This window comes from Pseudomonas sp. GW821-FHT09C10 (assembly GCF_059418085.1).
This window is the reverse complement of record NZ_JBWKPE010000022.1, coordinates 1-57,671: the sequence shown is the minus strand read 5'-3', so window position 1 is coordinate 57,671 and position 57,671 is coordinate 1. Positions and strand designations below refer to the sequence as shown.

General features: G+C 61.3%; 37 protein-coding genes and 5 pseudogenes. 26 read left to right on the top strand and 16 right to left on the bottom strand.

Going from position 1 to position 57,671, the window contains the following annotated elements; translation table 11 throughout:
* The first annotated feature begins 69 nt into the window (after positions 1-69).
* From AC07OT_RS29725 to AC07OT_RS29675, 11 genes and pseudogenes are all read left to right on the top strand, one after another.
* Entirely contained in the window at positions 70-1,098 is a 1,029-nt protein-coding gene (locus AC07OT_RS29725) for a methyl-accepting chemotaxis protein (RefSeq protein WP_495109767.1), read from the top strand.
* A 13-nt stretch (positions 1,099-1,111) separates the two neighbouring features.
* Positions 1,112-1,480: a response regulator gene (locus AC07OT_RS29720; protein ID WP_027605685.1), complete on the top strand. Its 369-nt coding sequence runs from the start codon at positions 1,112-1,114 to the stop codon at positions 1,478-1,480.
* Between the two features lie 33 nt (positions 1,481-1,513).
* Positions 1,514-1,831: an STAS domain-containing protein gene (locus AC07OT_RS29715; protein WP_027605686.1), complete on the top strand. Its 318-nt coding sequence runs from the start codon at positions 1,514-1,516 to the stop codon at positions 1,829-1,831.
* 4 nt (positions 1,832-1,835) lie between these two features.
* Positions 1,836-3,968 (top strand): chemotaxis protein CheA, encoded by a 2,133-nt coding sequence (locus tag AC07OT_RS29710; RefSeq protein WP_495109758.1) that lies wholly within the window; start codon positions 1,836-1,838, stop codon positions 3,966-3,968.
* Positions 3,969-3,991: 23 nt separating this feature from the next.
* Positions 3,992-5,512: pseudogene (locus AC07OT_RS29705) on the top strand (MCP four helix bundle domain-containing protein); the annotation flags it as partial.
* Between the two features lie 60 nt (positions 5,513-5,572).
* Positions 5,573-6,290 (top strand): annotated as a pseudogene (locus tag AC07OT_RS29700) (methyl-accepting chemotaxis protein); the annotation flags it as partial.
* Between the two features lie 122 nt (positions 6,291-6,412).
* On the top strand, positions 6,413-6,925 hold the full coding sequence (locus AC07OT_RS29695) for a chemotaxis protein CheW (protein WP_371263367.1): 513 nt from the start codon (positions 6,413-6,415) through the stop codon (positions 6,923-6,925).
* Positions 6,926-7,030: 105 nt separating this feature from the next.
* Positions 7,031-7,549: a chemotaxis protein CheW gene (locus AC07OT_RS29690; protein ID WP_495109757.1), complete on the top strand. Its 519-nt coding sequence runs from the start codon at positions 7,031-7,033 to the stop codon at positions 7,547-7,549.
* Positions 7,550-7,570: 21 nt separating this feature from the next.
* Positions 7,571-8,374 (top strand): CheR family methyltransferase, encoded by an 804-nt coding sequence (locus tag AC07OT_RS29685; RefSeq protein ID WP_027605691.1) that lies wholly within the window; start codon positions 7,571-7,573, stop codon positions 8,372-8,374.
* Positions 8,367-8,852, top strand: coding sequence for a chemotaxis protein CheD (locus tag AC07OT_RS29680; RefSeq protein ID WP_495109756.1), 486 nt, complete (start codon positions 8,367-8,369; stop codon positions 8,850-8,852). Before AC07OT_RS29685 ends, AC07OT_RS29680 begins: the two co-directional genes overlap by 8 nt.
* Before the next feature lie 32 nt (positions 8,853-8,884).
* On the top strand, positions 8,885-9,955 hold the full coding sequence (locus tag AC07OT_RS29675; protein WP_495109755.1) for a protein-glutamate methylesterase/protein-glutamine glutaminase: 1,071 nt from the start codon (positions 8,885-8,887) through the stop codon (positions 9,953-9,955).
* Between the two features lie 86 nt (positions 9,956-10,041).
* On the opposite strand, the gene AC07OT_RS29670 is transcribed toward AC07OT_RS29675, so the two are convergent.
* The 9 genes and pseudogenes from AC07OT_RS29670 to oxdA all read right to left on the bottom strand — a co-directional run bounded on the left by AC07OT_RS29670 (position 10,042) and on the right by oxdA (position 19,167).
* The gene (locus tag AC07OT_RS29670) at positions 10,042-10,608 is read right to left on the bottom strand and encodes a TetR/AcrR family transcriptional regulator (protein ID WP_027605694.1); all 567 of its coding nucleotides are present in this window, start codon (positions 10,606-10,608) and stop codon (positions 10,042-10,044) included.
* A 55-nt stretch (positions 10,609-10,663) separates the two neighbouring features.
* The gene (locus AC07OT_RS29665; protein ID WP_065941362.1) at positions 10,664-12,304 is read right to left on the bottom strand and encodes an AMP-binding protein; all 1,641 of its coding nucleotides are present in this window, start codon (positions 12,302-12,304) and stop codon (positions 10,664-10,666) included.
* A 96-nt stretch (positions 12,305-12,400) separates the two neighbouring features.
* A pseudogene (locus tag AC07OT_RS29660) lies at positions 12,401-12,640 on the bottom strand (methyl-accepting chemotaxis protein); the annotation flags it as partial.
* 30 nt (positions 12,641-12,670) lie between these two features.
* Positions 12,671-13,333, bottom strand: a pseudogene (locus AC07OT_RS29655) (PAS domain-containing protein); the annotation flags it as partial.
* A 355-nt stretch (positions 13,334-13,688) separates the two neighbouring features.
* Positions 13,689-14,948 (bottom strand): GTP-binding protein, encoded by a 1,260-nt coding sequence (locus AC07OT_RS29650; RefSeq protein ID WP_495109754.1) that lies wholly within the window; start codon positions 14,946-14,948, stop codon positions 13,689-13,691.
* Positions 14,945-15,607 carry a nitrile hydratase subunit beta gene (gene nthB, locus AC07OT_RS29645; protein WP_108574453.1) on the bottom strand — a complete coding sequence of 221 codons (663 nt, stop codon included), beginning with the start codon at positions 15,605-15,607 and terminating at the stop codon, positions 14,945-14,947. Before nthB ends, AC07OT_RS29650 begins: the two co-directional genes overlap by 4 nt.
* 40 nt (positions 15,608-15,647) lie before the next feature.
* The gene (nthA, locus tag AC07OT_RS29640) at positions 15,648-16,232 is read right to left on the bottom strand and encodes a nitrile hydratase subunit alpha (RefSeq protein ID WP_065941365.1); all 585 of its coding nucleotides are present in this window, start codon (positions 16,230-16,232) and stop codon (positions 15,648-15,650) included.
* Between the two features lie 84 nt (positions 16,233-16,316).
* Complete coding sequence (locus AC07OT_RS29635) at positions 16,317-17,831, bottom strand: amidase (RefSeq protein WP_495109753.1); 1,515 nt, start codon at positions 17,829-17,831, stop codon at positions 16,317-16,319.
* Positions 17,832-18,108: 277 nt separating this feature from the next.
* Positions 18,109-19,167, bottom strand: a complete 1,059-nt coding sequence (gene oxdA, locus AC07OT_RS29630; RefSeq protein WP_495109752.1) for an aliphatic aldoxime dehydratase — start codon at positions 19,165-19,167, stop codon at positions 18,109-18,111.
* A gap of 241 nt (positions 19,168-19,408) precedes the next feature.
* On the opposite strand from oxdA, the gene AC07OT_RS29625 reads away from it, so the two are divergent.
* A complete protein-coding gene (locus AC07OT_RS29625) occupies positions 19,409-20,344 on the top strand; it encodes an AraC-like ligand-binding domain-containing protein (protein WP_027605702.1) in 936 nt (311 codons plus the stop codon).
* Positions 20,345-20,431: 87 nt separating this feature from the next.
* Here the strand turns inward: AC07OT_RS29625 and AC07OT_RS29620 are convergent, their stop codons facing one another.
* Positions 20,432-21,319, bottom strand: coding sequence for an arginase family protein (locus AC07OT_RS29620; protein ID WP_495109751.1), 888 nt, complete (start codon positions 21,317-21,319; stop codon positions 20,432-20,434).
* A gap of 158 nt (positions 21,320-21,477) precedes the next feature.
* On the opposite strand from AC07OT_RS29620, the gene AC07OT_RS29615 reads away from it, so the two are divergent.
* Together AC07OT_RS29615 and AC07OT_RS29610 are read left to right on the top strand one after the other, a co-directional pair.
* The gene (locus AC07OT_RS29615) at positions 21,478-22,374 is read left to right on the top strand and encodes a LysR family transcriptional regulator (protein ID WP_495109750.1); all 897 of its coding nucleotides are present in this window, start codon (positions 21,478-21,480) and stop codon (positions 22,372-22,374) included.
* A gap of 22 nt (positions 22,375-22,396) precedes the next feature.
* Entirely contained in the window at positions 22,397-24,205 is a 1,809-nt protein-coding gene (locus AC07OT_RS29610) for an ABC transporter ATP-binding protein (RefSeq protein WP_495109749.1), read from the top strand.
* 410 nt (positions 24,206-24,615) lie between these two features.
* On the opposite strand, the gene glcF is transcribed toward AC07OT_RS29610, so the two are convergent.
* The 3 genes from glcF to glcD are packed head-to-tail and all read right to left on the bottom strand — an operon-like array spanning position 24,616 to position 28,454.
* A complete protein-coding gene (gene glcF / locus AC07OT_RS29605) occupies positions 24,616-25,887 on the bottom strand; it encodes a glycolate oxidase subunit GlcF (protein WP_495109748.1) in 1,272 nt (423 codons plus the stop codon).
* Positions 25,888-25,890: 3 nt separating this feature from the next.
* Positions 25,891-26,955 carry a glycolate oxidase subunit GlcE gene (glcE, locus tag AC07OT_RS29600; RefSeq protein WP_495109747.1) on the bottom strand — a complete coding sequence of 355 codons (1,065 nt, stop codon included), beginning with the start codon at positions 26,953-26,955 and terminating at the stop codon, positions 25,891-25,893.
* Entirely contained in the window at positions 26,955-28,454 is a 1,500-nt protein-coding gene (glcD, locus tag AC07OT_RS29595; protein WP_495109746.1) for a glycolate oxidase subunit GlcD, read from the bottom strand. Before glcD ends, glcE begins: the two co-directional genes overlap by 1 nt.
* Before the next feature lie 722 nt (positions 28,455-29,176).
* On the opposite strand from glcD, the gene AC07OT_RS29590 reads away from it, so the two are divergent.
* The 7 genes from AC07OT_RS29590 to AC07OT_RS29560 all read left to right on the top strand — a co-directional run bounded on the left by AC07OT_RS29590 (position 29,177) and on the right by AC07OT_RS29560 (position 46,471).
* Positions 29,177-30,343, top strand: a complete 1,167-nt coding sequence (locus AC07OT_RS29590; RefSeq protein WP_141155030.1) for a hypothetical protein — start codon at positions 29,177-29,179, stop codon at positions 30,341-30,343.
* A 28-nt stretch (positions 30,344-30,371) separates the two neighbouring features.
* The gene (locus AC07OT_RS29585; RefSeq protein ID WP_065941379.1) at positions 30,372-31,328 is read left to right on the top strand and encodes a hypothetical protein; all 957 of its coding nucleotides are present in this window, start codon (positions 30,372-30,374) and stop codon (positions 31,326-31,328) included.
* An 80-nt stretch (positions 31,329-31,408) separates the two neighbouring features.
* A complete protein-coding gene (locus AC07OT_RS29580; protein WP_495102968.1) occupies positions 31,409-32,800 on the top strand; it encodes a hypothetical protein in 1,392 nt (463 codons plus the stop codon).
* Between the two features lie 13 nt (positions 32,801-32,813).
* The gene (locus AC07OT_RS29575) at positions 32,814-37,313 is read left to right on the top strand and encodes a DUF6603 domain-containing protein (RefSeq protein ID WP_495109745.1); all 4,500 of its coding nucleotides are present in this window, start codon (positions 32,814-32,816) and stop codon (positions 37,311-37,313) included.
* A 23-nt stretch (positions 37,314-37,336) separates the two neighbouring features.
* Complete coding sequence (locus tag AC07OT_RS29570) at positions 37,337-39,811, top strand: hypothetical protein (RefSeq protein ID WP_495109744.1); 2,475 nt, start codon at positions 37,337-37,339, stop codon at positions 39,809-39,811.
* Complete coding sequence (locus AC07OT_RS29565) at positions 39,811-44,118, top strand: hypothetical protein (RefSeq protein ID WP_495109743.1); 4,308 nt, start codon at positions 39,811-39,813, stop codon at positions 44,116-44,118. The genes AC07OT_RS29570 and AC07OT_RS29565 overlap by 1 nt, the downstream gene beginning before the upstream one ends.
* 28 nt (positions 44,119-44,146) lie before the next feature.
* Positions 44,147-46,471 (top strand): Kelch repeat-containing protein, encoded by a 2,325-nt coding sequence (locus AC07OT_RS29560; protein ID WP_495109742.1) that lies wholly within the window; start codon positions 44,147-44,149, stop codon positions 46,469-46,471.
* A gap of 232 nt (positions 46,472-46,703) precedes the next feature.
* On the opposite strand, the gene AC07OT_RS29555 is transcribed toward AC07OT_RS29560, so the two are convergent.
* Complete coding sequence (locus tag AC07OT_RS29555) at positions 46,704-47,618, bottom strand: LysR family transcriptional regulator (RefSeq protein ID WP_120448544.1); 915 nt, start codon at positions 47,616-47,618, stop codon at positions 46,704-46,706.
* Between the two features lie 268 nt (positions 47,619-47,886).
* On the opposite strand from AC07OT_RS29555, the gene AC07OT_RS29550 reads away from it, so the two are divergent.
* The 4 genes from AC07OT_RS29550 (at position 47,887) to pgm (ending at position 54,177) form a co-directional block, all read left to right on the top strand.
* A complete protein-coding gene (locus AC07OT_RS29550; RefSeq protein ID WP_027605764.1) occupies positions 47,887-48,909 on the top strand; it encodes a zinc-dependent alcohol dehydrogenase family protein in 1,023 nt (340 codons plus the stop codon).
* 705 nt (positions 48,910-49,614) lie between these two features.
* Positions 49,615-51,033, top strand: coding sequence for a hypothetical protein (locus AC07OT_RS29545; RefSeq protein ID WP_141157707.1), 1,419 nt, complete (start codon positions 49,615-49,617; stop codon positions 51,031-51,033).
* Entirely contained in the window at positions 51,030-52,436 is a 1,407-nt protein-coding gene (locus AC07OT_RS29540) for an aminotransferase-like domain-containing protein (protein ID WP_495109766.1), read from the top strand. The genes AC07OT_RS29545 and AC07OT_RS29540 overlap by 4 nt, the downstream gene beginning before the upstream one ends.
* Positions 52,437-52,533: 97 nt before the next feature.
* Positions 52,534-54,177, top strand: a complete 1,644-nt coding sequence (gene pgm / locus AC07OT_RS29535; protein ID WP_495109741.1) for a phosphoglucomutase (alpha-D-glucose-1,6-bisphosphate-dependent) — start codon at positions 52,534-52,536, stop codon at positions 54,175-54,177.
* A gap of 50 nt (positions 54,178-54,227) precedes the next feature.
* Here pgm and AC07OT_RS29530 read toward each other — a convergent pair whose 3' ends face one another.
* The gene (locus AC07OT_RS29530; RefSeq protein WP_253490146.1) at positions 54,228-54,923 is read right to left on the bottom strand and encodes a pirin family protein; all 696 of its coding nucleotides are present in this window, start codon (positions 54,921-54,923) and stop codon (positions 54,228-54,230) included.
* 218 nt (positions 54,924-55,141) lie between these two features.
* On the opposite strand from AC07OT_RS29530, the gene AC07OT_RS29525 reads away from it, so the two are divergent.
* Complete coding sequence (locus tag AC07OT_RS29525) at positions 55,142-57,589, top strand: UvrD-helicase domain-containing protein (RefSeq protein ID WP_495109740.1); 2,448 nt, start codon at positions 55,142-55,144, stop codon at positions 57,587-57,589.
* A 5-nt stretch (positions 57,590-57,594) separates the two neighbouring features.
* On the opposite strand, the pseudogene AC07OT_RS29520 reads toward AC07OT_RS29525, so the two are convergent.
* Positions 57,595-57,671, bottom strand: a pseudogene (locus AC07OT_RS29520) (hypothetical protein); the annotation flags it as partial.

Here is a 57,671-nt window from a genome sequence, read left to right as displayed (position 1 = left end):
GCCTGGAGCGAGCGCTTCAGCATCGAGGCGCTGGCCGCCGGCGGCGCGGTGTTGGCGTTGTGTATCGGCATGGGCCTGTGGGCAAACGGCAGGAGCCGGGCGCAGTGGAGGGGCCTGCAGCAGCTCGAGCAACAGGCATCCATTGCTCCGGCGCTGGCCGTCGATAACGGCCTGGCACAGGTGTGCGTCAGCGTGCTGCCGATCTGGTCGCGGCAGATAGAAGCGGCGCGTTCGATCAGTGAAACCTCGATTCTCAGCCTCAGCGAGCGTTTTGGCACGCTGTCATCCAACATCAGCCACAGCGTCTCCAGCAATGGCGGCCAGGACGCTTCGCAACAATTGGTCGACTTGCTGGAGGTCGGCCAGGCCGACCTCAACTCCATCGTCATGGCCCTGCGCGCCGCGCTCACCAATAAGGAGAATGAGCTCAAGGAAGTTATGCAGCTCTCGAGCTTCACCGAGCAGCTACAGCAGATGGCCAAGTTTGTCGGCGACATCGCCAGTCAAACCAACCTGCTTGCCCTCAACGCGGCTATCGAAGCTGCGCGAGCCGGGGAGGCGGGGCGAGGGTTTGCGGTGGTCGCCGATGAAGTGCGCAAGTTGTCGAGCATGTCCGGCGAGACCGGGCGCAAGATCAGCGAAACCGTGATCACCGTCAACGCCGCCATCGCCCGCACGGTGCAGATGTCCCGCCACCACGCCGAACAAGACACCCTGACCCTCGCCGATTCGGAGCGCGTGGTCTCGGAGGTTATCGAACATTTTCGCGCAACCGCCCAGACCATTGTGCGCAACAGCCATGACGTACAGCAGCAGAGCGCCAATGTCGCCGATGAGATTGCCCAGGTGCTGGTTGCCCTGCAGTTCCAGGACCGCGTCAGCCAGATGTTGACCTTGATTACCCGCGACCTGGACAAGTTGCAGCAGCAGTTGGACGAACGTCATGAGTCGAGCCTCAGCGGACAGTCCCTGGCGCCGATGAGCAGTGACCGTTGGCTGCAGGAGCTGTCAACGGCCTACACCATGCCGGAGCAGCACGCCATTCATGGCGGTAAAGCGCCTGCCCAGGCCGCTGCCAACGAAATCACGTTTTTCTAGAGGAGTTTTTCCGATGAGCAAGACCATTCTGATCGTCGACGACTCGGCCTCCATCCGTCAGGTGGTGAGCATCACCCTCAAAGGCGCCGGTTACGACGTGATCGAAGGCTGTGATGGCAAGGACGCCTTGAGCAAACTGGACGGCCGCAAAATCCACCTGATTGTCAGCGACGTGAACATGCCCAACATGGACGGCCTCAGTTTCGTCAAGGCGGCCAAGCTGTTGCCGGCCTACAAGTTCACGCCGGTCATCATGCTGACCACCGAAGCCAGCGATGCGATGAAGCAGCAAGGCCAGGCCTCCGGCGCCAAGGCCTGGATGGTCAAGCCCTTTCAGCCTGCGCAAATGCTGACCGCCGTCTCCAAGTTGATCCTGCCATAGCGATGACCAGCGACCGCTGGCCAGGAGGTTTACATGAAAAGCGCCGTCCCGATGCTACGTCGAATCCAGGTCATGGAAGGCCCCCTGACGATCTACACGGCTGCCGAGCAAAAGGACGTGCTGTTGTCGTTGTTTCCCCTGGCCCATGAAGTCGAGTTGGACCTGTCCAGTGTCGATGAACTCGACAGTGCCGGTTTGCAACTGTTGATCCTCATCAAGCGCGAGTCTCTCAAGGAAGGCACCCAGTTGTTGCTGAGCAACCCCAGTTCGACGGTGAGCGAAGCCTTTCGCCTCAGTGGCCTTGACGACTACTTCACCAATGCGAGTTTCACCCAGTCGGTCGGAGCGTAAGCGTATGAACATGGATGACGTGCTGCAGACGTTCATTGCCGAAAGTCGCGAGCTTCTGTTGCAAATGGAAGATGCGCTGCTGCAGATCGAGAAGTCGCCCCAGGACCTGGACACCATCAACGGCCTGTTCCGCGTGGCCCACACCATCAAGGGGTCGGCCGGCCTGTTTGGCTTGATGCCGATCGTTGAGTTCACCCACGTCGCCGAAAGCGTGCTGGACCGGGTGCGCAGCCTGGAAGTGCGCGTCGACGAGGCGTTGAGTGCGTTGTTCCTCGACGCCCGTGACCATATCGGCCAATTGATCGACCTGCTGGCCGAGGACGGCAATCTGGATCGCCTGGATGAACCGGTGCGGGCTCAGGGCCAATCTATCATTGAGCGGCTGTCGCTGTACCTGGACGCGGCGGTCTCGACCCCGGCGCCGGCCCTTCAAGCGCCGGCGCCGGCGGATGAGCCAGGCGGCAGTCCCGGCCATTGGCATTTGTCGCTGCGCTTCGGCCCGGATGTGTTGCGCAATGGCATGGACCCCTTGGCGTTCCTGCGTTACCTGAGCACGCTGGGGCGTTTGCTGCACACCGTTACCTTGTTCGATGGATTGCCGCCCATGACCGCCATGGACCCGGAAACCAACTACCTCGGGTTTGAACTCGCACTGGCCAGCGACGCGTCCCTGGAGGTCATCGACGGCGCCTTTGATTTTGTCCGCGAGGACGCGCTGGTTCGCATCCTTGCACCGAATGCCACGGTGCAGGCGTGTCGGACCCATCTCGACGGGTTGCCGGAAGACAACGCCACGCTGGTCGAGCTGCTGGTGCGTTGCGGCACATTGACCGAGGCCCAGGCCTTGCTCGTGACCCAGGACGCCGAGCAGGCACCGGTCGAAACGCGCAGCGAGCCTGATGTCCAGGAGTCGACAACGCCGCCGGTCAAGGCCGGCAAAAGCGCGGCGAGTAACGAAGGCAACCTGATTCGGGTCGATGCCGCCAAGCTGGACCAACTGATCAACCTGGTCGGCGAGCTGATCATTGCCGGTGCCGGCGCCAACCTGGTGGCGGTACGCAGTGGGATTGGCGAGATGATCGAATCCACCAGCCTGTTATCGCGGCTGGTCGAGGAAGTCCGCGACTCGGCGCTGACCCTGCGCATGGTGCAGATCGGCGCAACCTTCACGCGGTTCCAGCGTGTGGTGCGGGACGTCTCCAAAGAGTTGGGCAAGGACATCGTGCTGCACATCGGCGGCGGTGAGACCGAGCTGGACAAGACCGTCGTCGAACGCATTGGCGACCCGCTGACCCATTTGGTGCGCAATGCCATGGACCACGGCATCGAGCCTGCGTCGACGCGCCTCCAGCGGGGCAAGCCGGCCCAGGGCACGGTACGCCTGAATGCCTATCACGAATCCGGCAGCATTGTGATCGAGGTGTCCGACGACGGCGGTGGCCTGGCCAAGGACAAGATCCTGGCCAAGGCCCGTGAGCGTAGCCTGGTAGGCGAGGCCCAGCAGCCGTCGGACAAAGACATTCTGAATTTGATCTTCGAGCCGGGATTCTCCACGGCCGACCAGGTCAGCAACCTGTCCGGCCGTGGTGTAGGCATGGACGTCGTGAAGCGCAATATCACGGCGTTGCGCGGCAGCGTCAGCCTCGAGAGCGAAGTCGGGCAGGGCACCACGGTGCGCATCCGCCTGCCGCTGACGCTGGCGATCATTGACGGTTTCCTGATCGGCGTGGGCAAGGCTTCTTACGTGATTCCGCTGAACATGGTGGAGGAGTGCATCGAGCTGGCCCCTCAGCGGGGCACCGAAACCGGCTACCTGGACCTGCGGGGCGAGGTGCTGCCGATCCTGCGGCTGCGCGACATGTTTGATGTGCAAGAGCCTGGAGGCAACCGGGAAAACGTGGTCGTCGTGCAATACGCAGGCTTGCGTGCCGGCCTGGTGGTCGATCGCCTGCAGGGGGAGTTCCAAACCGTGATCAAGCCACTGGGCAAAGTGTTCGGTGATGCCCATGGGCTGGGCGGGTTCACCATCCTCGGAAGTGGAGCCGTTGCGCTGATCCTGGATATCCCGAATTTGCTAGGACAGGTTGCCAAGGAAACCCCCCATCGTTCGATCCCAAGCCCTTTATCGACTCATTGAAGCGTCATCAGGAGTGCCTCGCCATGACTGTTATCAGAAATATCATGTTGCTGGTTTTCACAGCCATGCTGGGTGTCTTCGTGTTGGGTGGCACCAGCCTGTACCTGGCCGGTGAAATCAATACGAGCGCCAGCTATGCCAACGTCAATACGGTGCCCAGCCTGTTGGAGATCGACCGCGCCGCCGCGGCCTTCACCGACCTGCACGCCTTGCAATGGCAACGCTTGAACGAGACCGACAAAAACAGCGTGCCGGCTTACGCGGCCAGCGTGGCGCAGGATTTCAGTGCCGTTGGCAAAGCCCTGGATCGCTATCAGGCCGAGTTGACCTCTGACGAGCACGATGCGGCGTTGTTGAAACAACTGCGTGGCCACTTGGCTGAGTTTGCGGCGTTGCAGACCCACTTCGACAAGCTGATGGATGACGGTGACCAGGCCTCGGCCCGTGCGTTGATCGAGACGAGCCAGCCCCTGCAGACCGCCGTGCTCACGGCGATCGGCGAGCTGCGTGAATACAACCTGGAACTGGGGCGCAAGGGCCAGGTGCTCGCCACCACCATCGAGAAGAACGCACGTACCCTCATCCTGCTGGTGAGCGGCCTGACCCTGTTGGCTACCCTGCTGATCGGCGTATTGCTGGGGCGCAATCTGATGCGCCGGCTCGGGGCGGAACCTACCGTGGTGCAAGCCTATGCGGCACGTCTATCGGCCGGCGAATTGAATGCCAAGGCGACGCTCAGGGCCGGAGACACCACCAGCCTGATGGCGAGCATGCAGCAGTTGGGCGCGAACCTGCATGACTTGATCGTGGAGATGGACCGTATGTCCAGTGAGCACGACAAGGGCGAGATCGATGCACAGATCGATGCCGGCCGCTTTCATGGCAGTTACCGCTCCATGGCCCAGGGCATCAACGATATGGTCAACGGCCACATTGCGGTGAAGAAAAAAGCCATGGCCTGCATACGTTCCTTCGGTAACGGTGATCTGTCTGCACCCTTGGAGCAGTTTCCGGGCAAAAAAGCCTTTATCAACGACAACGTCGAGCTGTTGCGCAGCAACATCCTGGCGCTGATCAATGAAATGCAGCACATGTCCAGCGAGCATGAAAAAGGTGACATTGACGTGATGATCGATGTCGAGCGCTTCGCGGGTTCGTACCGGGATATCGGCCAGGGCATCAATGACATGGTCAACGGCCATATCAACGTGAAGAAAAAGGCCATGGCCTGTATTCGCGCGTTCGGCGAAGGGGATTTGTCCGCGCCCCTGGAGCGTTTCCCCGGCAAGAAAGCCTTTATCAATGAAAACGTCGAGCAACTGCGCGCCAATATCCTGGCCCTTGTGGAAGATACCAGCGAGATCAGCGACAGTGCGCTGATCGGCAAGCTGGACACCCGCCCTGACGCCGCCCGGCACCAGGGCGATTTCCGCCGCATTATCCTCGGTATCAATGGTTCTCTGGACGCGATCATCGTACCGATCACCGAGGCCATGGAGGTGCTGTCGGCGATGGCCGCCGGCGACCTGACCCGCAGCATTACCGGCGACTACCAGGGCAAGTTCCTGGAGCTGAAGCACTCGGTCAATGGCACCGTGGAAAAACTCTCGGAAATCATCGGCGAAGTGCGCGGCTCGGCGGACTCGCTGTCGAGTGCTTCGGAAGAGATCTCCGCCACCGCCCAAAGCATGGCCCAGTCGGCTTCCGAGCAGGCGGCATCGGTCGAACAGACCTCGGCGTCGATGGAGCAAATGTCGGCGTCCATTTCCCAGAACACCGAAAATGCCAAGGTCACCGATGGCATGGCGGGCAAAGCCAACAAGGAAGCCTCGGAAGGCGGTCGAGCCGTGAAGGACACCGTGGCGGCGATGAAAACCATTGCCGAAAAAATCGGCATCGTCGATTCCATTGCCTACCAGACCAACTTGCTGGCGCTCAACGCGGCGATCGAAGCGGCACGGGCCGGCGAGCACGGCAAAGGCTTTGCGGTGGTCGCGGCCGAAGTGCGCAAACTGGCGGAGCGCAGCCAGATTGCCGCACAGGAAATCAGTGAGGTGGCCAAGAACAGCGTGGCCCTGGCCGAACGGGCGGGCAACCTGCTGGACGAGATTGTGCCGTCGATTGCCAAGACCTCCGACCTGGTGCAGGAAATTGCGGCGGCCTCGGAAGAACAATCCATCGGTTCCGAACAAATCAACAGCGCGATGTCGCAGATGAGCCAACTGACCCAGCAAAACGCGTCGGCCTCCGAGGAGCTGGCGGCGACGGCCGAGGAAATGAGTGGCCAGGCCGAGCAGTTGCAGGAACTCATGGGGTTTTTCACCGTGCAAAGCAAGCGTGTCGGGCGCAATGTCTCGATGCCCCAGATCAGCCGAGCCATGTCCACGCAGGACTTGGACAGCCGCTCTTCGGACGGTGGTTTCGTCCGCTTCGGGAGTTGACCCATGGGCACCTCAGCGGGCATGCAGGGCGCTGTCGAAGCTGCGTCGCCAGTGGATGAACCCTTGCAGTACCTGACCTTCCTGGCGGCCGAGGAGATGTACGCGGTCAATACCCTGAGCGTTCGTGAAATCATCGAATACAACCAGGTGACCAGCGTACCGATGATGCCGGAATTCCTGCGGGGGGTTATCAACCTGCGCGGCTCGGTGGTGCCGGTCGTGGACCTCAAGGCGCGTTTCGGCAAGGGCACGACGGTACTGGGCAGTCGCACCTGCATCGTCATCCTTGAGGCGGCGAAGGAGGGCGAATCCCAGGTCCTGGGGGTGGTGGTGGACTCGGTCAGCGAAGTGATCGAGATACTCGAGATCGATATCAAGCCCGCTCCGGCGTTCGGCAATCACATTCGCACCGACTTCATCGGGGGGATGACCAAGGTGCGAGGCGAGTTCGTCACGCTCCTGCAGATCGAGCATGTGTTGTGTGTCGATGAGATAGCCGGCCTGATCGCTGTCTAGGTATCTCCCCGGCGGATAGAGCTGTTGTGGTGAGCGGGCTTGCCCCGCGCCGGGGTGCGAAGCGCCCCTGATGAAGACGAAAACGTATGTGAGCCGAGGTGAATCATGGCCCCACCCATTGACAGTCCAGGCAATGCCAGCGTCTCGAGCCAGTACCTCACCTTTGTGCTGGGGGAGGAGATGTTCGCCGTGGGCACGCTCAACGTTCGGGAAATCATCGAATACGGGCCGATCACCAGCGTGCCGTTGCTGCCTCCCAGCATACGTGGGGTGATTAACCTGCGCGGCGCGGCGGTCCCCGTGCTCGACCTGGGGGTGCGCTTTCGCGGCGAACGCACGGTGCAGACTCCAAGGACCTGCGTTGTGATCATCGAGGTGCAGGCCAATGCCCAGCGCAAACCAGTGGGCATCATTGTCGATGCGGTCAGCGAGGTCCTGGAAATCGCCGACCAGGACATCGAGCCGTCGTTGAATTTCGGCACCGATGTCAGGGCCGACTTTTTACTGGGCATCGGCAAACTGGAGAGCGGTTTCGTGCTGTTGCTGGACATCGGTCGCGTGTTGTCCCTGGAACAGGTCGATGCGCTGGCCAACCTTGAGTCTTCGCTACCTTCGATCGCCTGAACAGGCTGGGGGAATGTCCTGATGAACGTGATCCTCTCTGACGCCGAGTTCGTGCAGTTTCGTGACCTCATTTATCAAATCGCCGGCATCAGCCTGTCCGATGCCAAGAAACAGTTGGTGAGCGCTCGCCTGGCCAAGCGGCTGCAAGTGTTCAAGCTCAATACCTACGGCGCTTACTACAAGGTATTGATGAAGGACAGCGTGGAGTTGCAGGTCGCGGTGGACATGCTGACCACCAACGAGACCTACTTTTTCCGTGAGCCCAAGCATTTTGACTTCCTGCGCGATGTCGCGCTGCCCGAGCTGCGGGGCAGCGGGCCGTTGCGCATATGGAGTGGCGCCTGCTCGACCGGCGAAGAACCCTACACCCTGGCGATGGTGCTGGCGGACAACCTCGCCGGCCGGCCCTGGGAGATTGTCGCGTCGGATATCAGCAGCCGGGTGTTGGAAAAAGCCCGCCTTGGGCGTTATCCCCTCGACGGCATACGCGGCATCCCCGAGGCGCTGTTGAACAAGTATTGCCTCAAGGGCGTGGGCGCCAACCACGGTTGTTTCATGGTCGACCCGGCGCTGGCGGCGAAGATCGATTTCCAGTCGATCAATCTGAATAACCCGTTGCCGAAGCTGGGGATGTTCGACGTGATCTTCCTGCGCAATGTGATGATCTATTTTGACAACGACACCAAAGTGCAGGTGGTCAAGCGCCTGGTCAGTCACCTCAAGCCGGGCGGGTACTTTCTGGTCAGCCATTCGGAGAGCCTCAACGGCATCACCGATCAGCTGCGGCTGGTCAAGCCTTCCATCTACCGGAGGCCGCATGCCTGACCGTCGACCGCCCAACGAGGTGTTCCTGAATCCCGGCGAGTGGTTTTTCGGCTCGGGTGCGATTCGCCTGCGTACGGTGCTGGGATCGTGTGTTGCGTTGGTGTTCTGGCATCCCCGGCGCTTACTGGGGGGCATGTGTCACTACCTGCTGCCACAGCGCGCCGTGATCAAACAGGGCGTCCTGGATGGTCGCTACGGCAACGAAGCCTTTGAACTGCTGCTCGCTCGAATACAGTCGATCAAGGCCCTGCCGACGGAGTTCAGGATCAGCGTATTCGGCGGTGGCAACATGTTTCCCGGGCTTGTGCGCTCGGACAATGATTACGTCGGCCAGCGCAATGTCGAACAGGCCATGCGCCTGCTCGATCTGCATCAGTTGCGGTGTCAACACTTCCATGTGGAAGGCGTGGGTTATCGGACCATTGTGTTCGATCTTACCAACGGCGAAATCGAACTCAACTACCTGGCCTTGAAGTGAACCCCCAGGAGCCCTCATGGAGAACGTGCGACATGAGCCTTATCAAAGTGCTGATCATTGATGATTCCGCCGTGGTGCGTCAGGTACTCACGGCGACCCTGGGGCAAGACCCCGCTATCGAGGTTATCGGCGCGGCGGCAGATCCGGTGTTCGCCATGGACAAAATGAACAAGCAATGGCCGGATGTGATTGTGTTGGACGTGGAAATGCCACGGATGGATGGCATCACGTTCCTCAAGAAGTTGATGGCCGAACACCCCACGCCCGTGGTCATCTGCTCCACCCTGACCGAAAAGGGCGCGGCCACCACCATGCAGGCACTGGCGGCCGGCGCGGTCAGCATTGTGACCAAGCCACAACTCAACCTGCGCCAGTTTCTCACCGACAGTGCCGATGAATTGGCGGGGGCCGTCAAGGCCGCTGCGCGGGCCAACATGAAGCGCATGGTGCCTTCCAGCGAACGCGCTCCCGCCAGGCTGACGGCCGACGTCATATTGCCGGCAGGCACCCAGGCAATGGCGCGTACCACCGAAAACATTGTCGCCATTGGGACGTCCACGGGCGGCACCCAAGCCCTGGAGTTGGTGTTGACCGCCTTGCCCAGGGTCTGCCCGGGCATCGTCATCGTGCAGCACATGCCCGAACACTTCACCGCCGCGTTTGCCGAGCGCCTCAATCGACTGTGCGAGATCGAGGTCAGGGAGGCGAAGAACGGTGACCGGGTTATCCCCGGTTGTGCACTGATTGCCCCCGGTGGCCGGCACATGGTGCTCAAGCGCAGCGGCGCCCAATACCAGGTGGAAATTGTCGACGGACCTCCGGTCAGCCGGCATCGACCTTCCGTTGATGTACTGTTTCGTTCGGTGGCCCGCAGTGCCGGCGGTAACGCGCTGGGGATCATCATGACGGGGATGGGCGACGATGGCGCCCGGGGCCTGAAGGAAATGCACGACAACGGCGCCCGCACCCTGGGCCAGGACGAGGATTCCTGCGTGGTGTATGGCATGCCCAAGGAGGCGTTCAAGCTCGGCGCGGTGGAGCGTGAGGTGCCCCTTGAGCAGATCTCGGCGGCGATTCTGCAATCCATGCACCAGCGGCGCTGACGGTTCGCGGTTCTGTGCTGATTGATAAGGCGCTCCGGCAATCCGCCTCGGGCCAGCCTGGGGTTTCAGTATGGGTCATGGTGGGCTCAGGGCAGGGAATCAATGGCCTGTAACACCGCACAGGCAATGGTCTTGGTAATCGTTCGCCGCTGGGCGTTATCGAGCATCGGGCTTAACCAGGTGGGTAGACTGTTCAGCATGGGCAAGATGGCCGTGAGCGCGCCCTCGCGCAACGGCCCGCCCGGTGGATGGCCTGCCTGGCCGATCAGATCCATTATTTCCGACTCATAGGCACGCCTCAGGCGCTGGACGCTTGCCTGCATCGAGTCGCCCAGGCAATTGGCGTCCATGACCGCCAGCTTGAAGTGTCCGGTCATGTGTTCATGCAATTGAAGGTGACAGTCGATCAGTTGGGCCAGGCGTTGGTCGGGTGCCAATCGGCGATTCTTGATGCCGTGCACCTGGGATAACAGGGTTTGATACAGCTCCATCAGCAGTTCGTAAAGCAGCGCCTCTTTGCTTTCCACATGGTGATAAATCGCCCCCGGGCTTATGCCGACGTGCGCGGCGAGTTCACGCATGCTGACCTGGTTGAAACTGCGCTCCTTGAATAACTCCGAGGCTTTGCGCTGGAAGTCTGATCGGTTCAGCACACGCTTTGCCTTGGATTGCGCGCACGCCTGGCGCTCCGGCACACCGGCCACGGGTTCATGCCCCCGGCGCCTGCTGCCGGGCAATTTCCTGATTGCGCAGGATAAAGCGCTGCAACTTGCCACTGGGGGTCTTGGGGAGTTGCTCGACGAACTCCACTTCCCGGGGATAGGCATGGGCGGCCAGGCGCTGCCTTACATGCAGGCGCAGTACTTCGGCCAGCTCGGCGCTGGGCTGGTACTGGCTGTCGAGCACGACAAAGGCTTTGATCAGCTCGGTGCGTTGCGGGTCGGGTTTGCCGATCACCGCCGCTTCGATCACCGCCGGGTGTTCGATCAGCGCGCTCTCGACGTCGAACGGCCCGACGCGGTAGCCGGACGTGGTGATCACATCATCATTGCGGCCGACGAAGCTGATACTGCCGTCGTCATTCAGCTCCACACTGTCGCCGCTGAGGTAATAGCGCCCCACAAAGGCCCGGGTGGGCATACCCAGGTAGCCGTCGAACCAGCACAGGGGCGAGCGTTCGCGATCCACTGCCAGGACGCCCGGCTGACCCGCCGGCAACTCCCTATGCGCGTCGTCCAGCACGACGATGCGATAGCCGGGCACCGCATAACCCGCCGAGCCCTCACGGACCGGGTGACGCAAACCATGGTGATTGCACAACACCATGCCGATTTCCGTCTGGCCGTAATGATCGTGAATGGTCACACCGAGTTGCTCGGCAAACCAGCGGATCACGTGCGGGTTGAGCGGCTCGCCGGCACTGCTGACGGCACGCAGGCGGCCGCGCACGGCGTCGGCGAACGCTGCCCCCTCGGCGATCAGCAGGCGGTACGCCGTCGGGGAACCGGCCAGATTGCTGATGGCGTACTTGGCAATGACTCGGCACGTACTCTCCACCGTAAAAGGGCCGTTGTAGAACAGCGTGGCATGACCACAGGCCAGCGGGCCGGTCACCGCGTAATACAGGCCATAGGCCCAGCCGGGATCGGCCAGGTTCCAGAACCGGTCGTCCTGCTGCAGGCCAATGGAGTCGCGCATATAACCCTTGAAGGCGAGAATGGCGCGCAACGGCACTTCCAGAGGCTTGGCCGGCCCCGTGGTACCCGATGTGCACATCAACAGGAATGGCGCGCTGGCGTCCAGCAGTACCGGTTCGCACTCGACGTCTTGGCCGTCGAGGATGCTCCAGAACGGGTAGTCGCCGGGGTTCTGCGGGCCCTCGCCGGTTACGATCACGCTTGGGCAGTTGCCGATCTCATCCAGCTTGGGGCGGTTCTGCGCATCCGTCACGATCCAGCGCGCGTTGGAGCAGCCCAATCGTTGCTCGATCGCCTTGGGACCGAATGCGGTGAAGAGCGGTTGATAGACCGCGCCCACCCGCCAGGTCCCCAAGATGGCAATCAGCAGTTCAACCGTGCGCGGCATCAGGCCGGCAACCCGGTCGCCCGGTTTTACCCCTTGCTCGCGCAAGAAATGGCCGAAGCGGGCGGCGCTGGCCTGCAATTGGCTGAATGTGTATTGGGCGGCGCTGCCGTCCTGCGCTTCGCAATACAAAGCCACGGCGTCGTCGTGGGCGTGCCGGTCGCAGCATTCGACGCAGGCGTTCAGGGCCGTCAGGTCACCTTGCAAAGCCAGTTCGGCGGTCTGCTGGTAATTGAAGGATGTGGCCACAGCTTGATAATCACGCATAACGATACCTGGTTCTTATTGTTGGGTTTGTACGGCCAATAGTTGCGCTGCTCACGACTCGGCGCGGTGGCGCTAGCTGTCCATCATGTCGGCCGCTTGTTGGGTCGCCTGGCTGGTGCGGGTCGCCAGCTTGCGCACTTCATCGGCGACCACCGCGAACCCGCGTCCGGCGTCGCCAGCGCGGGCGGCTTCAATGGCGGCGTTCAAGGCCAACAGGTTGGTCTGGCTGGCGATGCCCTGGATGGTGGCGACAATGTGCGTCAGCTTGCGCAGGGTCTCCTGCATCACTCGGTGCTGGTGTTCCTGAGCCTCACGCATGCTGTTTTCTTCATGGTGGGCATGGATATCGGTAATGGCGCCCACCACCCTTTGCGGGGAACCGTCCTCTGCGCGGCGCGTTTGCCCACGGCCGCGAAACCAGCGGTAATTGCCACTGCTGTGCTTGAGCCGATAATCGACATCAAAGGGCGTTTTGCCGCTGTGGTCTTCGACGTGGGCGACAAACGCCGCGATTGCCCGCGCGCTGTCGTCTGGATGCAAGCGTGAGGTCCAGCTTTCCAATGTATTGGGAAATTCCTCAACCGTGGTGTACCCCAGCAGTCGCCGCATTTGCGAAGACCACCAGATGGTGTTGTTCGGGTTCGCCGGGTCACCCGCCACTACCTCAATGTCCCAGAGCCCGTCATGGAGCATTTCACGGGAAATCTCGAAGCGTGTGGCCGCCAGTTCGAGTGACTCTTCGTGCAGGCGCTGTTCATGAATGTCACGCAGGCTTCCGCCGATGGCGACCGGTACCCCTTGCGCATCGCGGCGTGACACACCGCTGATCCTGCACCAACGATAGTCACCGTCTGATGCAAGGGCCATGCGTACGTCCAGCGCAAAGGGCGTTCGCCCGCTGCGATCAGCCAGGTGCCGGGCCAGCGCGTCGAGAATGCGTTGCCGGTCCGTCGCGTGCAGGTGCTCGTTCCAGCGGCCAAGTTGATCAATACCTTGGGTCGGGATCGACGCGGACCCTGTCCACTTCATAGCCCACTCCGGTGCGGGTGCAGCAATACCTGCCGGTTGCAGTTCCCAAAACAGTTCACCTGCGCCTTGGGCGATAAGTGCCCAGCGCGCCTCCTGCTCCTGTAAAAGCGTGTCGCGGCGGGCCAGGTGTTCGGTCAATTGGGTGGCTTCCAATGCCAGCGCGTGTGTCTGTGCTTTCAGGGCTCGCCGCTCTTGCAGCAATGTCTCGACGCCCGCCAGGATGCGTCGCAATAACGGGTTGCTCGACGACAGCGGTGTACTCGCCTGGTCAGGCTCATCCAGTCTGTCGGCAAGCGGAGCCAATACCCAGCGGCTGGTTCGGCTGAAAAAGAGCATGGGGCACCTCTATCTCGGATCAAATGGGGGCAATCGCCATGGGCTGTGTGGGGGGGCGGGCAAGGGCCTGTCGGTCAAAGGCGGTCGCCCCCGGCAGTGCCTGCCAGGCCAGTGGGCCGGCGGCGATTTCCTGGGCGCTCAGCAGGCAGTGGTCGAGCTCGCGCTGTAACGCGTCGGTGTCGAGGCCCTGGCCGATAAACACCAACTCCTGCCGGCAGTCGCCGACCACGCTGTCCCATTTGGCCCTGATGCCCTGCAGCCGGTATTCGTCCCGGGGCCATTGCGACGGCTCGATGAAGTTCCACCAGCGCCCGACATAGTCCCACTGGAACCGCTTGCCGCTTTGCACCAGCAGGCCGGTTTCCAGGTGGCGGCTGGCGAGCCAGAAGTAACCTTTGCTGCGCAGCAACCGCCCGTTGCTCCAGGGCTGCTGGAGAAAGTCGAGCAACCGTTGCGGGTGGAAAGGCGCGCGCTCACGGTACACCCAGGACGTCACGCCATAGGTGTCCGACTCGGAGACCGGCGCGTCGGTCGCCTCCATTTTCCGCATCCAGCCCGGCGACGCCGCGAGGCTGGGTAAATCAAACAGATGGGTGCCGAGGAGGCTGGCTGACGGGATATTACCGTGGGCCATCGGCATGATCCGCGCCGTCGGGTTAAGTCCCGTGAGGATCGCCTGCACGGCCTGATACTGCGCTGCATCGATCAGATCCAGCTTGTTGACGAGAATGACGTTGGCGTACTCCACCTGTTCGATCAGCAGATCGGCCAGGTGGCGCTTGGGCGTGTCCGGCGTAGCGTCATCCTGGGCCACGGTGTCCGGCGATTCGAGCAGTTCCTGGAAACGACTGCCATCGACCACCGTCACCAAGGTGTCCAGGCGCGCCAGTTCGCTGAGGCTGAAGCCATCAGCGTCAAGGAAGGCGAACGTCTCCGCGACCGGCATCGGCTCGGAGATCCCCGTGGACTCAATCAGCAGGTAATCGAAACGCTGCTGGCGTGCGAGCATGCTGATCTGCTCGAGCAAATCGGCGCGCAGGGTGCAGCAGATGCACCCGTTGCTCATCTCGATCAACTCATCGCGACCACGGTGCAGCGCGACATCGCGCTGCACTTCTTCGGCATCGATATTGACTTCGCTCATGTCGTTGACGATGACGGCCACGCGCAGGCCTTCGCGATTGCGCAGGATGTGGTTGAGCAGGGTGGTTTTGCCGGCGCCGAGGAAGCCCGAAAGGACCGTCACCGGCAGTCGGCTTGCCTGGGCGCCGTCTGTCATGGGTTCACCGCGCGCGCGCCGGCGGCCTTGTCCAGGTAGCTTTCGAACAGGTCGACCACCACAAAACCCTCATCGGCCGCATCTCCCCACAGGTCTTTCACGGCGAACTCGACGTGGTAGGTGGGTTGATGGGCGGCGCTTACATCGCCATGCCCGATTGCGTCCGGGAACGGCCATTTCTCTGACGTGCGGTGCAGGACCACGCCTTCCTTGCCGCGCACGTAGGCGGGCATGCGGATGTGCCCAGCCACATATTCGTCTCGCACCACCACCCGATCCCCCACCTCGAAGGGCGGCCGCCCCGTGATCGCCGGGCGGCCCTCGGCATGGGCGGGATTCGCCAGCTTGAAGTGGGAGCCCAAGGCCTGATCAAGCTCCGCCTGGGTGATCACGCCGGTTTCGACCAGCAGGGTAGCGGTCGCGATGACGTAGCGTTCGTAGTACTGGGTGCCGACATGCTGGCGCACATCCAGGCGTTCGACGGCGTGACGCACTTCGTCCACGCTGAACTTTTTCAAGTGGTCGGCACCGATGAACATCAAGCTGTAGGCCAGATGCTCCCAGTCCTGCTTGAACACCTGTTTGTAGCTCAGGCTGTTGATGGTGTGAGGGACTTTTCCAAAGCCTTGGAAACCGCCGAGATCGTGAAAGCCATCCATAATCAAAACTCCGGGAGTGAACGATGATGAGGTGTTGTTTTCAGCCCACGCGGGGCAGGGCGACGCCGATCAGCACGTCTTTGGTCACCAGCGCTTGAAGCTGCTCTTCGCTCATGTGTTCTGAGCCTTCCGGCCTGACCGGCAGCACCAGGTAGCGGCTTTCGGCGCTGGTATCCCAGACCTTGACCACCATGTCCCGGGGCAACTCCGTCCCCAGCTCGCGCAGTACCGTGCGCCCCTCCCGGACCAGGCGTGCGCGGAACTCGAAACCCTTGTACCACTCCGGTGGCAGGCCGAGGACCGGCCAGTTGGTGCAGGAGCACAGGCTGCAGACAATCACGTTCTTCAGCGTCGGCGTGTCCTCCAGGGCGACGATGTATTCGCCCTGGGGGCCGGTGTAGCCGAACTGGGCGCAGGCCGCGGTGCCGTCCTTGAGCAACAGTGCCCGGAACTGCGGGTCGACCCACGCCTTGGCCACTACACGGGCGCCGTTCTCGGGGCTCCAGCCGTGCTCCATCAATTGCGTGAGCTGCTCGACATACCCCTCCGGGATGAGTTCCTTGCTCTTGAGGACTTGAAACAATGCCCAGGCTCTTTCGCCGGGCGTTGAAGTAGCTGTACTCATGGGGTCATTCCTATCAGTCAACACGGTGGTAAAGTCATTGGATTTCTTATTGTTCTACGGGCGCCGGCGGCGCCCGTAGACGGCTCAGAGCGTGCGCCAGTCCACGGAGGCTTCAAACGCCGCCGCAGCCTGGTAAAGGGTGCCTTCGGCATAGTGTTTGGCGACCAGCATCAGCCCGACGGGCAGGCCGTCTACCCGCCCGCATGGAATCGACAGGGCGGGATGCCCGGTGATGTCCTGTGGCGCGGTGTTGCCGATCATTTCCAGCGCGCGCGCCACGTACTCAGTGATCGAGCAATCCGCCGGTGGGTGAGGTTGGGCAATGATCGGCGTGGTCGGCATCAGCAGCAGGTCGTAGGTCTGCAGCGCCTTGTCATAGCCCTGCCGGGCAAAGCGCGCGAGGTTTTGCGCCTTGGCGTAATAACGTCCGTTGTAGTGGTTCAGCCCGTATTGGCCGACGAACATGCACAGCTTGAGCGACGCGGACAATTGGTCGGCCTGCTCGCGCCAGCCGACCTGTTTGTCCAGCAGGCCGACATCGTAGAGGCCTTTCCAGTTAAAGCCCGCGCCGTTGGCATGCATCATCTGCATGGTCAAGCCTTCGCAGCCGATGGGGTGCCACAACGAGCCCGCCAGGTTGTGCTCGGGAACGGACACCGCCTCGACCTGCGCGCCCAACGCCTCGAGACGAGCGATGGCGTTACGCACTTTCTCGGCGACGCGAGGGTCCTGGTTGGCCAGTGCGAAGCCCTCTTGCAACACACCGATTTTGAGCCCGCGCACGCCCCTCGTCAGGTAGCTGTGATAGTCGTCGACTTGCGGCGCAGCCTGGCGCGGGTCAAGCCCATCCGCGCCGGCCATGGCTTGCAGCATCAGCGCGTTGTCGCGCACGTTGGCGGTAATGGGGCCGACATGGTCGATCGTGGCTTCAATCGCCATGATCCCGGAGTAGGGCACCAGGCCATGGGTCGGCTTCATGCCGTAGGTGCCGCAGAAGGACGACGGGATTCGGATGGACCCGCCTTGATCACCGCCAACGGCCATGTCCACCTCTCCGGCGGCGACCAACGCCGCACTGCCCGAGGAAGAACCGCCAGCCGCATAACCGTGACGATGGGGGTTGTGCACGGGGGCAGGATCAGAGGTATGACTGCCGCCGGACAAACAGTAATGCTCACAGGTGGCCTTGCCCAGGATCGTTGCCCCGGCATCCAGCAGGCGCGTGACCACGGTGGCGTCGAATGACGGCACGAAACCGGCCAGGGGCGCAGCGCCGTTCATGAGCGGCACGCCTGCCAGGGCGATGTTGTCTTTCAGCGCGACGGTTTTGCCGGCCAGCAGGCCCTCACGGGCTCCATTCACTTCGGCCCGGTAGTACCAGGCGTTCAACGGGTTTTCCTTGTCCGAGGGCCGATAGCCCGAACTGCGTTCGTAGCGTACGGGCGGAACGAAATCAGGCAGCTCATCGACCAGGTCGTACGCGTCGAAACTCGGTTGCATCAGGTCCAGGTACTGCGCAGCCTGCTCCGGCGTCAGCTGCATGTGCAACTGGGTGGCGAGGTCCTGCAGTTGATCAAGCGTGGGTCGAATAATGGCCATGATTTTCCTTGATGTCATCGATGAGCGGCGGAAAGACTTGAGACTGTTCAAACACTTCCAGCACTGTCGGGGTCGGATCATTCCGGGTAGTAATGGAGAACAAATTAGGCCTCTTTTGCCACTGCGGCTTGGTTGAACAGGACACTCGCTTGGCTGAACAGGACAGCTCAGCGCGGTGCCACTTCATGGTCAGATGCCTGTCAAAAAGTGGCCCCGACCCCATGCGCTAGAGATGAGGGCCAAAAAATAATCGGGACGAATGGGGCGGTGCCGGGTGTCAGCTTTGCGCGACACCTGCATCACGCAACATGCCGGTCTGCGGGTGGCAGTTGATGTACTCGAACAGCTGGCTTTTGGCGTCCGAGACCGACACTTCGTGGTACAGCCGCAACTTCACCAGGCCGGCCGCCACACGGAAGAAGGTGACGAAGATGCGCAGGTGGGTGGGATGGGATTCGGCCCAGCGTTCCAGTTTCTCGACCGAACGCCAGTGGCCGATGTTGTAGCTCATGTCGAGGAAGTTGCCGTCGAGGTCGATGTTGCGCACGAAGCGATTGCTGTAGCAGCCCAGGGGCGCACCGTTATCGCGCAGGAAATCCATGCCGTCCTGCAATGTCGGCAAGATTTCGTCGAGGTACAGTGAACGCTCGTCAGCCTCGGCGTCAGCCCAATCCTGGCCGGAGCGAATCAGCGCGATGTTGTCATGGCCCATGACGACGACACGGCCACCTTTGGCCGGGTCGCCCAGTACCACCTTCAGTTCGCCCGTGGGGCTCATCCAGTCGGTCTGGGACGTCGGGAAACGATCGCGCATCGACCCCCAGTAACCGTGCTCTTCGATCTCGCCGCTGGTGGTGTCCATGATCGCGCCCACCCCCGGCAACTGCGTCTGGAACGCATAGAGGGTTTCGAACTGCTCGGCACGCGGCGCGGTGATTTCGCGAAAATAACCCAGCCCATCGTTCAGGCGATCCGGCGATGCCCACCAGTCATTGACGGGCGGTGATCGCAACCAGCGGCAATAGGCTGCGGCGTCCTTCCAGTAGCCGACGATCATCAGGTTGTCGTAGCCACTGTTGTCCGTGTGATGGGTCAAGTCGTGGGTCTGCGGGCCGTCGGGCAGGCTGAAGCTGCCGACGATGTCGCGCATGGCTTTAAGGGCACGCTCACGCTGCGCCTCACCGCGAAACTGCACGCCCAGGTAGGCCATCGCTACCTGCTTCAATTGTTCGCCTGCGCGGCCGACCCACATAGGGAAGGGCGGCTGGTAGTCCTCGGGCACCCGGCGGGACAACGTCCGTGGGCATCTAAGGTGTTTGTCGATCGCAGATTCCATGGGCGGCTCCTTGTTTTTTTCAGGTTCAGGCGTAACGGGCTGGACAGGCTGTGAGGTCATAGTCAGGCAGGTACGAACCGCCTCGCTTTGTTCGCCAGGACAACCGTTTGGTTGGAAAAGACAGATGCCCGATGCCAGGGCTCAGGCGCGATAAAGGGGGCTGGGCGTGGTCTGAATTTTGCTTTCCAAGATCGACCGGCAGCGTGTCGCTGCTTCAAGTCGTTGCATTAAGGTGAGTGCCATGGCTCAGAACAATCACTATTCCACCCTTGCCGTTTCGCAACCGCGTCGCTTCGATTATTGGAAAGAAGTGGTGTGTCGCCATTGTCTTATGGCTGACAGCAAACCCTCGACCCAGAGCGATTTCAACGGAACGCTCCAGGTCTCCGGCGTAGGGGCGTTGGATGTCTCCAGGCTGTCGTCCCCGCTGCACCATTGGGTCCGTTCCGAGCGGCATTTACGCAGTGGCCCCGCCGACGACCTGTGGCTGGGCTTTACCCTCAATGGGTATGGCGAACTTGAGCAAGAGGGGCGCAAGGCCACACTGGGTGCGGGTAATTTGTTCCTTTATGACGCAACCCGACCGTTCCGATTCAGCCTGGGGGGGAGCGAAAACCACTTGATGCGCATCCCTCGGCAGTTGCTGACCGAGCGGTTGCCGCGTGTGGCGGAATGCACCGCAATGGTGCTGGATGACCGCCGCCCTGGCGTGGTGCCGCTGCGCGAGATGCTGCGCCAGATGGCGAACACTCCCGTGCTTCTGGAGGATGGAGGCATTTGCAATCGTTACTCCAACACGATAATCGACCTGCTCGTGATCAGCCTGGAACTCCAGGACCTGAAGACCACTCACCAGGAGCTGGATCTGTATGCGCGGATAATGACCTACATCCAGCACCACTTGAGCGACCGAGAACTGTCGATCGAACTGATCGCCCAAGCCCACCACGTCTCAACCCGCACGGTGACCCGCGCATTCGCCCGTCATCAGAAAAGCCCGGTCGCGGAGATCTGGAAAGAACGGCTGAATGCCAGTCGCGCGGCTATCGAGTGCGGCCAGGTGCGCAGCGTTTCCCAAGCCGCACTGGACTTCGGTTTTTCCGATTTCTCCCACTTCAGTCATGCTTTTCGCAAGGCGTTTGGGGTTGCGCCGCACACGCTTTTGACGCGCAACTGACGGCGCCCAAAACGGCGGGCATCCTGATCCGCCGTTGCGTGTGTGCCAGCGACTTGTTTTGCTGGGGCGGTGGCGTCTTTGCGCCCATTATTTCTTTGCTGGCACGCCGATCAAAGGCAGTCTGGTCAGCATGTTTTTAAGCGCCAACGCGTCCCACGGCAGGTGTTCGGCAATGCCGATTCCAACCACATCGACGACTTTCGCCACGTCGCCAAGGAGGCGAACCACCTGCGCCATCGTCATTTTTCCCTGAGCGATGCCGTCCCACGTGCTGGCAGGAACTTCAGGATTGGCAAACAGCAACGAACGAAACAGCGTGGGGTCCAGCACGTCCAGGTCGAAGTGGATCGCCAGATGTTTCGCCCCTGTCGACGTCAGCCACTGCAGGACGGGTTCGCTGGAGTGAGCCAGTTCGCCGGGACCTGCGCTCGACAGTCCCAGCCGGGCAATCATCGCAGTTTCAGCTGCCATCGTTTTTTGCAGGCCCGCATACATTACATTGGCGGGTTTAATCGGCCGCTTCACGACTTCCAGGAAGTCAGGGTCTCCTTCGCCCAGCAGGTTTCCCAGCACCATCGCGTGGGCATGCTGGAAGTCCTTGGGCGTCAGAATGTCCGGATGAGCATCAATCCATAGAATGGCCAGATCTTCTTCATAACGCTCATTCAAATAGGCAAAAGGCGCCAGATCCACCAGGCAGTCGCCGCCCAGAACGACGAGGCGATCCGGTTGATGCTTGTCGATCAGCGCGCGCGCCTCGTGCAACTGGCGCAGCAACGGGCTCCGGCCGACGATTCCGCCTTCCAGCGCCAGTTCCGAGTCGTCTGGCGGGCTGACAGGGACCTCTTCCATCGGGCCGATGTGTTCAGGCGCCAGCCAGGACAGCAGCCGGGCTCCGAAGTGGTAGGACGGGTTGTTGCCACCTTGCCATTGTGGGAACAGCAAACGCAGGGTCTTGCCGTGGGAGTCAGGCATTCAAAACGCTCCGGTTCGGCACAGCGGATCAAAAATGGATTGAAAACATACGGTTGCCATCGTAAGCACCTCAAGTGAACGTTGGGCGCTACCGTATTCGCTTAGTTTTCGAAGATATACAGGGCTATAGTTGACGCTTTGTTGCGCAGGGCGAGCATATGGATCGATTAACAGCGGCAAAAGTCTTCCTTGAGACCGTCGCCAGGGGAAGCATTTCGGCGGCTGCCACTCATCTGGATATGTCCAGGGCCATGGCCACCCGTTACATCGGATTGATGGAAGAATGGGCCGAGATACGGCTGCTGCACCGGACCACGCGCAAACTCAGCCTGACAGCGGCCGGCGAACAACTGCTACCCATTTGCAAAGAACTCGTGGCGCTGTCGACGGACGTCAAGGTGCTCGGCTCACAAGCCGAAAGTACGCCCAGGGGATTGCTCAGGATCACTGCACCGTCGATCTTTGCGGAATATTGCCTGACGGATGTGCTGATGGCGTTTCTCCAGCGCTACCCGGCTGTCGCCATCGATTTGCAGATTGCAGATGGCATGACCAATCTTGCGCAAGAGGGTATCGATCTGGCGATCAGAGTGACTGACCACCTCGACCCTGGCGTTATCGCGAAGAAGCTCGGCGAAGTCGATTCGTTCATCTGTGCCAGTCCTGCCTATCTCCAGCGCCATGGAGTCCCTGGAGACGTGAGAGACTTGGCCGTTCACAATTGCCTGACTTACGCCTATTACGGGCGCAGCCTCTGGCATTTCATCGTTGACGGCGAGAACGTCATGGTGCCCGTCACCGGCAGCTTCAGTACTAACGAGGCGTCAATCATCGTGCGCGCGGCGTTGAGCGGAACGGGTGTTTCGATGCTGCCGCACTTCGCTGCCGAGCAGGCCATCAAGGAAGGACGTTTGGTTCGACTGTTTCCCGAGCATCGCATCAAACCCATCGGTATCCACGCCGTCTATCTGTCACGCCAGCGTATGCCGAACGCCCTCAAGGCGTTGATCGACTTTCTCTCAACGCGTCTTGCATCCGGTCATCCTGATGCCTGACTTGCCCACTTCAGGAACATTGATGGTGCTGTTCAATCGATTGAGCGCGTTTTCGACCCAGGCGCGCAGGGCACTGGGACTGGTGTGGGAAACCTCACGGCCACTGTTTACGGGGCTGTTGCTGGCGACGATTGTCGCCGGACTGCTGCCTGCACTGGCGGCCTGGATTGGACAGCGCATCGTTGATGGCGTGGTCCACGCCATGCAGGTTCATGCGGCCGGCAGCCAGGCCCCCGTGTGGCCGGTGATGCGCTACGTGCTGGCCGAGGCCGGCGTGCTGGCTTTGTTGGCGGCGGCACAACGGGCGCTGTCGATGCAGCAGTCGCTGTTGCGGGTGAAGCTGGGCGTGAAGGTCAACCTGATGGTCCTGGAGAAAGCCCAGACCCTTTCGCTGCTGCAATTTGAAGACGCCGAGTTCTACGACAAGCTGGTGCGCGTGCGCCAGGGGGCTTCGACGCGCCCGCTGAGCCTGGTGACCAAAGGACTGGGGTTGGTGCAGAACCTCATTTCGCTGGTCAGCTTTGCTGTCCTGCTGGTGCACTTTTCGCCGTGGGCCCTGTTGATTCTGGTGGTCGGTGCGTTGCCGGTGTTCTTCGCCGAGACGCATTTTTCCGGCAATGCGTTCCGCCTGTTCCACCGGCGTGCACCGGAGACGCGCCGGCAGAACTACCTGGAATCGTTGCTCTCCCACGAGTCCCATGCCAAGGAGGTCAAGCTGTTTGGCCTGGCACCGCTGTTCCTCCAGCGCTATCGCGACAACGCCCAGCGCTTGTATACGGAGGACCGCCAATTGACGCTGCGCCGCGATGCCTGGGGCTTCGCATTGGGCCTGCTGGGCACCGCAGCGTTTTACCTGGCCTACGCCTGGGTGGTACTCGACACCGTGCGTGGCCAGACGAGCCTGGGCCAGATGACCATGTACATCGTGCTGTTCAAGCAGGGGCAGGCCGCAATCACCGCCAGCCTCAGCGCCATTGCCGGGCTGTACGACGACAGCCTGTTCCTCTCGGACCTGTATGAATACCTTGAAACCCCCGTGATCACGCCGCGCGGCCGGCTCACCGAGGGCGCGCGCCCTGGCGATGGCCTGCGCTGCGAGCAGGTGGGGTTCACCTACCCAGGCGCCGGATCCGCCGCGCTGCGCAATATCAGCCTGCACCTGGCACCGGGGAAAAGCCTGGCCCTGGTGGGTGAAAATGGTTCCGGCAAGACCAGCCTGATCAAACTGCTGACCCGTCTGTATACCCCGGATGAAGGCCGCATCCTGCTCGACGGCAGCGACCTGCAGGAGTGGGATGAACACACCCTGCGCCAGCGCATCGGCGTTATTTTCCAAGACTACATCCGCTACCAGATGAGTGTCGGCGAGAACCTCGGCGTGGGGGACGTCGATGCCCTGGACGACCAGGCCCGCTGGCGCAGCGCTGCCACTCAAGGTGTGGCGGCGGAATTTATCGAGCGCTTGAGCCATACCTATTCAACCCAGCTGGGACGCTGGTTTGGAGGCCAGGAACTGTCCGGGGGGCAGTGGCAGAAAGTCGCCTTGTCGCGGGCGTACATGCGTCAGGATGCCGATCTGCTGATCCTCGATGAGCCCACTGCCGCGCTGGATGCCGGGGCTGAAGCGGCGGTGTTCGAGCACTTCCGTGAGCATGCCAGGGGCCGCATGACCCTGCTGATTTCCCACCGTTTCTCCAGTGTGCGCAGTGCGGATCACATTATTGTGCTGGAACGCGGGCAGATTCTGGAGGAGGGCAGCCATCACCAGCTGATGGCTGCAGGTGGACGTTATGCCGAGCTGTTCGACGTTCAGGCGCGGGGCTATCGCTAGGAAACCCAGCGCCGGGTGTCTGCCGATCCCTTCAAATGACCTGTACAGATCGAGCTGGCGCCACTCAATCTGCACGCGGGTCGCGAGCATCCGCTGTTCATCTGCGCGCGCCAACGCGACCAGTCCCGGGTCTGGACCTCGGCGTTGTTCCTCACGCTTGCTTAAGGCCTCCGTGGCTGAACCCTGTCCGGGAGAGCGCAAAGAACCCTGTGGCGAGCGGGCTTGTTGTGGTGACCGGGCTTGTTGTGGTGAGCGGGCTTGCCCCGCGCTGGGGTGCGAAGCAGCCCCTGATGAAGACGAATGCGGTGTATCAGGCACGCCTCTGCGCCTGGTTTTGGGGCTGCTTCGCACCCCAGCGCGGGGCAAGCCCGCTCACCACAGGGGGCCGATTCAATCCAGGCATTGCGCCCCTAGATTGCTGTGGGCTTCGGTGCGTGCAGCCGCAAGGATTCTGCAGTACCTGGTGAGGGCAACGCGGCCTCGACCAGTTCGATCCAGTGCCTGACCGGGGTGCGTCCTGCGCCGTCGAGGTGGGACTGGCAGCCGATGTTGGCGGTGACGATGACGTCGGGGTGGCCGCTTTCCAACGCATTCAGCTTGTTATCGCGCAGTTGCCGCGACAATTCGGGCTGGGTCAGCGAATAGGTGCCCGCCGAGCCGCAGCACAGGTGGCCGTCGGGAACCGCGGTCAGGTCGAAGCCCAGCCTTGTCAGCAGGGTTTCAACGGCTCCGCCGAGTTTTTGCGCGTGCTGCAAGGTGCAGGGGCAGTGGAACGCCAGGCGCTGGTCGCTGTGTACACCGAGCTTATCCAGTGGCTCGCCGCGCAGCACTTCAACCAGGTCCCTGGCCAGGGCACTGACCCTTTGCGCCTTGTCGGCATACGCCGGGTCGGTGCTGAGCAGGTGGCCGTAATCCTTGATAAAGGCCCCGCAGCCGCTGGCGGTTTGCACAATGGCCTCGGCCCCGTTTTCAATGCTCGGCCACCATGCATCAATGTTGCGGCGGGCGCGCTCAAGGCCCGCAGCCTGAGCGTCGAGGTGGTAATCCACCGCACCGCAGCAGCCTGCCTCGCGGGTGGATATGACGCTGATCCCCAGGTGATCCAGCACCCGCGCCGTGGCGGCGTTGGTATTGGGTGACAGGTGCGGTTGCACACAGCCCTCAAGCATCAATACCTGGCGGGCGTGGCGCGTGGTCGGTAGCGGTTTTGGCGGGTAGACGCGGCGAGGCAACTTGGCCTGCAAGGTGTTGGGCAACAATGCTCGAAATAGCTGGCCACTGCCGATCAGCAGGTTGAACAACGCGGGATTCGGAACGACGTTGCGCAACCCTTCGCGCAGTAAACGCTGACTGAGCGGGCGTTGCACTGCCGCGTCGACCACCGCCCGGCCGATGTCGAGCAAATTGTGATAGTCGACGCCGGAGGGGCAGGTGGTTTCGCAGTTACGGCAAGACAGGCAACGGTCCAGATGTTCCTGGGTCTTGCGCGTGACTTCATTGCCTTCGAGCACCTGCTTGATCAGGTAGATGCGCCCCCTCGGGCCATCCAGTTCATCGCCCAGCAGTTGATAGGTCGGGCAAGTGGCATTGCAAAAACCGCAGTGCACGCAACTGCGCAGGATGCGTTCGGCTTCTGCGGCGCGCGGCAGTCGGCGGGCGTCTTCGCTCAAGGTGGTCTGCATGGTTCAAAGCTCCGCGTACAGGCGACCGGGGTTGAAGATGCCCCGTGGATCGAGTTGCTGCTTCAGGTTCCGGTGGTAGCGCATCAACGTGTCGGGCAGCGGTTGGAAGGGACTGTCGATCAGGCCCGGGTGGTAGCAGGTCCCATGCCCGCCGGCTTTTTCGACCACCGCGCGAATGACCCTCACGTCGGCGTCGGATTTGAGCCAGCGCTGGGCGCCACCCCAGTCGATCAATTGGGTACCTGGCAGCGCCAGTCGGGGCGTGTTGTGCGGCAAGGACAGGCGCCAAAGGGGCAGTTCCTCATCGAAAAAACTCAACCTGTGTTCGTTCAGGTCTTGCCAGTAGGCCGCGTCCAGCAACTCGCCGCCCAAGCGCTCATGGGCCGCCGCTACCGAGCCTTCGCCCCCTTCGAGCCGCAGGTGCAGGCGCTGGCCATCGTGACACGCCGCGCTGATCGGCAGCGGTTGCTGCCCCCATTCCGCCAGGCGCAGCAAGGCACGGTCGGTGTCCATTTCCAGGCTGATACTCAAGGTTTGCCGTGGTTTGGGCAGGACCTTGAGGGACACTTCGGTCACCACCCCAAGTGCGCCGTAACTGCCGGCCATCAAGCGCGACAGATCGTAGCCGGCGACGTTCTTCATGACCTCGCCGCCGAAGCGCAAATGCTTGCCCTGTCCGGTGATGACCCGCGTCCCGAGGACAAAGTCGCGGACCGATCCTGACCAGGGACGCCGCGGCCCCGAGAGTCCGCAGGCAATCATGCCGCCGACGGTGGCGTGCTCACCGAAGGAGGGCGGTTCGCAAGGCAGCATCTGGTGCGCGGCGTCCAGCACTTCTGCCAGCTCCGCCAAGGGCGTGCCGCAACGGGCGGTGATCACCAGTTCCGTCGGGTCGTAGCTGACGATGCCCCGGTGGGCGCGGGTGTCGAGGACTTCCCCGGTGACAGCGCGGCCGAGGAACGCCTTGCTGTTGGAGCCCTGGATACGCAGCGGCGTGGCGTCGTTCAGCGCCTGGTTGACCTGCTCCAGCAGCGCTGCGCTGGCGTCGATAGGGGGGTCGCTGCGCATCAGAAACGCTCCAGGTCGGGGAAGGGCACCTGACCCAGATGAACGTGCATGGCGCCAAACTCGGCGCATCGATGCAACGTCGGGATGTTCTTGCCGGGGTTGAGCAATCCGCCGGGGTCGAAGGCGGCTTTGACGGCGTGGAACACGGTCAGCTCATCGCTATTGAACTGGGCACACATCTGATTGATCTTCTCGCGGCCCACACCGTGTTCACCGGTAATGCTGCCGCCGACCTTCACGCACAATTCGAGTATCTTGCCGCCCAGGGCTTCGGCGCGGTCGAGTTCGCCCGGTTGATTGGCATCGAACAGGATCAGCGGGTGCATGTTGCCGTCGCCGGCGTGGAAAACATTCGCCACCCGCAGGCCGTACTCGGTCGATAACGCCGCGATAGCGTGCAGCACCCCAGGCAGTTCGCGGCGCGGGATTGTCCCGTCCATGCAGTAATAATCCGGTGAGAGGCGGCCCACCGCCGGAAACGCATTCTTGCGTCCGGCCCAGAAACCCACGCGTTCAGCCTCATCCCGAGCCTGGCGCACTTCGGTGGCGCCGGCCTGTTCCAGCACCTGCCGCACGCGGTGGCAGTCGTCGTGGACGTCGGCTTCCACGCCATCGAGTTCACACAACAGAATCGCTTCGGCGTCCACCGGGTAGCCGGCGTGAATGAAGTCTTCGGCGGCGCGAATGGCCAGGTTGTCCATCATCTCCAGGCCGCCCGGGATGATGCCGGCGGCAATGATGTCACCCACCGCACGGCCAGCCTTTTCGACGCAATCGAAGGCGGCCAGCAGCACTTTGGCGGTTTGTGGTTTGGGCAGCAGCTTGACCGTGACCTCGGTGATCACCCCGAGCATGCCTTCGGAGCCGGTGAACAACGCGAGCAGATCGAAACCCGGAGCATCGAGGGCCTGGGACCCCAGGCTCAGAGGTTCGCCGTCGACGGTTAGCACGTCGACTTTGAGCAGGTTGTGCACGGTCAGCCCGTACTTCAGGCAATGCACGCCACCGGCGTTTTCCGCCACATTACCGCCGATGGAACAGGCGATCTGCGAGGAAGGGTCCGGCGCGTAATACAAGCCAAACGGCGCAGCCGCCTGGGAAATCGCCAGGTTGCGTACCCCCGGCTGAACCCGGGCGGTGCGGGCGGCGGGGTCGATGTGCAGAATGTTGTTGAAGCGCGCCATCACCAGCAGCACGCCTTTTTCCAGCGGCAGCGCACCGCCGGACAACCCGGTGCCCGCGCCGCGAGCCACCACCGGTACACGCCGCTCATGGCAGACTCGAAGCACGCCCTGGACCTGATCGATGTGGCGCGGCAGCACCACCAGCATGGGCGTGGTGCGATAAGCCGAGAGTCCGTCGCATTCGTACGGCTTGAGCGCTTCGTGCTGGTGCAGGATTTCCAGGTCAGGCAAGCGAGTCTGCAGGGCGTGCAGCAGCGCCTGTTTGTCGACGTCAGGCAGGACGCCGTCGACGCGTTCATCGTAGAGAATGTTCATAGTCGGTAGGCAACCCTCCGTTGTTTTTATTCGAGGTCTGTTCCGATGCAGCTGGCTTGCATCATTCGCCTGGGGCGATTTACTGTCCAGTCGATTAGTCGGATGTTTGGGCAGTCGTGAGTCGAACGCTGAAGCTGCTCATACCCGCTTGAGATTGCATGGACAGCACAGGAACGGACAGTAACCGGGACTCATCGAGCCGATTTTGCAAGCCCATTCCTCCCCCCTGTCGATTGTTATCCTCAGCGAGATATGCTCAGACGACCGGCGGTAGCAAACCGGGCCGGAAAAAATTAGACAGGGTGATGGCTCGTTGCTATACCCATTCAGCGGATACACCCGCCACACCGGTAATGGGGAGCGCAGCCCCCCAACCGGGCATATAAAGTTCTGATCTAGCATTCCAGTGTTAAGCAGTCGAGATTTTCAATCGCAATGGTTCTCTGCCACTCCGGCCGAGAGCTCGGATCGCTGACCTAGGCCAAGGAGGCCGATGATGCGTTTGCCAATGATTTGCTCGAACTCATTTCCCTTCCTGCAACACCTGTCGAACGCCGACCGGCGCACGCTCGCCGTTCGTGTCGAACGCTACCCAATACCTCGATACCCGTAGACCGTTGCAAGTCACCTGATGTGATGTTGCATGGAGAGGGTTTAACCGGCGCATCCATCTAAGTTGTCATCATTCCGACTATCACTCTTTTAAAATGTGAGGCCTCATCATGGCTGTCAAAAATGATTTTCTGATTCGAAATAATCTGAGTGACACTGGTAAATTACCGCGCTCGGGGAGCTGGACCGGGAGCCCCGATATCCTGGTCGCTGGCCAAAGTGCGCTGACGACCCAGGAAATGGTTTCGAAGTATGACCAAGCTTACGATCAGGACGTAAAAGAGTTCTTCAGCAATAACTTTTATGTCCGCGCGAAAAACGTCAGTGCGGCAAATGTCTCCCAAAACATCTATTTGTTTCAGGTGCCGCAGAATCTCTTCCTGGCCCCGAATGTCTGGTACAACCAAGACAGTCTGATGAACTACACCTCCGTCGTCGAGGACCCTAACGATCCGAGAAAAACCATTGAAGTGCGGCAGAACTATCAAACCCTGACTGCCGGTCCAGGAGAAGTAGTTGCCACTAATGCGTTCACCTGGAAGCCGCAAACCACCGAGCACCATTGCCTGATAGCGGTCGTCGCGGACAGTTTCGATGCGGTGAATGCGCAGTTCCCGTCGGGCGTCAATTCCAGCGTCGATCAATACGCGGCGTGGATCTACGCCAACCGCAACCTGGGCTGGCACAACGTGAATATCCAGGCGGTCTCGGCCTCGGATGTTTATGAGCAGCAGATCAGCATGAACCAGACTTGGGATGATGCGCTGTTCACCTGCTCTATCCAGATAACCAACGTGCCGGTCGGGGCGGTCGTCGGTTTCTCGTCAAACAACAACACCAAATGGGGCGACTCCATTGCCGTCGGGGACACCCCCGTACCGCAAAAACCCGGTGCTCCAGACCCCAACGTCAACCCCAACTTTATCGTCGGCACCAATGTGAAAATCCAGGGTGGTTATGCCGGCAAAGTCACCTTCTATGTCAACTTCAAAGGCAAGCCAAAGCCCGCAAACTTCACCATGCAGTTTGTTGTGACCAATGCACCTGAACTGTCGGCCGCAGTGCGTGCCAGCATCAGTGATTTGCTGGATGGGGATCAGAACCTGGAGAACCATTACAAGCGTTGCAACTTCGATGAACACAGTGTGTTTGTGGACTCGAAAAACGGCGAGCGGTACCTGGGCTACGAAGGCTACAGGACACTCCTGGATGTAGAGCCGACGCTGGTGACAATTGTCGGTTCCAATGGCGTTGTTCCCAACGGCGGCTTCCGTTAGGCCGAAACCTTTTAAGGAGGAATGCAACATGTCTAATGACTACAACTGGCTATTCGTGCGCAACAACCTGGCCCAGACATCGCCAGGCAAGACGCCGCCGAACGACGCCTCGCCGGACCTCATCACCCGCAGTGCGCCCGCCGGCCCCGCGGACCTCAGCAGTTTCGTGGAGTGCTACGACCAGGGCTTTTCGCAGGCTGTCGATTATCACGGCACCAACTACGTGTATGTCCGGGCCAAGAACCTGAGCACGGATGTCACTAAGACGGCCGTCGGCAGCGTTCAGCTGTGGTATTGCAGCGCGGATAACATCAACAAGAAGCTGCAGTGGGTCCGATTGAACACCCAGGACCAGAGCAACGTTGTCAGCATCAGCGCGCCAGGGCAGGGGGTGGCCGTCACCGACACGCCGTTCCTGTTCAGCAACGTGTCGCCACCCGTACAGGGTGCGCCGTATAACCTGATCGCCTTCATTACCGATGCCAACCATCCGGCACCTGCCGGCAGCGCGATTATCCCGCTGCAAGAGGCGATCGTGGAAGCGGGTAATGCGGCCTACGTTGCGCTGGCGATCCCGCCCAAGCCGCCGACTCCCGCCACAGGCTTCGGCTGGTCGAGCACAGTTGCACTGAATAACGCCAATCCGGTGGATGTGACGGTGGCGTTGTCGTCTTCCAGGTTTGATCCGGATGCCGAAATGTATTTCATCTTCGATACCCCGGATGCCAACGGCGAGATCATCTCGATCGGTAAGTCCCCGCTGGTCACCGGGCGAGTCTTTGCTACCAGTGCGACGTTGCCGGCCAACTACGTCAGCAAAGTCACCGCCTATTACAACGCCAAGGTCCCCGTCAGCGGCCAGCTCAGCGCAGATTTCGCGCTGCAGGTGATTCAGGCTCCCCCGCAGGGTGGGGGGGTACAGCCGTCGAAATTGCTCGAGCAGTTCAAGGTGTCGCTGACGCAACTCCTTGCGGTTGCCAAGTAAGGCCCTAGCCCAGCGCAGGGGACCGCGCAGGCGGTCTCCTGCAACAGCCACTCACTTGGATAACCGGGTCAGGAGTATTTATGGCGATTACCCTGCGCGTGAAAAGCAACTATGGCGGCAACCTGGTCAGTCAAAAGTATCAGCCGATTGAAACCCCGGTACTCGAAGATACCGACCAGAGCGATTGCCTGGAGTTGGTCAACGACAGGATCGATGTATTGCGCGACGCGGGAAAGCTGCCCCGGGCGCTGGACTTCTACACCAACGGCACCTCGGCCGCGATTCTACTCGCCGAAAACAATGCTGCGTCCCTGCCGCCGCTGGTCGTCATTTCAAGCAATCGCAGCGACTGGATCGCCTCCGGTTTCGCACGCGGTGCGGATCTTCTGCAAGACCTGAGGCAGACCCACTTCGCCAATGTGTCGGACCTGCAAGCTTTCAATGCACGCACCCAGCAAAACCCTAGCGGCCAAATCGTGCCAGACACGCGCCCGGTACCGGCCTGGTATTACCCGGGGCGGGTCAATGATGCCAATCGGCGCATCTATCTCATTGTTCACGCTCTCGAATACCCCAAGTACTGGAAAGTCTTGCACACCGTTCCCAACCTGCATGTCATCGGTTGGTCGTTCCATAACGATGCCGGCTGGCTGCTGGGTGGGAACTATCCCTATGTCGGTTTCGGCGCCAGCCGTTACGCGGCCATCGAGTTTTGCAAATGGCTGCGGCGCAGCTCCAACAATCGCTGGAACTACGCCTGGCTGGTGGATGACAACGTCTATCACCTTAATGCCTTCCGGGGGCTGGCCGCCGCCGAAGGTGCGATGCTCGCACGCGGCTTCATCGGGATGGGATTTGGCAGCGAAACGGCCACCGATACCACCGACAGCATCATTGCTGATCGTCAGGCGCATCGAAGGTTGCTGGGCAGCCCGGGTGGGGACTACCTGAACTCGGTGTTCAGGACAGACCGGGTACTCCAGCAGGCGGTGCTGTGGAACATCGACTGGCTTGACCAGAACAACCTGAACTTCAGCCCGTATTTCATCGCCTCGGCCGAGGACACCAGCCTCACCAACTATCTCGACATCAAGAGGCACGCCTTTGGCATCACCACTGAGTCGACCATCCTCAAGCAGACGAACAGCTATTTCGACAGCGACGAGAAGGGCAAGGTCCTCAACAGCATCCGTTACAACTACGAACGCTGGTATGCGATCACTGAAGGCACCAAGAGCGTCATCAATCAGGGCGCAGCCGCCACGCCTGTCTCGCTGAAGGACTTCATCGTCAACAGCGTGTTCCCCGTTTCGCAGATCGCTTCCCAGGCCGGGAATGCCGAAGCTCGCAACCGTGCCATCTGCCAGGCCGTGGAATCGATCATCGCTGCCGGGGTGAAGAAGGCCGGCTTTATCCCCGACAAGTTGTTCCAGCCCAACGGTAATAACCAACAAGTGACCAATATCACTTGAGCAGGAGTCCACAGTGGATATCAATCAACTGGCAAGCGACCTACGCAAGCAGGCAGCGGACAACGGTAAGGTGGTGCTCGATAACCGCCTGCTGAGCGATGAGCAGGTAGCGGACATCGCCACCGCGTTCTTGTTGGAAAAAGGCACCAAGCTGACGGTCGAGGGCCTGCAGAGCAGCGATGTCAGCGGGCCCGACCAAGGCGTCGTGCGAGTCAACACCGGGACCGCTGCGCTGCTCAAGGTCAGCGAAGTCGGCGTCCAGCTGAGTTTTACCGCCAGTGATGGCAAGGTGGCTGTACTTATCGGTGCAACCTTGCCGCCGGGCTGGGAGCTTGCTTCCAGCTTCCCGGGGATGACGTTCTTCCCCTTTGGGCTGTTGAAACCAGCCAACCCGCGCTTCGTCTATACCTCGCTGGCACAGACGACCTATCGCTGGTCAAAGGACGATGCGACCTTCATTTGCCTGGCCCAAGGACAGAACTTCCTGTCCACGATCGGGCTGGAGAACATCAGCGGTGTCGGCGCGATTCTCGGCGATCTGGTGGGCAGTACGCCGTACAAGTTCTATGGGCCGTTCGCCCCGGCCGCAGATGCGCCGTACCCGACCGGGCGGCTTAGCGCCCCGGTTTCCGAAGGCGTGTTTTCCATTGGGGTAGGGGACTGGCGGTTGAGCCTGGCTGCGCCAGCGGTGGGGGTGAGCATCAGCGAGAAGGGCGATGAGCCCCAGCAGATCGGCTTCGCAATCTCCTCGCTGTTCGACGGCAAACTCGACTGCGGCGTGGAGATCACCCGGAGCCTCGATTCGCTGGTGATTTTCGCGCAACCGGCACCGGGTGCGACGTTCAGCGCGTCGGACCTGATCAAGAGCCTGCCGGGCGGGCAACACTACGACGAGTACATTCCAAGTGTGCTCAGCAAGGTGTTCGAGAACATCGGCCTGACGTTCTATCGCATGGTGCTGGCGAACAAATCGGCACCGGTCAGTTCGGTCACGCTCGCCATCCATACCGAGGCCCCCTGGACACTGATACCCAGCGTGCTGTCGTTGGAGTCGCTGACGCTGATGGTCAGGCTGACCGAGCCCGCCGGACCGAAGCCCACGACTAATGTCGAGATCCGGGCCTCGGCGCAGTTCCTGCCAACGATCTTCAACACCACGTTCGACTTTTCGATCGTGCTCGTCAAACAGGCGGCCGCTTGGAATATCGACCTGATCAGCGGGCAGATGACCGATAGTGTGTCGCTGGGCAGTATCGTCAAGGGTGTGGTCAGTGCGTCGGTGCCGGTGCCCGATGTGCTGAGCACCATCGTGTTCGACAGTTTCGGCGTGACGGTGGCAGGGGGCGAAAGCAATTATGCCTACACGGTGTTCGGGGCTGCCCGCACGGCGTTCACGCTCTTGGACACCAGCGTGGATGCACAGATGTCGGTGCTGTTCAAAAAGACTGGCGCGGACGCATCTGTAGCGCTGACAGGCAGCTTCGTGATTGGGCAGCAGAACTTCAGTTTCGCCCTGACGTTCGATTCCGGCACCCAGCCCGGCCTGAAGATCCAGGCGAACTGGAAAGCCCAGGACAACGACTACCTGCAGTTCGCAGATATCGCCGGGGCGCTGGGTTTCTCGATTCCCGCCATCCCTGCGGAACTTGACCTGGCCCTGTCGCAGGCGAGCTTCGTCTATGACATGAGCAACAACACCGTGCTGCTGTCGGCGACTTCGGCCCATTACGGCACAGGCACTTTCGTGGCGCTCAAATCCCTGGACCCGAAGACCGGGACCAGTACCTCGAACTACGTGTTTCAGATGCTGCTCGGCTTTGAAGCGTCGCTGGCCGATCTGCCGCTCGTGGGCAAGATCTTCACCGACGATAACCTGGGCAGCATCAAGAACGTGCAGGCGCTCTTCGCCGCATCGCCCCTCAGCGCCGATGAGGTGCAAAAGCTCAACGCCTTGCTGACGCAGGCACAGGTGCCGTGCCGCTTGCCGTTACCTAAGGATGCCAAGGGCTCGACCACGGTTATTGCCGCAGGCTTCAACTTTGCCGCCGACATCGAACTGGGCGGCGTAGCGTTGCCGCTCTCGGCCGGTGGCGATACCGCACCCGTGAGCACGCAGACGGTGGCGGCCGTAGCGGCGAAACCACCGGCGGGCAATGCCGCCTGGTTGACGGTGGGGAAATCCATCGGCCCGGTGTCGCTCGCCCGCGTCGGTGTACGTTACGAAGACGGCCGTGTTTGGCTGCTGATCGATGCCGGGTTCAGCCTGGCGATGTTGTCCTTCGATCTGCAGGGCCTGGGGCTCGGCTTCAAGATCCCTGATAGCAAGGGCTCGGATCTGGACATCTCGGCCCAACTGGATGGCATGAGCCTGGCGTTGCAGACCGGTCCGCTGAGCATCTCCGGTGGCTTCCTGCGCTTTGACAAAGACTACCTGGGGGAAGCGCGGGTCAATGTGGCGACGTTCTCGCTCACCGCCATCGGTGGCTATGCGCCCGATGAAAGCTCCTTCTTTATCTTTGTTCGGCTTCAGCAACCGCTGGGTGGGCCGCCGTTTTTCTTCGTGACGGGGCTGGCTGGCGGTTTTGGCATCAACCGTAGCCTGGGGCTGCCGAGCATCGACCAACTGACCAGCTACCCGTTGCTGCCGCAGAACAACAAGCGCCCGGAAAACAGCTTTCCCACCACCCTGGGTACGAGCAATCCTGGGCAAGTGTTGCAACAAACGCTGGTCAAGACTGCAGCGTACATTCATCCACAGGCGGGCGAGTACTGGGTGGCGGCCGGCATCGATTTCACCTCGTTCGAAATGGTCGACGCCACCGCTTTGCTCACGGTGTCCTTCGGCGTCTCGCTGGAAGTGGCGCTGCTCGGAATCTGTCGAGTGACGGTACCCAAGGGCGCGCCAAAGCCCATCGTCTACCTCGAAGTAGCGCTGGAGGCGCGTTTCGAGTCCAGCAGCGGACTGATCGCCGTCGATGGCCGTCTGACCCCGGCGTCGTTCATCTACGCCGGGCTCTGCCACGTCAGTGGCGGGTTTGCGTTCTACACCTGGTTCGCCGGTGAACACTCCGGGGAGTTTCTGGTCTCGATGGGCGGCTACAGCCCGCGGTTCAAGAAACCTGACTATTTCCCGACCGTGCCGCGCTTGCAGATGGTCTATGAAACCGGGCCGTTGGTGCTCAAGGGCGAATGCTACTTCGCGCTGCTCTCGCACACGCTGATGGCGGGTTTCACGGTCCAGGCCACTTGGGAATCGGGGCCGATCAGCGCCTGGTTCAGCGTGGGAATCGATTTTCTGCTGGGCTGGCGGCCGTTCCATTACGAAGCCGCCGCGTATATTCACCTGGGCGCCTCGTTCAAGGCCAACCTGCTGTTTGTCACCGTCAAAATCACCATTCACGTGGGTGTCGACCTGAACATCTGGGGCCCCGAGTTCGGCGGTGTAGCCACGATTGACCTGGACATCATCAGTTTCAGCGTGCGCTTCGGCAGCGGCAGGGCCGAACCCGATCCCGTGACTTGGGAAGACTTCAAAACGTCGTTTCTGCCGGCGGCAAATGGCGACACAAAACGCCTGGAGATGTTCAGCCGCACCGACGCCGACAAGGCCGGTGACGTACAGCCAACCCAACTGGTCAGGGGCACGGTCCAGCAGGGTTTGATCAGCGACCTCAAGGCCAAGGACAGCACGGCCTTCTTCGACTGGGTACTCGACCCCAATCATTTCGGTATCGCCTCGAGCATGGTCATTCCCAGCAAGACGGCGCGGTTCAACGACTTCAAGGTCAATACGCCGTTCACCCCGGCGGGCGCGTTCACCTATGTCGGTAGCGGCACGCCCGCCGCGATGCCCACGGCCCATGGCGCGAATGACGATGGTGCGGGCTGGGCCGATGATTTCGGTGTCCTGCCCATGGCGCTGAAGGCTAGCCAGTTCAGCGTCGACCATCAGATGCAATTGACTCGACTGCCAGCCGGCGAGGACTACACCAAACCTGAAAACTACAACGTGCCGGTCAACGAAGTGGCGTTCGGCATCGCCTTGCAGAACGCCCAGTCTGCCCTGTGGGCCGGGCAGGACCCTGGCATCAACGGGGCGCGGATGATCGCCAACACACTGAGTGGCCTGGAACTCTCGCCAATGATCCGTCACCCGGCAATCACCGCGGACGCGGACCTTTGGGCGCTGCTTTTCGACACCACGAAGAAGATGCTCTGGCTGCTCGATACACCCAGCGTCGCCACCCGCGACAGCTTCGCCGCCGTCATCAGCGAGGAGGGCACCGTGCTGACCTACACCCGTGCGACCGCCAGTATCCGCAACGTCAACTTCGAACTGGCCGACCTGGCGGCGGCAGCGGTCGCCGCCGAACGCAAGAAGATGGTCGATAGCCTCGACTCGCTCGGTTTCAACTTTGACAGCGCCGCACTCGATGTCAGCCGTCTGGCCCGTTACCCGCTCTGGGACTGGCCGCTGATTCGTGTGCTCGGCGAGGAAACGAGTGCAATTTGATCACTACGTGTTGGAGATAAGCAGTGACTGATAATCGAGAACACCCCATTCAAGGGACGGTCAAATTCATCCAGCACAACCTGCCCGGGCTGGAGGCGGGCGAGTACCAGTTCACGGTCTCCCAGCGCGTCTCGCAGGAGCAGCAGCACTATGCCAATCAGTATCACTTTGCGGTGCAGGCGCCGCGTTTCACCCTCGACAGCAACGATATCCAGACCGTGTTCCCGCCTGACCAGACCCAGGGCGAATACACCGATACGTTGGCGCATGTAGTGTTTACCAAACAGACGTTGCCCTGGATGCGCCGCCCGAGTCTTGCTGAGCCGGTGGTCAGTTTTCCCGACCAGGAGCACGATCACGACGTGCCCACCTGGATGGCTGTGCTGATTTTCGACGAAGATGACGAGCTGGCTTTCAAGCAACAGGGGTTCAGTGCCAGCCCGAGCGCCGGCAAGCTGCGCGACCTGTTCTTCAAGCGTCCGCAGACGCAGATCGCGCAGGGCTATTCGTACTTCTACGCCGCCGCAGACCTGGACAGTTCAAGCGATGCGGCACGGCTGGAGAAGTATCTGGATTACGGCCAGCACGCGGACGACGCCTGCAACTACATTGATGTCCCATTAGGGTTGTTCTGGAGCGTTGCGCCGTCACTGGACGACTTGAAAATGATGGCCCACGTGCGCAATGTCGAGATCATCCGCAAGGCGACACAGAACGGCGTCCCGGCCTCGCGCAACGACCTTTCGAAAGTGCCGGGCACTTCCAACTTCGCCATCGTCACCGGCAACCGCCTGCCGCAAACCGGCAAGCGTTGTATCGCACACCTGGTGTCGTTGGAGGCCATGGAGCCGTTCCTGCCGATCGACCCGGCCACTTCGGACAACGGTGGCGAAGTCAGCCGGCCACGCTCCGTGCAGGCGCCGAACGAACCGGCGTTTGCCATCGATGACAAAGGGTTCATGCGCCTGGTCTCGCTGACGAGTTGGTCCTTCACCTCGACCGGTACGGGCAAGCGGTTCGAGCAGTTGCTGCTCGAACTCAAGCCAAAGAACCCGCTGGCAGGTCAGGCGACGCCGTCGACAGTCGCCGCCAACTTTGCTCTGGGCTTGCCGGTCGCGGCGGTGGAGGAGGGCGACACGGACGAAACCCGGCGGGCCAAGAATGCGCTGCAAATGGGCTATACGGCGCTCAAGCACCACACCCGCGATGCGGGCAATACCGTGTCGTGGTACCGCGGACCGCTGACGCCGTATCAGATCAAGACCGACACCGTGCCGCCGACCTGGACCTCCGCCGATGCCGCGACCCAGTACGACCCCGACACCGGGCTGTTCGATATTTCCTATGCGGCGGCATGGCAAATGGGTCAGTTGCTGGCCTTGCAGAACAAGCATTTCTCGGTGTTGCTCTACAATTGGCGCCGGGACAATCTGCGCGATGTCGTGGCGCAGATGGAAGCTATCGTGTTGCAGCAGTCGCTTGATGAAATCCAGCAGCAATTGCAAAGCGACTCGCTGATCTATCCCTTGCTCAAGCCCTTCCTGCCAACCCCCGACGCACTCCTGGCCACCGGCAACCTGGCTGTTGCTCGCGCCGGACGCGTCAGGTACCAACGGGAGGTGCTTTCGGACGCGACGCAGTTGCTCGCCATCGGCGACGCTCGGTTCAGCGTGCCGCTGGAGATCTACAGCTGGCTGGCCAAGCTCAAGCTACTCGATGGCGTCCCGTTCAACTATCTGGTGCCGGACGAGCGTATGTTGCCGCCGGAGTCGATACGCTTCTTCTATCTGGATGAGAACTGGATTCAGAGCTTGCTGGACGGTGCGCTGAGTATCGGCCGGGCCGTGACCGGTAATGCCGCCGACCCGACCATCGCCCACGATGTTGCGATCAAGGCCAGGGTCAATTTGCACACCACCCGGCATGCCTCGATCAGCCGCAGCATCGCGCTGGGGTTGAAAGACCAGGCCGAGGAAAAAATCGACATGGACGTGGTGAGCGGTTTCATTCTGCGCTCGGACGTGGTGCAGGGCTGGCCGGGGCTTGAAGTGAACGCTTATACCCCGGACGGCAAGGCGATGGACATTGTGCGCTTCGAGCGTCTGGCCCCCGGCGTGCTGTTGTGCCTGTTTGACCTCGACGGTCAGACGCTGGGCTCGGTGGATATCCATGAGCCCGCCGAAGGCTTGCACTTTGGCGTCGCGGCTACTGAGCCCAAAGCCATCAACCTGCGCTACAACTTCACCAACGCCACCCAAACGAATACGGCGGGCGAGCAGGTGCCTGGCGTGTTCCAGAGCGTACCGTTCCGGGATGCGAGCGAGCGGCGGCTGCTGCGCCTTTACCGGCTGTCAAAGAACCTGCACGACCCCAAGTACGGCGACTACATCCAGGGTATCTACAGCGGCTTCGACCATCTGCCGTCCTCCGAATTTGCCTTGCAAATGGTGAAGGGTGTCGGCCTCGTTTCGTTCGACCTCAGCGCAGGATCTGAATAATGACCTTGATCATCCCCGTCAACGTACAGGCATTGCGGGTCAGCCCGAACGACGCGAGCCTGGTGACCAAAAGCACTGAGCTGTTTTCCGGCGGCACGACCGCCTATGAGGGGCTGCCCTGGCGCGAACCGGGCCGTAACGGCGCCATCGTGCATAGCGGCACCTGGACCAAGGCCAACGTCAGCAGCAACACCTACAACCCCTTGAGCCAGAACGTGATCGAGCAGCTCAAGGCGGGCATCCACCTGCACTGGGCGCTGCCCGACACCATAGCCCAAGGGCGCCAGGCACCGGACGGCACGGTGGACTACCCGCCGGCACCCAACCGCTGGCTGGTGACGCGCATCCTCCAGGGGCAGCAGGGCACGCAAGTGAAACAGTGGGTGGTCGAGAGCGACTACCTGATGACGCCCGAGGAGTACGTCTCGGACTATTACCCCTCCAGCCAGCGCACCAGCATTTCCCTGCCGGTGGGCTGGGATGTACCACCTGGCTACGACATCGCCGGCAATGGCGGCGCCGCTTATTACCCGCCGTCGCGGCGCATGGGCCGGGTGTTCGAGCTGCAAACCTGGCAACCGGAGCCGGACTTGCCCGGTACAGCGCTGACGGATGTGCGCCACCTGCCAGCGTTCGTCCTGTCGGGTAGCAACTTCATGGCGCCTGGGCAAAGCCTGGGTGCGATCAGCGCGTTGGGCAACAGCGGGCCGACGTTCAGTGCCTATTACCCGGACTGCGCCAGTGCATTCGGCTTTCACGACACATTCCAGGATATAGGGCAGGGGTTTGACCTGGGCAATGCGCGTTTCGAGGTGTCGTACCAGGTCAGCGGCTGGCACAGCAGCGCGGCGGACGACCCCTTGCAGAGTACAGCTTTCGAACAGGCGCTCGCGCAGGCTCGTGTCGACAACGGCAAGGCGCCGCTCGACGAGCAACTGACCCCGGAGCAACTGCTCGCCCAGGTGGTGGAAGGGTTTTACCTGTGGCAGTACACGCCCACGCCCGCACAGCTTCCCTCGCGCTGTGTCTACACGGCGCAGGTGGCGAACGTCCCTTGGAATACCACCGGTCAGAACCCGGTGTTCCCCAATGCGAAGCCGGGATTTCCCAAGTGCTACCTGGTACCCGTGACCGACCGCGACGAATCCGTGCGCGCCGCCATGGGCAGTTCGAGTTCGTCGGCACTGGCCGCGCTGATCAAGGAGCAATGGCGCAACAGAAAACCCCAGGACCCCAAGGGCCAGCTTGACGGCGCCGGCCAGGAGATCGAAGACAACCTGGAATTTCTCCTGGATGCGCTGCAGATGGGTTTGCTGGAGCGGCTTGGCAGCTCGCTGACGCTGGTTCAGCTTGAGCAGGAAGTACATCAGAACGGCTTCGGTGCCCTGCAAGCCGGGCGCATTTGGATGATTCGGCAGAAGCAGACCGGTAGCGGCTCGCAGTACGCCGCGCCACAGGTGGTGCTGCCTGAGGATCACAATCAGTTGGGCGATAAGCTCAATGCGCTTAACGTGTACCAGCAGCGCCTGGATGCGTTGCTCAACATCATCGTGTCCTGCCGTCAGCAGATCTTCATGGATTGGTACAAGTACATCACCGGTCTCTACGACGATACCGGCTCGGTGCCTTTCGACGTCACGCAACTGAACACTTACCTGGCCGAGCAGATCCTCGATTTGTGGGCCAAGTTCGAAGCTGCCTTCGGCAAGGCCGCTGCCGCGTCCCCGGCCACCCAAAACATTCCGGTGTTTTACTGCGGGCCACAGGATTTTCTCAGTCAGGCCGCCGACGGCAGTTACGTCAGCAAGGCGTCCGCGCAGAGTCTGGTTGGGCAACTGGTGACGCAGGCCAATACGTTGGTGAGCCTGCTTGCCTCCTCCTACAGCCAGTTCGAATTGCAGACCACCAACGCCGCGCGCTTCTGGCAGCCCAACGAGCCGGTGCTGGTGGTGACCGGCGACACGCTGCAACCGGCCCGGCGTAACGGTAACGTCAAACGCCTGCCGTGCCGGCTTGGTGCTCAATTGCTGAGCCAGGTCAGCGCCAACACCAGCGGCGCCAGCCTGACGGCCGCCGCCCTGCAAAGCGCGTTGACGCTCGGTGTGCCCAAGGTCAATCCGGCCGGCAGCCCTGAAGCACGCGACCTGCAGCCGATTCTCGATGATCTGAGCCGTCTGCTGGGGGAAAAGTGCCTGCTCGACCCGTTGCTGGTACCGCAGATCGCCGGGGCGCTCAAAGGGACGCCACAGACGGACGTCGCGGCCGCACAGCAAGCGCTCGTCGCGCAGATCCAGCAAGCCTGGACGGAAAACGCGGCGGCCCCGTGGAAAAACCTACCGATCATCGAAAACCCCAGCGAAACCAGCAACGGCCTCACGCTCACCTGGAGTGGACAAGCGCCGCAGGGGCTGGCCCTGAACCATGCGCTCGATTGGCAGGACCCGTTCCTGCCGCTGTTCCTGGTCTGGGAAGCCACCTACGTGCCTTTCGAGCACAGCACCAGCGGATCGCAGGACTATGAGGCCAGCTATATCACCGAGCAGTTCCAGCTGGATGAACGAGAGATCGAACTGGTCTTCGGCAAGACCCCGCCGCAACCGGCCAAGGGGCGGGTGAAGCTGACCGACAGCATCCTGTTGTCGTCCAAGGTAGCCGAGCCGCTGATCGAACAGTTGCGCCGCTACCTGCAACACAACGACAACCCCGACCTGCAAGCGATCGTGCAGTACCTGGTGGACAAACCGCTGCTGGCGCAAGGGTTGGGCGGGGTAAACGCCGGGTTCATCACCCGAGCGGCGGGCTTGCAGCTCAATCCGTTCAACCCGTTCTACGACGAGGAGTCGACGCCGACGGCGCTGGTCGACAGCTTTGACAACACGCAGTACGTCAACAGCCTGACCCACTTCGTGGCTTGGGCCGCGGGCGAGCAGACCGGACAGGTGCCGATCAGCCAGGAGAGTCTGTACAACCTGATGCGGGCCGGTTATTTCACCTTATCGAAACTGCAACTTGTCGATGTGTTCGGGCGCAAACGCCTGCTGGTCGACACCGAGCAGTTCGAGGACAGCAAGAAGGTCTCGGTGTCCTGGCAGATGCAGGCGCCCGACGGTGTCACAGGTAAAGGCTACTTGGCGCCTCGCATCGCCCAGCCCAGTCGTTTGCTGTTCCGCTGGCTGAGTGCCGGGAACGACGAGGTGCAGATGAACCCGGTGCCCTCGACCTCCCCACTGTGTGGTTGGATTGTGCCGAACTACCTGGAAAACGCGCTGATGCTGTTCACCGGCACCGGCGAGGTATTGGGTTCGCTTGGGGTATTTGGTGCGCAGCAGGCCGTTGCCTGGCATTCGGCGCCTGGCAACGCCGCCCGTTCGATGCAGGAGGACCTCGCCGACGCCAACCCGCACCTTGTGAAGTTGGCCACATTCATCCTGGGTAAACCCAGGGCATTTTTTGCCACCTTGCTAGGTACCATCGAAAATGCCCACACCTACATCCTGCCGGACGACAAACAGGCCGCTCAGGCCCAAGCAGTGCTGATGGGCCAGCCGCTGGCCCTGGTGCGCGCCGGCTTGCGTTGCGAGGTGCAGGGGCTGCCGGCGTTCGTGACCAGCAGCGACGAACTGGCGCGCTTGTTACCCGGCCAGAACGACAAGACTTATGACTGGACGCAACGCGACAGTGCCGACATACGCGGCATCGATATTCCGGTGCGCCTGGGTGATCGCGACCACCTCGAGGATGGATTGGTGGCGTACCTGCTCGACAGCGACACACCGTACACCACCCTCTATGCACCAGCGGCCCCCAGCCCTGGAGTCGCGGGGATCGAGCGGCCGACCGCGCAGACCATCACCCTGAATCTACACGCCAACATTGATCCGCCGACACACCCTTACGCCGATGCCAAGGCGCAGATTGACGATCTGCGAGATGTACGCATCCCCGCGCAGAAAACCCTGAGCCTGCTGGTCGACCCTCGGGCGATGGTGCATGCCACAACGGGCCTGTTGCCGGTGAAGGCCATCGGCATCCCACCGGACATCACGGCGGCGGCGCTGCGCAACATCGAAATGACCTTCTTTACCCATCCGATCCTGCGCAGCCAGCAGCGATTGAGCCTGCCGATACCGCCGGAATCGGGATTCGTCTGGGAATGGACCACTAGCGTGTTGCAGGACGGCCAGCAGGTTCCGCAGGACGAGCCGTTACCGGCCAGCCAGGTGGGCGATCGGGCCGCGTTTTCCTATACACCGCAAACGGCCGAGGACGGCTGGCTCAAGCTGACGCCTGCGCCGCAAACCAAGTAGATACCGGGTAAACCAAAGGAGCTACGACATGGCTGTCAGCGCGACATTTTTGAACGACTCGACTCAAAAGCCCGAAATCTACATCGGGCGCTCGGACCTCGGCAGCTACACGCTAACCCTGCGCAGCCCCTCGGCGCTCACGGCCGTAGATATTCGCCTGCAATTCCCCGGCACCTTGTTCAATGCCCCGGATGTGGCGCAGATCAAGGTGCTCACTACCGGCTGGGCAGCGACAGTGCAGGGCAACATGCTGGTGCTCAAGGGGAGCCAGCTAATCGATGCGGGCGGCACTCTCATCATCAAGCTTGGCAGCGTTGTTTCAAGCCTCACCAGCCAGACCAACGCCGATCTCGGTGTGCGCGTTAACGGGCAGAACATCTCGCCGCCGTACAAGATCTTCCTGTTGCGTTACCCCGAGTTTGCCGGCGATCTGCGGCAGAACATGGCGGTGCAACTGTTGCCTGACAGCAGCGTTTATGTCACCCCGCTGGACAACGTCACCATCGAAAACCTGTTGGTGCTGCAGTTGACCAACCTCAAGCCCAGCGAGGACCTGGTCACCAAACCCTGGGTGGACACGCCGACTGTGCTGCTGTCCTTCGTCTATGGTGACAGCATCGGGGCGTTGACCCCGTCGGACCCCAAAGACCCGTTCTCGGCCTGGAACATCAAGACGTCGGTCGAGGCCACGTACCATGATGGCCATCAGACTTACGAATGGGATGCGACCAACCCCGACTCGGGTGCCGGTGCCAACGACCCGGTCTGGACGCTCAAGCCGGTCAACACTAACCGGGCCGTGCTGGGGCCCGCCAGCGGCGCGACGGCCGCTTTTGTCGTAGAGAAGATCACCACCCAGGCGCCCCGCGGGGCCACGGTAGCCTACCTGCAATACAGCGACTTCCCGGGCTATGACGATGGCTACTTCACCCTGGTGCTGCAAAAGCGCGAGCCGACGCCGAACATCATCTTTTTCAATGCCGTCCCTTCAAATCTGGCCAAGCTGGGGGACGAGGTCACTTTGCGTTGGCAGTGCTTCGACGTGCAGCAGGTCAAGCTGCAGTTCGGCGACACGACCCTCGACAGCGCAAAGGGGCAGATCGGCACTGGGGTGAGCGGCATTGACCAGTACAAGATCAAGCTCGACACCACCACCCAGTTCACGCTCAATGCCTACAAGACCCTCAATGCAGCCACCCCGGATTTCACCACGCAGTTCACTGTGAATGTGCCGCCGGTGGCGCTGGATGCCTTTGTCGCCACTGCCTACAGCGGCACGCTGCCGGCCAAGGTGAGCCTGACCTGGCAGACCCGCGCCGCCTTGTCGGCGGTTATCAGCGCACCGGGGCAAAGCGATTACGTGATTCCCCGAGGCGACCTTGTTTCGGGCAGTTATCCAGTGTTTCCGCAGAAGCCGATCACCTACACCCTGACTGTGCAAGGGCAGGGTGGACCGTTGAGCAAGTCCCTAGACCTGTTCTTCCTGAACCGGGGTTGGAACACCTTTAATAGCGGTACTGACTTCAAAGCGCTCAGTGGGGCCCTCCTGCTGGGTAACGCCAATACCTTGTGGCTGTTTTCGCCAGACACGGCCAAAGCGATCTTCAACACGCGTGACGGGCAGACCTGGACCCAGGTCGCCGGTTTCGACGACAGTTTTCCGGCGCGTTCGAATGCCGGCGGCGTGTACTGGAAAGGCAAGTTTTGGCTGATGGGGGGGGACACCGGAGCGCAGCGTCTGAATGACGTCTGGAGCAGCAATGACGGCATGCAATGGACCCAGGTGACCGCGAATGCGGCCTGGCCCGGGCGCAGTGATTTCGGCTGCGTGGTGTTCAAGGATAAACTGTGGGTGCTGGGGGGCTCTGGCCAGAGCTATCAGCCTCTCAATGATCTGTGGTGCTCAAGCGACGGCAGCAACTGGCAAAAGGTCGGTACGGCCGGCTGGACACCGCGTTCGCGGTTTGGGATCGCTGCATCGGACACCACCCTGTATGTCGTTGGCGGACAGACCGATATCAACACGGTCAGCAATGATGTGTGGACCAGCAGCCAGGGGAGCACGTGGGAAGAGCAGCCGCCGCTGCCGGCGTCGGCTCGCTCGTCTCCGACGGTGTTCACCCGCGACGGTGGCGTGTTTGTCCTGGGCGGTGTCGCGCCGGATGGCTCGGCGCTGGGGGATCTCAATTGTTATTCGGACAATGGCTGGAGTGTGCTGCCGGGCTTGGCCTGGAGTATATCGCGCCCGGGCTCCACATCATTTCGCGGTGGCGTGTGGATTGCAGGTGGGACCACCGGGACCCATACCCCGAGTGCCGGGCCAAACAAGACGGTGTATGCGTTGATGCTCTAGGCTGGCTTTGTCGCCAGCCAACTGACCGAGTTGACAACCGCTGCCTGAGGCGCGGCGGGCAGAGGATGGTTTTTGGGGGTGAGCTGGCCCAGCGGTGAGGAGGTAGAGTGCACCGCCCGGATATCCTGTAGTGGTCCAGCCCTCCTCGTTCACCTGACCACTGGAAGTGAATGGCGCTACAGGGTTTGTGGAAAGGCAGAAATGATCAGTCGAATAGCCTGCCCAACAACGCCTAAAGACTCTCAGGATCGCCGAAAAACATCTGTATCCGCGACCGCAACCACCGCTCCCCCGGATCATTGTCCTGCGACCCTCGCCAAGCCATATGCAGCTCGAACGAACGCACCGGCAACGGCGGTTCTTCCGCGCGCAAACCACCTGCGGCGGTCAGTGCCTCGGCAGCGTAGTCCGGCACGATGGCGACAATGTCGGTGCCCGAGAGCAGGGTGCCCAGCCCGTTGAACTGCGGCACCGCCAGCACCACATGGCGCTTGCGGTCGAGTTTCTCCAGCTCTTCATCGATGAACCCGCTCAAGTCGCCGGCGAACGACACCAGCGCGTGGGGACGGGCGCAGAAGTCGTCCAGGCTCAGGGAGCCCGGGACGCTGTCGGCGCGCAGCAGCTTCGGCAGGCTGCGGCGCAGTACTTTGCGCTTGGCGTTGGCCGGCAGGTCGGCGGTGTAGCTGACGCCGATGGAAATTTCGCCGGAGGCGAGCAGGCCGGGCATCAGGATGTAATTGACCCGGCGCACTACCAGTACGATGCCGGGCGCTTCGGCGCGCAGGCGTTTGAGCAGTTGGGGCAGCAGGGCGAATTCGACGTCGTCGGACAGGCCGATGCGGAACACCGCGGTGCTGGTGGCCGGGTCGAACTCGGCGGCGCGGCTGACGGCGGTGGAAATCGAGTCCAGGGCCGGGGAGAGCAGGGCGAAGATTTCCACGGCCCGGGCCGAGGGTTCCATGCTGCGGCCGGTGCGCACGAACAGAGGGTCGTCGAACAGCCCACGCAGGCGCGACAACGCGGCGCTGATGGCTGGTTGGCCGAGGAACAATTTCTCGGCGGCGCGGGTCACACTGCGCTCATGCATCAAGGTTTCGAATACGATCAAGAGGTTAAGGTCGACACGACGCAGGTCGTTACGGTTCATCTTGTGTCCTGGAAGAGTCAGCTTTATTTGACGAGAACGGCGATATAAGAGCCCTGAAGGTCCATTCAGACGCGTGACCGGTATGAATCTTACGGGGAAAGGCTGGTACTCTGCACCGGCTAATTGAGTTTTCCTACGATACTTGAGGTCTATTCCTCAGATGCGGAATCAATGACAGACATGTCGACTATTAACGGCGACCGGTGGCCTTAGCCGGAAAGCCCAGATAGAGTTCATGGCAATAGAGGTTACTTTGACGAGGTTTGCGATGTCCCGCACGATCCGTTTTCACAAGTTTGGTCCGGCCGAGGTGCTCAAGTGCGAAGAGCATGCAGCCGCGCAGCCTGCACCGGGCGAAGTGCAGGTCCGTGTCGAGGCGATTGGCATCAGTTGGTATGACATTTTGTGGCGCCAGAACCTGGCGTCTTCCCACGCACGCCTTCCATCCGGCCTTGGCCATGAGATGGCCGGGGTGGTCGTAGCATTGGGCGAGGGCGTGGATGACTTGGCAGTGGGCGATAAAGTGGCCAGTTTTCCGGCCGAGAGCCCCAATGATTACCCGGTGTATGGCGAGCAGATCGTCCTGCCCCGTTCGGCCCTGACCCGCTATCCGGACGTCCTGAGCCCCATCGAAGCCAGCGTGCACTACACGCCGCTGCTGATAGCCTACTTTGCGTATGTGGACCTGGCACGGGTCAAGCCCGGGCAGTTTGCCCTGGTGACCGACGCCAGCCATTGCGCCGGCCCTTCGTTTGTGCAACTGGGCAAGGCCCTGGGTGTGCGGGTGATTGCCGCCACCAAGGACAGCGCTGAGCGCGAGTACCTGCTTTCTCTGGGCGCAGAAAAAGTCATTGTCACCGAGGAACAGGACCTGCTGATGCAAATCAACAAGTTCACTGACAACCGCGGTGTCGACGTGGTGTTCGATGGCTTGGGTGGCCCGCAGATGTCGCTGCTCGGTGATGTGCTGGCGCCCCGTGGCAGCCTGGTGCTGTATGGCTTGCAGGGTGGTAACCAGACACCGTTCCCGGCGTGTGCGGCGTTCCAGAAGAACATTCAGTTCTTCGTGCACTGTATCGGCAACTTCACCGGCAAGCCGGAGCTGGGCATCATCCAGGATCAGGTGGCGTTACAGCGCGCGTTGCGTGACATCAACCAACTGACCGCCGATCGTGTGCTCGTGCCTCTGAAAACCACGGTGTTTCCGTTCAATCAGTTTGTCGAAGCCCACCGTTACATGGACGAATGCCCGTGCCGCGAGCGGGTTGCATTGCAGGTTGCGGCTGTTTGAGCTGTAGGAGTATTCGTAAATGAGTGCTCCTACGCCTGAGTGAATGGGGCAAATGCGCCATTTGACAGGGCTTAACCCGCCCGCTCCAGAAGCTGCCGACCTGGCGCTTTTGCCCACAAATCCGGCCCTTTCTCCCTGACGCCGCCCTGAATTCCAGCGCGGCGTCGTTGCATGTGCGCCTTTTACGCGACATCAGTTGTTCATCTGAGCTGGTTTTCGGCCAGTTTCTGTATCTATGAATCATTATTCCAACACTGATAATTGCGCCTTCACTTTCATCTCAAGGATTGAGCAATGATTGAATCTCTGACTCGGCTGCAGATAGTTATTCGAACTATCGGCGCGGCAGACATGTGTACTCAGCAAGACAGGTACTTTCATAAAGTGCACCGACCCTGCAAATGGAAAAGTTGTTTGAGTCTATTGTCGGACGCTTCTTTAAAAAGCGGGCTAAAAAAGCGTAGGAGCTTGTCGGAAGAGTCCTAAGGAAAGCTTTTTAAAAGGGTTTTTCCATTACTTTCATTGGGTTGTGCGCTTGCGCGGGTGAGAAATGCTGCCCGGCAATTCATGTCGTTTTGTTGCGCGGTGCTAGTGTTTAAACGTCGACGCACACTACGTGGCGCGATTTTCCTACACGCAAAATAGGTCAAGCAAACACTGTCAGCAGTTGCTTGAAACTGATATTTCAACTCGGGTAGTAGAACTATGAGCACTATTCACGAACAGGCTATGAATCATGTTTACCAGCAAGTTCTGCAACGTCTGATCGGGCACTTCAGTCGCGCGGGACGTACCGCTCTCCAGTTACTGATCCAGCGAATCATTGTCGCGGCAGGCGGGATGGAACAGGTGGGGGACTTCAAGGTACTGGTGGCCCACGGTGGCGGTGAAGTGAGCAGCTATACCCTGGCGCTGCTGCGAGCGGCTCAACTGACCATTGCCGGTCGCGCGCCACGTACCTTTCAACTGAGGGTCGCGACGTTACGGCACGCGGGCATGACAGAGGGGCAGCTCGATACCCTGAATCGCGGCTACGGCCGGCTGTTTCTCCACGATGACCCGCGTGTCGAGTTGTTGATGGTGGAAAACCAGGAGGTACACCCCTTCAATCACCAGCGCCCGGCCTCAGCGATCGGGCGAAAGATCAGCCAGCGCAATATGTTGATGGTGGGCCATGTGAGCGCCGGGGACTGCCGCGCCACCCTGTGCAACGACACTTACCTGGCCGTCGGTGATTTTTACCAGCGTGTCACCACGTGCAATGGCGGCGTCCACGCGCTGGTCAGTGGTGACTCCCCGCGTAGGCAGAGTCAGTTTCTTGCCTGGCTCAAGAAAACCGCGCAGGGTGCAGGCGTCCGTGTTCCCAAGGGCCATCCGATGTCCCTCAACGCGTTGTTCGCACACATGGACGAGTGGAGCACCGGTTATTACCAGGATGTGTTCGGTGAGCATTACGTAGCCAGCGATAACCCCAGCACGGCAGGGCATCGTCACTTGGCCTACATCGGCATCGCCGACTTGCTGGAAGATGTCGACATCGCGTCGACCTCCCTGCTGACCGAGTTCATGGCCTACGCTCCCGATCCACTCGGCTTTCACTTCAGCCATCCGATCTATTCCAATCCGTTGCTGATGGCTCATCTGCGTGGGTTGCAGGCCGAATGCCTGCGTGAGCTGACTTATGAAGAGGGCGTCGAAGGTTTTGTCCAGCAGGCCGCCGCGTACATGCGCCGTCTGCGCATGCCCGACGACTTGCTTATTCAAGCCGGGACCCGCGAAGGGCGCATGCTCTGGAGTACCTACGCCCAGGAGTTCTTCGGCTTGGATGAGACCCAGCTGACCTGCCTGCTGTTTTCACCGTTTGTACATCACGGAGAGCGACTGGAAGGTTATCTGCGCCAATGTCACCCGGGCATGCTGGTGGCGTTGCCTGAGTTGCACAAAGTCCTCCAGGGCAACGGTTCCGCCGAAATGCTGCAGCAGTGGGTAACGGACACCAGCGGTTTGCCGATGCCCTTGTTGCAGCACCTGTACCGCAAGCGGCCGCTGGCCGGAGAAAACGGCATGTGTCGCGCCGCTGCGGCCCAGGGCGCCGCGCAGGCCGTGCCATTGTTCGGGCGATGACCCTGCGTGGCGAGCGTCAGGCGGATTTCGCGTACCAGGCGGTCTATCGCTACATGATCAGTCTGATCAACGAGGTCAGTACCGACACCCGGGTAAAACTGCCGTCGTTACGGCAGTTGGCCGGACGCCTGAACGTGTCCATTTCGACGATCCAGTACGCCTATGCGTTGCTGGAGAAGGAAGGCAGGGTGTATTCGGTGGCCAAATCCGGCTATTACGCCTGGCCGATGTCGGTAAACCCGCTGGCCTGGGCCGGCGGGGACCTGCTTGATCGCCTTTACGCGGCGGCCCGGCGCCCCGGCATGCTGGTACTCAGTGGTGACGAGCCGGCATTGCTGGGCTCCCTGGATGAAACACTGCTGCGGCTCGAGCGGGAACTGGTGCGCCAGTACCCGTCGCATTTGCAGCCCTGGTCACAGCCCTGCGGTGTGTGGGAATTACGCGCAGCCCTGGCCGCGCGCTATACCTCGTCGCCCACGCGCTGCTGGCATGCCGACGATGTGTATATCGGTGCCGACCTGCGTGGCGTGCTGGATATCCTGATCGAAGTGCTGGGCCTGCGGGGCACCACCGTGATTGTCGAGTCGCCCTGCGACTGGCTGATCCTGCGCCTGTTGCAGGACGCCGGGGTACGCATCATCGAGTTGCCCTGGACGCCGGAGGGTCGCCTGGATCGAACCGTGCTGGGGAAGCTGTTGCGCGATGAGCCGGTGCATCTGGTGTTGCTCTCGTCTTCCGTCAGCCTGCCCGGCGGGGTGGCCATGTCAATCGACGAACGTCTCGACGTGGCACACCTGCTGGAGCAGTCCGGTTGCTGGTTGCTTGAAAACGACACCTTTGGTGAGCTGGGTTTCGAAGCCCCCCACACCGCATTGCGCGAACGGGTGAACCCTGAGCGGCTGATCGTGTTTTCTTCGTTCGAGAAGGTGCTTGGCTCGGAAGCCCCCTACGGCTACCTGCTGTGCCGGCACATGAGCAATGAGTTGCAGCGTCAGTTCCTGCTGCGCTCATTCCGTTTATCGTCGATCCGTCAGCGCGCGATTGCCCGTTTGTACCAAAGCAGGCGGATTGACCAGCACCTGCGCACGCTGCGCCAACGCTTGAGCGAGCAGGCGGCGCACATGAGCCAGCGCCTGGAGCAGCATTTGGGCGACCAGGTGACTTATCGGATGCCGGCCGCCGGTGCCGCGTTCTGGCTGGCCTCTACCCGTACGGTGGACATGCGCCAGGCATTTCAGCGCCTGCTGGCACGGCAAGTGGTGATCGCCCCCGGGGAGCTGTTCAGTGTCAGTGGCTTGCACCAGCAGCACCTGCGCGTGAGTCACACCTTTCACGGGCAACCCAATCTGGACATTGCCCTGGAAGCATTGAGCGACGCGTTGCGCCAGGCGCAGACTGGGTGAAATTTCTCTTAACGATGTAGGATCGATACCGTCGCGCAGCAGTCCAACTCTCAGTAAACTGCCATTTTTTCCGAATCCTTCTATCCGAGGTTTATGCATGACAATCAGTCCTTTTGCGGGCAAACCGGCGCCGGCCCAGTTGCTGGTGGATATCCCGCGACTGGTCACGGCCTATTACACCGGCCAGCCTGATGCAGCGATCTCCACCCAGCGCGTAGCCTTTGGTACCTCCGGGCACCGTGGCAGCTCATTCGAACTGAGCTTCAACGAATGGCATGTGCTTGCCATCAGCCAGGCCATCTGCCTGTATCGCGAAGCCCAAGGCATCGACGGCCCGCTGTTCGTCGGCCTGGACACCCACGCGCTGTCGACCCCGGCCGGTGCCAGCGCACTCGAAGTGCTGGCCGCCAATGGTGTGCACGTGATGCTGGCCGAAGGCGATGAATACACGCCAACCCCGGCAATTTCCCACGCCATCATCTGCTACAACCGTGGCCGTACCAGCGGCCTGGCCGACGGCATCGTTATCACGCCGTCCCACAACCCGCCGCAAAGTGGTGGCTACAAGTACAACCCGCCCAACGGCGGCCCGGCCGATACCCACGTCACCAAGTGGATCGAAGCCAAGGCCAACGAGCTGCTGGCCAATAAACTGGCCGGGGTCAAGCGCATCACCCATGCGCAGGCGCTCAAGGCCGACACCACCCATCGCCATGATTACCTCAACAGCTACGTGGCCGACCTGATCAACGTGATCGACATGGACGCCATCCGCAGTGCCGGCCTGCGCCTGGGCGTGGATCCGCTGGGCGGAGCAGGGGTGCGCTACTGGTCGGCGATTGCCGAGCACTATCGACTGAACCTGGAGGTGGTGAACACTGAAGTCGACGCCACGTTCCGCTTCATGAGCGTCGACTGGGACGGCCAGATCCGCATGGACCCGTCCTCCAGCTACGCCATGCAAGGCCTGATCGGTCTCAAGGAGCGCTTTGACGTAGCCTTCGCCTGCGACCCGGACCATGATCGCCATGGCATCGTGACCCCGTCCGGCGGCCTGTTGGCGCCGAACAACTACCTGGCGGTGTCCATCGACTACCTGTTCCAGAACCGTCCCGACTGGCGCGCCGATGCGGCCGTGGGCAAGACCGTGGTCAGCAGCGGCCTGATCGATCGCGTCGCCGCGCGCATGGGGCGGCGCCTGTATGAAGTGCCGGTGGGCTTCAAGTGGTTTGCCGATGGCCTGTTCGAGGGTTCATTGGGCTTTGGCGGCGAAGAAAGCGCCGGGGCGTCGTTCCTGCGCAAGGATGGCTCGGTGTGGAGCACCGACAAGGACGGCCTGATCCCGGCCTTGCTGGCGGCGGAAATGACCTCGCGCAAAGGCCAGGACCCGAGCCAGATCTACCGTGGCCTCACCGATGCCTTGGGCGAGCCGTTCGCCATTCGTGTCGACGCCAAGGCCACGCCAGCGCAGAAAGCTTTGTTGGGCAAGCTGTCGCCAGAGCAGGTGACCTCCACGCAACTGGCCGGGGAAAGCATCCAGCAAATCCTCAGCCACGCGCCGGGCAACAACCAGGCGATTGGCGGCCTGAAAGTGATGACCGAAAACGGCTGGTTCGCCGCACGGCCATCGGGCACCGAGGACATCTACAAGATCTACGCCGAGAGCTTTATTGGTGAAGATCACCTCAAGCAGCTGGTGCAAGAGGCGCAGGTACTGGTAGACGGCGCCATCTCCCAGTAACAACGCAAAACCACTGTGGGAGGAGGATTGCCTTCCTCCCACAGGGTTGATCAGGCCAGGTCGACCAACACGATCTCGCTGTCTTCAATCGCCGTCACCCGCAACACCTGCTCATCCTCAACCGCTACACCGTCTCGAGCCTGCGCACGCAAGCCGTTGACTTCAATCACGCCGGTCGCCGGCACCAGGTAAGCTCGGCGCCCGCTGTCCAAGCGGTATTCCGCGCTTTCCCCGGCTTTCAGGTTCGCCGCTACCAGGCGTGCATCCGCGCGGATGCGCAGGCTCTCCCTGTCACCGGCCTTGCCACTGGCCAGGGTCACAAACCCTTCGCGATCGCCTTTCGGAAACGGCTTGGCGCCCCAGGAAGGTGGCAGGCCGGCCTCGTTAGGGATGATCCAGATCTGGAAGATCTTGGTCGGCGTCGCTTCCAGGTTGTACTCGCTGTGGGCGATCCCCGTGCCCGCGCTCATCACCTGCACATCGCCGGCCTCGGTGCGGCCCTTGTTGCCCAGGTTGTCGGCGTGACTGATGGCGCCTTCACGGACATAGGTAATGATCTCCATGTCGCGATGGGCGTGCTGCGGGAAGCCGGTGCCGGGGGCGATGATGTCGTCGTTCCAGACCCGCAGGTTGCCCCAGTGCATGCGCTTGGGGTCGTGGTATTCGGCAAACGAAAAGTGGTGATGGGCGTCAAGCCAGCCGTGGTGAGCGCCGCCCAGGGCGTTGAAAGGTCGTAGTTCAAGCATGATCGTCTCCTGTTGATGGCGCTATGATCCGTGAGCCCATGATCGATAAAAAGCGTAAAAAATGCCTGATTCCTATCGGTGAATTAGATTGATTGCTGGCGTTTTGACTTTCACTTCATCGCCTAACTGCATGACGCTAAAGCAATTGGCTGGAACTGAGCGCCGATTCCGGCGACCATGGTGCCCTTGTCAAAACCCAGCTCATCGCAGGAGTCCGCGTGCCGCAACACAAGCCTGATCTGCCCCCCGAACTGCGCCCATTGGCGGAAATGCCGCTGCTCAAACGCCTCGCCGCACGCCTGTTTGGCCATGGCCTGACGCGTTTGCGCGCACAGCACCGGTTTTCCTGGTTGCATGGGCAGGCCGATGGTTTTCGCAGTGGCCACGAGGCCGGCGTGGAGTATGGCTATCGCGAGGGCAAGGCCGATGGCCTCGAGGAGGGCCGACAAGTCCTGTTGATCCGCGACTTCCGTCCCGATGAGCACCGCGCGCCCGGCGTCGATGACAGCCTGTTCGACGATTGGCGGCTGCCCTTGACCGCTGACGTGAAGAAACGCATCAAGGCTGATGTGGCCCGCTTGCTGCCGGCCCATGCCCAGCCGAGCGCGGCGCAATGGAAGATGATCTTCAGCGATACGCCGTCAACCTCGGTGATCGCCGGTGCCGGCGCGGGTAAATCCACCTCGCTGGTGCTGCGTATTTTGCTGCTCACCCATTACCTGGGCTTCGAATTGAGCTCGATGACCGTGGTGACCTTCACCCGCGAGTCACGCAAAGACTTCATCAACAAGCTCATGGACATTCTCACCCTGTGGGGCCAACCCATTGGCATGAAAGAAGCCCAGGCGGTGGTGCGCACCTTTCACTCGCGCATTCTGCCGATGGTCCGCAGCCTGCCGGGTTTTGAACGCCTGCAGGCGTTCGAAAACCTCAGTGCCGGTTTCGAAGACGCTGACAGCAACCCGTTCGACCTGCGCATCAGCGACGCCCAGCGCCAGCAGATGAATGCCTGCTACCACCAGTTGCAGGGGCGACATGCACGGTTTCGTGAACTGATTGCGCCGCTGGCACGCCACGGCCTGCAACTGCGCGAACTGGAGCGCGATCATCCGGATGTACAGAAGCGCATAGCGGTGACCGAACTGGCGGCCAAGCGCGATGAAGAACTCTGCGATGTGATCGAGGACCTGTGGTTTCGTGCCGGCGCCTGGCCGATCAAGGGGATTGAGCCCAGTCGCCAACGCTTCGAAATCAATGGCGCGCAGTTCCATTGCCACGGCTATATCCCGGCGCTGGATGCGTGGGTAGTGCTGGGCTTTGATCCCAGGGAAAATGCCCAGATCAGCCGGCCGAATTCGAAGCTGTCGGTCCGTGCAGAGTGGGCGGTAAAGCGCACCCTGTTTCAAGCTTTCTGTCGTAAGCCATTGATATGGCTGGATAGTTATGATGCGTCAAAGCGTCTTTTAAGCAGCCTCGCCGGGGATGCCAGCGCGGGTCCCGGCTTTGATTACAAGGTCAAGGGCGAGCTGGCGTCGGCGCCGCTGCTGGACAGTTTCGTGATGGCCGCCGGTTTTATCGAGAACCTGGGGCTGGACGTGCCGACTGCCGTCGGCCAGATGAGCTTCGCCAAGGACGACCCGGACCGGTTCTTCTTCGAAGCCCTGAGCATTTTCTGGAAAGCCCTGGAAGACCACCTGCTGGATCAGTCGCCGCCGATCATGACCTATAACCGCATGTTCTCGCTGTTCGGCGAGAACACCCCGGAAAACCTCAAGCTCCTCAGCGATCCGCTGCTGCGGCCGATGTCGCACCTGATGATTGACGAATTCCAGGACGTATCGCCCCAGATCGTTTCGTGGATACGCGCCAGCCTGCGGGAAATCCGCAGTCGTGGGCCGGCGATGCATGTGGGCCGTGGCGCACAACGTTCGTCCTTGCTGTGCGTGGGTGATGACTGGCAGTCGATCTACGGCTGGCGCGGCAGTTCGCCCAAGTACTTCATGGAATTCAACCAGGAATTCCCGGCGCCGAGTACTACCCGCGTCATGCTCGGCGAGAACTACCGCAGCCATCAGCACATCATCGACGCCGCAGAACATATCGTGCGCGCCGCACCGGCTATCCCGGGGAAAAAGGCCAAGGCCAGCGGCACGCCAAAAGCCTTGGTGCCGGTCACGGTACTGGAGCGGGACGATGCGGCGTTGGGGCGGCAACTGCTGGAGCATTATCAACGGGGCGATTCGATATTAATGCTGTATCGAAAAAGTAGCGATAAGCTGCTGATTCAAGAGCATATTCAGTCGATTATTAATGTTGATTCTAGCTTGCCCGCAGCGACGCGCAGGTTGAAGCAGCTGACGTACCACAGCGCCAAGGGCCTGCAGGCGGATGCGGTGTTCCTGCTCGGGGATTGCCAGCATGTGACCAGCTCGCCCTACAAGAACCAGGTCTACCGCATGGCGGGCCTGGGTAAGGACGGGGACAGCGAACCCTACGACACTGCGCAAAAGGACGAAGTGCTGCGCCTGGCCTACGTCGGGATTACCCGGGCCGTGAGTCATTGCTACTGGTATGTGGAAAAACCCGAAGGCCAGGCGGTGAATGTGCCCAAGGCCTCTGAGCGGGTCGACGGCAGGAAAGCGTTTTTCGACGATCAGCGCCACTAGAGAATGAACGCATCCAGAACTTGCTCAGTGGTGTAGCCGAGCGCGCGCAGCAGTACCGAGGCCGGCAGCTTGCGACGACGGT

What these genes read in the sequence shown, in the direction of transcription:
- AC07OT_RS29725 (WP_495109767.1), top strand. Translation starts at nt 70, where the DNA reads ATGGGCCTGTGGGCAAACGGCAGGAGCCGGGCGCAGTGGAGGGGCCTG.
- AC07OT_RS29720 (WP_027605685.1), top strand. Translation starts at nt 1,112, where the DNA reads ATGAGCAAGACCATTCTGATCGTCGACGACTCGGCCTCCATCCGTCAG.
- AC07OT_RS29715 (WP_027605686.1), top strand. Translation starts at nt 1,514, where the DNA reads ATGAAAAGCGCCGTCCCGATGCTACGTCGAATCCAGGTCATGGAAGGC.
- AC07OT_RS29710 (WP_495109758.1), top strand. Translation starts at nt 1,836, where the DNA reads ATGAACATGGATGACGTGCTGCAGACGTTCATTGCCGAAAGTCGCGAG.
- AC07OT_RS29695 (WP_371263367.1), top strand. Translation starts at nt 6,413, where the DNA reads ATGGGCACCTCAGCGGGCATGCAGGGCGCTGTCGAAGCTGCGTCGCCA.
- AC07OT_RS29690 (WP_495109757.1), top strand. Translation starts at nt 7,031, where the DNA reads ATGGCCCCACCCATTGACAGTCCAGGCAATGCCAGCGTCTCGAGCCAG.
- AC07OT_RS29685 (WP_027605691.1), top strand. Translation starts at nt 7,571, where the DNA reads ATGAACGTGATCCTCTCTGACGCCGAGTTCGTGCAGTTTCGTGACCTC.
- AC07OT_RS29680 (WP_495109756.1), top strand. Translation starts at nt 8,367, where the DNA reads ATGCCTGACCGTCGACCGCCCAACGAGGTGTTCCTGAATCCCGGCGAG.
- AC07OT_RS29675 (WP_495109755.1), top strand. Translation starts at nt 8,885, where the DNA reads ATGAGCCTTATCAAAGTGCTGATCATTGATGATTCCGCCGTGGTGCGT.
- AC07OT_RS29665 (WP_065941362.1), bottom strand. Translation starts at nt 12,304, where the DNA reads ATGCGTGATTATCAAGCTGTGGCCACATCCTTCAATTACCAGCAGACC.
- AC07OT_RS29650 (WP_495109754.1), bottom strand. Translation starts at nt 14,948, where the DNA reads ATGACAGACGGCGCCCAGGCAAGCCGACTGCCGGTGACGGTCCTTTCG.
- nthB (WP_108574453.1), bottom strand. Translation starts at nt 15,607, where the DNA reads ATGGATGGCTTTCACGATCTCGGCGGTTTCCAAGGCTTTGGAAAAGTC.
- nthA (WP_065941365.1), bottom strand. Translation starts at nt 16,232, where the DNA reads ATGAGTACAGCTACTTCAACGCCCGGCGAAAGAGCCTGGGCATTGTTT.
- AC07OT_RS29635 (WP_495109753.1), bottom strand. Translation starts at nt 17,831, where the DNA reads ATGGCCATTATTCGACCCACGCTTGATCAACTGCAGGACCTCGCCACC.
- oxdA (WP_495109752.1), bottom strand. Translation starts at nt 19,167, where the DNA reads ATGGAATCTGCGATCGACAAACACCTTAGATGCCCACGGACGTTGTCC.
- AC07OT_RS29625 (WP_027605702.1), top strand. Translation starts at nt 19,409, where the DNA reads ATGGCTCAGAACAATCACTATTCCACCCTTGCCGTTTCGCAACCGCGT.
- AC07OT_RS29620 (WP_495109751.1), bottom strand. Translation starts at nt 21,319, where the DNA reads ATGCCTGACTCCCACGGCAAGACCCTGCGTTTGCTGTTCCCACAATGG.
- AC07OT_RS29615 (WP_495109750.1), top strand. Translation starts at nt 21,478, where the DNA reads ATGGATCGATTAACAGCGGCAAAAGTCTTCCTTGAGACCGTCGCCAGG.
- AC07OT_RS29610 (WP_495109749.1), top strand. Translation starts at nt 22,397, where the DNA reads ATGGTGCTGTTCAATCGATTGAGCGCGTTTTCGACCCAGGCGCGCAGG.
- glcF (WP_495109748.1), bottom strand. Translation starts at nt 25,887, where the DNA reads ATGCAGACCACCTTGAGCGAAGACGCCCGCCGACTGCCGCGCGCCGCA.
- glcE (WP_495109747.1), bottom strand. Translation starts at nt 26,955, where the DNA reads ATGCGCAGCGACCCCCCTATCGACGCCAGCGCAGCGCTGCTGGAGCAG.
- glcD (WP_495109746.1), bottom strand. Translation starts at nt 28,454, where the DNA reads ATGAACATTCTCTACGATGAACGCGTCGACGGCGTCCTGCCTGACGTC.
- AC07OT_RS29590 (WP_141155030.1), top strand. Translation starts at nt 29,177, where the DNA reads ATGGCTGTCAAAAATGATTTTCTGATTCGAAATAATCTGAGTGACACT.
- AC07OT_RS29585 (WP_065941379.1), top strand. Translation starts at nt 30,372, where the DNA reads ATGTCTAATGACTACAACTGGCTATTCGTGCGCAACAACCTGGCCCAG.
- AC07OT_RS29580 (WP_495102968.1), top strand. Translation starts at nt 31,409, where the DNA reads ATGGCGATTACCCTGCGCGTGAAAAGCAACTATGGCGGCAACCTGGTC.
- AC07OT_RS29565 (WP_495109743.1), top strand. Translation starts at nt 39,811, where the DNA reads ATGACCTTGATCATCCCCGTCAACGTACAGGCATTGCGGGTCAGCCCG.
- AC07OT_RS29560 (WP_495109742.1), top strand. Translation starts at nt 44,147, where the DNA reads ATGGCTGTCAGCGCGACATTTTTGAACGACTCGACTCAAAAGCCCGAA.
- AC07OT_RS29555 (WP_120448544.1), bottom strand. Translation starts at nt 47,618, where the DNA reads ATGAACCGTAACGACCTGCGTCGTGTCGACCTTAACCTCTTGATCGTA.
- AC07OT_RS29550 (WP_027605764.1), top strand. Translation starts at nt 47,887, where the DNA reads ATGTCCCGCACGATCCGTTTTCACAAGTTTGGTCCGGCCGAGGTGCTC.
- AC07OT_RS29545 (WP_141157707.1), top strand. Translation starts at nt 49,615, where the DNA reads ATGAGCACTATTCACGAACAGGCTATGAATCATGTTTACCAGCAAGTT.
- AC07OT_RS29540 (WP_495109766.1), top strand. Translation starts at nt 51,030, where the DNA reads ATGACCCTGCGTGGCGAGCGTCAGGCGGATTTCGCGTACCAGGCGGTC.
- pgm (WP_495109741.1), top strand. Translation starts at nt 52,534, where the DNA reads ATGACAATCAGTCCTTTTGCGGGCAAACCGGCGCCGGCCCAGTTGCTG.
- AC07OT_RS29530 (WP_253490146.1), bottom strand. Translation starts at nt 54,923, where the DNA reads ATGCTTGAACTACGACCTTTCAACGCCCTGGGCGGCGCTCACCACGGC.